The organism is Streptomyces sp. NPDC058198, assembly GCF_042882605.1.
Taxonomy (GTDB): Bacteria; Actinomycetota; Actinomycetes; order Streptomycetales; family Streptomycetaceae; genus Streptomyces.
In genome coordinates this window covers 1-57,671 of record NZ_JBHVVP010000012.1, presented here as the reverse complement: position 1 = coordinate 57,671, position 57,671 = coordinate 1, and the positions used below count along the sequence as shown (strand labels likewise).

Here is a 57,671-nt window from a genome sequence, read left to right as displayed (position 1 = left end):
GGGAGATCGACGAAGTCGAGCACGACCATGCCGCCGGAGAGACCGAGGGCGGTCTCGACCGAGTCGGTCAGCCGGCGCTTGGCGCTGTCCTTCACCGTGAGGCGGTCGATGACCACCTCGATGGTGTGCTTCTCCTGCTTCTTGAGCGTCGGCGGCTCGGTGAGCTGGACGGTCTGCCCGTCGACCCTGGCCCTGCTGTAGCCCTTGGTCTGCAGATCGGAGAAGAGATCGACGAACTCGCCCTTGCGCTCGCGGACGAGCGGCGAGAGGACCTGGAAGCGGCTGCCCTCGGGAAGCTCGAGCACCCGGTCCACGATGGCCTGCGGCGACTGGCGCGAGATCGGCCGGCCGCACTCGGGGCAGTGCGGCTTGCCGATCCGGGCGAAGAGCAGCCGGAGGTAGTCGTAGACCTCGGTGATCGTGCCGACCGTCGAGCGCGGGTTGCGCGAGGTCGACTTCTGGTCAATGGAGACCGCCGGGGAGAGACCTTCGATGAAGTCGACGTCCGGCTTGTCCATCTGACCGAGGAACTGCCGGGCGTACGAGGACAGTGACTCCACGTACCGGCGCTGCCCCTCGGCGAAGATCGTGTCGAACGCGAGGGAGGACTTGCCCGACCCGGAAAGCCCGGTGAAGACGATGAGGGAGTCACGGGGGAGGTCGAGCGAGACGTTCTTGAGATTGTGCTCGCGCGCGCCACGGACGATGAGACGGTCGGCCACGCCGGTCCGCACCTTTCTGAGAGAAGCAGGGGCAGAGCCCCCTACGCAGACTAGGGGGGTCGCCAGAGCAATGGATTGCCAAGCGGTGAATCGCCGGGTTCGGGACTGCCCGGCTCAGGGTTGTCTACATGCCAGGATGCCTCTCCTGAGCTTATAGCACGCACATTCGATTTACGGTGGTCCTTCACCGCCTTCACCCGATCGAGTGGCGGGGCTATCGTCGGCGTCATGATGGATCATGTGCGCGACCTGGCATCTGTACGTGAAGCGACCGAGCGGCTCCTCGCCGCGGTCGCCGTACTGGACAACGCGGCGGTCGCCGCGCCGTCACGGCTCCCGGGCTGGAGCCGTGGTCATGTGCTGGCCCATCTCGCCAGGAACGCGGACGCGCTGGTCAATGTCCTCGAAGACCGGCCGATGTACGCGGACGCCGCTACGCGCGACGCAGACATCGAGCGGGACGCTCCGAGGTCTCCCGCCGACCAGCTCGCCGACCTACGTAACACCGCCGACCGCTTCCTGCATTCCGCGGCGGCCGCTCCCGCCGACTGGACCCGCGTGATCACGATGCGCAACGGCGTCACGGACGTGGCCGCCCGCGTTCCGTTCCGCCGCTGGATCGAGATCGAGCTGCACCATGTCGACCTGGGCCTCGACCGTGAGCTGGAAGACCTGTCCGAGGAGTTCACCGGGCGCGAGATCGACTTCCTCGCGGAGCGCTTCGCCGGGAACCCCACCGTCCCGCCGCTGGCCCTGAGCACCCCCGACGGACGCAGCTGGCGCACCGGGCGCACGGACGGCACCCCGCTCCCCGTCACCGGTCCGGCCCCGGACCTGATGGGCTGGCTCGCGGGCCGCCGCGACGGGTCGGCGCTGAAGTCCCCGGACGCCCCCCTGCCCCTCCTGCCTCCGCTATAGGCTGAGCCGTATGACGTACAGCGGAGCGGTGAAGGTCGGCGGACCGGCGGATGTGCATGAGCTGCCCGCCCTGATGATCTCCAAGGTCGCCGTCGGGCCGATGGACAACAACGCCTATCTGCTGCGCTGCCGGGCCACCGGCGAGCAGCTGCTGATCGACGCGGCCAACGACTCCGCGACGCTGCTGACCCTGATCGGCGACGACGGCATCGCGTCCGTCGTCACCACCCATCGCCACGGCGACCACTGGCAGGCTCTCGCCGAGGTCGTGGCGGCCACCGGCGCCCGTACGTACGCGGGCCGGTACGACGCCGAGGGCATCCCCGTCCCGACCGATGTCCTCGTCGAGGACGGGGACACGATCCGGGTCGGGGAGATCGGGCTCACCGCCCTGCATCTGGTGGGCCACACGCCCGGCTCGATCGCCCTGGTGTACGACGACCCGCACGGCCACGCGCATGTGTTCACCGGCGACTGCCTGTTCCCGGGCGGCCCCGGGAACACAGCCGGCCCCGCGGACTTCACGAGCTTGATGGACGGTCTCGAAGCCAAGGTCTTCGACGCCCTGCCGGACGAGGCCTGGATCTACCCCGGCCACGGAAATGACTCCACCCTCGGCGCGGAACGCCCGCACCTCGCGGAGTGGCGGGCCCGCGGCTGGTGACCCGGCGGGCCCCGGCGGCCCGGCCCGGCTCGGCTGCCCGGCTCGGCTCGGCTCGGCTGCCCAGCGATAATCGCTCGATAGCCCTCGGCCCGCTCTTTACGATCGCTCCATGCCGACCCCTGTGTATCCGTCGAAGCCCCGCCCCGGCGACCGGATCGGGGTGGTCTCGCCGTCCTCCGGCCTGCCGGGGCTGCTGCCGCTCCCGTACGAACTGGGCCTCAGCCGGCTGGAGAAGGACTTCGGGCTGATCCCGGTCGAGTATCCGACGACCCGGAAGATGGGCTCGACGCCCCAGGAGCGGGCCGACGACCTGCACGCCGCCTTCGCGGATCCGACCGTGACCGCCCTGATGGCGAGCATCGGCGGGGACGATCAGATCACCGTGCTGCCGCTGCTGGACCGGAAGCTGATCCGCGAGAACCCCAAGCCCTTCTTCGGCTTCAGCGACCACACCAATCTGCTGGCGTATCTGTGGAACACCGGGATCGTCGGCTACCACGGCGGGGGTGTGATGACCGCGCTGGGCCGGCCCGGCGCGATGGATCCGCTCACCGAGGAGTCGCTGCGGGCCGCGCTGTTCGGCTCCGGACCGTACGAACTGCGTCCTGCCCGGCGGTTCGGGGACACGGACCGCGACTGGGCGGATCCGGCGACCTTCATGACGGAGCCGGAGACCCGGCCGGGCGGCGGCTGGAGCTGGCACGGGCCCGAGCGGGTGGTGGAGGGCCGCAGCTGGGGCGGCAATCTGGAGATTCTCTCCTGGCTGCTGATGGCGGACCGGGAGATCCAGGCCGATCTCTCCGCGTACGACGGCTGCGTACTGCTCCTGGAGACCTCGGAGGAACTGCCGGCCGCCGAGGAGGTGTTCCGGATTCTGCGCAATATGGGCGAGCGCGATCTGCTGCGGCGTTTTCCCGCGCTGCTGATGGCACGCCCCAAGACCTGGTCGTTGCAGCGCCCGCACAGCCCGGAGGAGGCGGGCCGCTACGCGCGGGAGCAGCGGGCGGCGGTGCTGCGCGCGCTGGCCGCGTACGCCCCCGGCACCATGGCCGTCTTCGATGTGGACTTCGGCCACACCGACCCGCAGCTGGTCATCCCGTACGGCGGTCCTGTGCGGGTGGACGGGACCGCGCGGCGGATCACCGTGACCTACTGAACCGTCGCCACCGCTGAACCGCCGCCGCCTACTGAACGAGCCGTCGCCGCCGCGAAACGCGTCCGGGGCGGGTGGCAGCCTCGCCACTCGCCCCGGACCCCTGCCGTGCGGATCAGGCTTCGATGCTGTCCTTGCTGTCCGTCTCGGTCTTGGCGGCCGCGTCGCGCTCCGCCTGCTTCTTGGAGGCGATCAGGCTGGTGATCGTGGTGATGACCAGGACACCGCAGATGACCGCCAGCGAGACCGGGATGGAGATCTCGGGGACGTGCACACCCGTCTCGTGCAGCGCGTGCAGCACCAGCTTCACTCCGATGAAGCCCAGGATGACCGACAGGCCGTAGCTGAGGTGGACCAGCTTCCTGAGGAGTCCGCCGATGAGGAAGTACAGCTGCCGCAGTCCCATCAGGGCGAAGGCGTTGGCGGTGAAGACGATGTACGGATCCTGGGTCAGACCGAAGATCGCGGGGATGGAGTCCAGCGCGAACAGCACATCGGTGGTGCCGATGGCCAGCATGACCACCATCAGCGGGGTCAGGATCCGCTTGCCATTGCTCCGGATGAAGAGCTTGGTGCCGTGGTACTTGTCGGCGACACCGAAACGCTTCTCGATGGACTTGAGGAGGCGGTTCTCCTCGAACTCCTCGTCCTCGTCGTCGGAGCGCGCCTCCTGGATGAGCTTCCAGGCGGTGTAGATCAGGAACGCGCCGAAGATGAAGAAGACCCACGAGAAGCTGGCGATGATGGCGGCGCCGGCGGCGATGAAGATCGCGCGCAGGACCAGGGCTATCAGCACACCGATGAGCAGCACCCGCTGCTGCAGATGTGAGGGCACCGAGAACTTCGCCATGATCAGGACGAAGACGAAGAGATTGTCGACACTGAGCGACTTCTCGGTGATGAAGCCCGCGAAGAACTCCCCGGACGCCTGGCCCGTACCGAAGACCATCAGGCCGAGGCCGAACAGCGCGGCGAGGGCGATCCAGACGACCGTCCAGATACCGGCTTCCTTCATCGACACGTCATGGGGCTTGCGCCCGATGAAGAAGTCGACCGCGATCAGGGCGGACAGACCAAGAATGGTCAGCACCCACAAGTTCAATGAAACGTCCACTGCGCCTCCGGCGTCGTACGGCTACTGATCAGCGTCGTCGCTGCCGGAGGTCTCTTCCACCCGGGCGGTCTTACCGCCGGCCGGGCCGACGCCCCGGGACCGATTGCGGTCCGTATTGACGGGTACGTCGCGATGTGGGAGTACTCCCCTCCGCTGCAAAGAAGAGTACAGGAAAGACCAAGGAAAGGTAAAGAAAAAGGTAAAGGGGAGCCAAGTGTGCAGGTCAGCGACGCCAGGAGCGTCGAGTGAGCGCCACCTGCTCCAGCACCTGGAGCAGCACCCGGCTCCCCGGCGGTACCGCCGGCGGCTCGTACGTCCAGGCATGTCCGACCCACGGGTCGGCCAGGTGATCGTCGGGGACCGGGGTGATCCGCAGCAGGGACCGCCAGAGCGGATCCAGCACCGGTCCGTACGCGCTCGCGTCCTCGCGGTCCGCGACCATCAGCAGATGCACGCCGACCGCCGGGCCCTCGTCGGCGAGATAACGCAGCTGCGTCACCGCGCGGTCGTCGAAGCCGTGCGGGAAGTCATTGACGATCAGCAACTGCTCAGCGGTGTCCAGATCCGGCGGGAGCGACTCGGCGGCGCCGCCGCGGACCGCCATCTGCACCAGATCCACCCGCTGCGTGAGCTTGGCAAGGACGGCCGCCACTCCCCCGGCGCCCGCCGCCGGAGGCTCGGCGAGCACGCCGGAGGCCGTCAGCGGGGCCAGTGACCGGGCCGCCGAACCGGCCGGGTCGATCACATGGACGGTGAACTCGCCGGGCGGATAGACGGCGAGGAGCCGGGCCGCGAGGGCGACCGCGGTGTCCATGGCCAGCCCGCGCAGCTGGGCCTCGTCCATCATCAGGGCGGCCTCGGAGCCCGACCGGCCGCTGTCGACCCACAGCCCGCGCTCCAGCGGCAGCCGTACCAGCATCGGGATCCGCAGCTCCGGGCGCTCGGGCAGATGGACATCGCCGAGGCGCAGCGCCATCGGGATCTCCATCGGGACGCGGTACGCGTGCCAGACGGGGCTGTCCCAGCGGGCGTAGGCGGCCGGCAGCGCGGGCTCCACGACCTCGGACTCGGCAACGAGCTGGGCGAGATCGCGCTCCAGGACGTCGCGGGCCTGGCCGGCGAGCTGGTCGTGCTTGGCGCGGGCCGCCTCACGGGCGGCGTCGCCCGCCCCGCCGATGCGGTTACGGGGATCGGAGAGGACGCGGTCCAGCTCCTGGTCGAGCCGGGACTCGGCGAAGTCCATCGCGCTGCGGTACGCCGCGATGGTGCGGGCCAGGTCCTCGAACATGCCCCAGACCTGGTTGTAGAGGCGCTCTTCCATCGACCAGCCCGTGGCGTCGCCCGCGACGGGCCGGGCAGGCTGCCCCGGCGGTCCCGGCGGCGCGGCCGGGGGCGGCGTCGGGGGCGCGGAGGTCTGACGGCCCGGGTGCGTGTAGTTGACCGCGCCGCCCGCGCCGCCCGCCCCGCCCGCCCCGGCCTGCGCGGCGGCGGCCGCCGGCTGCGGTACGGCGTCGGGCGCGGTCTGCGGCGCGGGGGTCATGGGCTGCGGGGCGGGGGCGCCGCCCGAGGTGGCCGGTCCTGACGCCGCGGACGACGGAAGCCCGTCGGGCCTGACCCGCACGCCGTCCGACGTGCCGGGCAGGGGCGTCTGGACGACGCCGGCCATGTGCCGGGCCACCGCCTGCTGGATGTCCGCGGCGACGGCGCGGGCCTGTGGCAGGCCCTGGTCGCCGAAGAGCTCGGCGAGCCCGCCCGCGTATCCCTGGCCGACGGCCCTGACCTTCCAGGCGCCCTGGCGGCGGTACAGCTCCAGCGCGACGACGGCGGACTCGGCGTCCAGACCGGTGAGGGTGAAGCTGGCGACCTCGGTGCCGTCGGTGGAGGTGACGGCGGCGAAGGGGGCCGCGGTGGTGCCGAAGCGGTCGGGTCCGCCGACGCCTTCGGGGAGGGCGAGCAGCACATGCACCAGATGCGCCTGCTCCGGCACGGCTTCCAGATCGATGTGGAAACGCAGGCCGGCGGCGGCCTGGCGGGACACCTCGATGCCCGGGAGGGTGGGCGAGCCGGGGTGTGCGATCCACTCCGTGCCGCGCACGCTGCCCTGGGCGTCGCCGAGCGTGGCGCAGGCCATGACCGGGGCGCCGGCCGTCACCCGGATCTCCAGTCGGGTGTGGGGCAAGGGGTGGTTCTGCCCCCGGACCAGCTCGGCCGTCATCGCCTCTGTCCCCTCATCGGTCTCGCGTCGGTGTTCAGGTGTCGGTCGAGGTGTTCGGATTCACGTGTCGGTGGAGCCCCCGGAGGCCAGGCCCTGTCGGACAGGACCTGGCCTCCGCGAGCTGTGTGCTCCGCTCCGACGAACCGCGGTGTCTACCGGGTGTCTACAGGTGCGGCAGGATCGACGGCATCAGGTCCTGGAACGTACGGCCGTTGGCCGGGTTTCCGAGGGCCGTCATCTGCCAGCCCGCGCCCGCGCGGTGCACCTTGGCCATGATCTGGGCGGTGTACTGACCGCCGCCGTCGAGCGTGTAGCGCGCCAGCTCCTGGCCGTTGGTCTCGTCGACGATGCGGCAGAAGGCGTTCTGCACCTCCTGGAACGTCTGGCCGGTGAACGAGTTCACCGTGAAGACGATCTGGTCGATATGGACCGGGATGCGCTGCAGGTCGACGAGGATCGCCTCGTCGTCGCCGCCCTGGCCGACGCCGCCGACCAGGTTGTCACCGGTGTGCCGCACCGAGCCGTCGTCGCTGACGAGATGGCGGAAGAAGACCACATCGACCGGCTGCTTGTCGGCGAACAGCACCGCCGAGGCGTCGAGGTCGATCTCGCGGGTCCGGGAGCCGAAGAGGCCCCGGCGCGGCGCGGCCTGCCAGCCGAGCCCCATCCGCACCGCGGTCAGGGTGCCGCCGCCCTTCTTCTCCAGGCTGATGGCCTGACCCTTGGTCAGATTGACCCCAGGGCCCCCGGGCGCACTGCCCTTGGATACGTCCACCACGCGCTGTCCCCTCTCGAATGGTTCCCCCGCAACCGTCCGTGTGCGGTTGCGCAGAACCCTACGCAGTCGTGCGGACGGTGCAGGAGGCTTAAACCGTTTTTGTGTCGGTCTTGCAACACACCGGATGTCCCGGTGCGTCAGGCGAGTCCCGCCTCCCTCATCTGCCGCAATTCCTTCTTCAGTTCGCCCACTTCGTCGCGCAGCCGCGCGGCGACCTCGAACTGCAACTCGGCGGCTGCGGCCCGCATCCGATCGGTCATCTCCTCGATGATTCCGGCGAGTTCGGCGGCGGGGCGGTCGGTGACCACCGCGCCCCGCGCACCGGCCCTGCCGCCCTTCGCGTTCTTCCCGCCGAGCGAGGGCACCGGGGCCTTGCCGGGCTTGCCGTCCTTCGCCTGCCGGTAGCCGGTGCCGAGCAGGGCCTCGGTGTCGACCTCCTCGCGCGCGATGGTCGCGACGATGTCGTTGATCTTCTTGCGGAGCGGCTGTGGATCGATACCGCGCTCGGTGTTGTACGCGGTCTGCTTCTCCCGGCGGCGGTTCGTCTCGTCGATGGCCTTCTCCATCGCCGGGGTGATCTTGTCCGCGTACATATGGACCTGGCCCGACACGTTTCGCGCGGCACGGCCGATGGTCTGGATCAGTGAGGTGCCCGAGCGCAGGAAGCCCTGCTTGTCGGCGTCGAGGATCGCCACCAGTGAGACTTCCGGCAGGTCGAGGCCCTCACGGAGCAGGTTGATACCGACGAGGACGTCGTACTCCCCGGCGCGCAGCTCGCGCAGCAGCTCGACCCGGCGCAGGGTGTCGACGTCGCTGTGCAGATAGCGGACCTGGATGCCCAGTTCGAGGAAGTAGTCGGTGAGGTCCTCGGCCATCTTCTTGGTGAGGGTGGTCACGAGGACGCGCTCGTCCTTGGCGGTGCGCTCGCGGATCTCGTGCACCAGGTCGTCGATCTGGCCCTCCGTGGGCTTGACGACGACCTGCGGGTCGATGAGCCCGGTGGGACGGATGATCTGCTCGACGAAGCCGTCGGAGCGGGAGAGCTCATAGGTGCCGGGCGTGGCGGAGAGATAGACCGTCTGACCGACCCGCTTCTGGAACTCTTCCCACTTCAGCGGGCGGTTGTCGAGCGCGGACGGCAGCCGGAAGCCGTGGTCGACGAGGGTCCGCTTCCGGGACGCGTCGCCCTCGTACATCGCGCCGATCTGGGGCACGGTGACATGCGACTCGTCGATGACCAGCAGGAAGTCCTCGGGGAAGTAGTCGATGAGGGTGTTCGGCGCGGTGCCGGGGGAACGGTCGTCGAAGTGCATCGAGTAGTTCTCGATACCGGAGCAGGAGCCGATCTGGCGCATCATCTCGATGTCGTACGTCGTACGCATGCGCAGCCGCTGGGACTCCAGCAGCTTGCCCTGCTTGTCCAGGTCGGCGAGGCGGGTCTCGAGCTCCTGCTCGATGCCGTTGACCGCCTTCTCCATCCGCTCGGGGCCGGCCACGTAGTGGCTCGCCGGGAAGATGTAGAGCTCGTCGTCGTCGCTGATGACCTCGCCGGTGAGCGGGTGCAGCGTGGACAGCGCCTCGATCTCGTCACCGAACATCTCGATGCGGACGGCCAGCTCCTCGTAGACCGGGAAGATCTCGATGGTGTCGCCCCGGACCCGGAAGGTGCCACGGGCGAACGCCACGTCATTGCGCGTGTACTGGATGTCGACGAAACGGCGCAGCAGCTCGTCCCGGTCCATCTCCGCGCCGACCTTCAGGGGCACCATCCGGTCCACGTACTCCTGGGGGGTACCCAGGCCGTAGATGCAGGAGACCGAGGCGACCACGATCACATCGCGCCGGGTCAGGAGCGAGTTCGTCGCGGAGTGGCGCAGCCGCTCGACCTCCTCGTTGATCGAGGAGTCCTTCTCGATGTACGTATCCGACTGGGGGACGTACGCCTCGGGCTGGTAGTAGTCGTAGTACGAGACGAAGTACTCGACTGCGTTGTTGGGCAGCAGCTCGCGGAACTCGTTCGCCAGCTGGGCTGCGAGCGTCTTGTTCGGCGCCATCACCAGGGTGGGGCGCTGAAGCTTCTCGATCATCCAGGCGGTGGTCGCCGACTTTCCCGTGCCGGTCGCGCCGAGCAGGACGACATCCTGCTCACCTGCGCGGATGCGCCGCTCCAGGTCGGCGATGGCCGTCGGCTGGTCGCCGCTGGGCTGGTAGGAACTGACGACCTCGAAAGGCGCCACCGTACGTTCGATGTGGGAAACGGGCCGCATGGATCCACCGTACGACCCCGCACTGACAGTCGGGCGGTCAGCGGCGAGGGACGGGGGCCGGGCGGCGGCGGATCACCAGTCGTGAAGGTCCGGGGAGCCCTGGCGGCGGGAGGTGGCGGCCGTCCGCTCGGCCGGCTCGCGGCCGGGCGGCTCGTAGGGGGACGGCTCACGGTAGGGCCGGCGCGGCCTGATCCGCTGCGCGGGCACCCCGGCCCGGCGGCACGGCCCGGTCACGGCCTCCACGGGCCGTTCGCGGTCCGGGTCGCCCGTCACCATCAGCGGGTCGAACAGCACCACCACGCCGGCCAGCAGCAGGAAGACCGCCGGGCCGACCAGCATCGGGACGAGCAGCTCGGTCGCCGGGGCGCCGCCAGGAGCGCCGCCGGGGGTGCCTGCGCCGGTGTCCAGATGAATGTGGAGCGCGGCCATCGCGGTGTAGTGCATCCCGGTGGCCGCGACACCCATCACGACGCTGGCGGCCAGGCTCGCCGGAAAACCGCGGTGCGAGACGATCCCCCAGAGCGCCGCGGTCGCCGCGGCGACGGCGATCAGGACGGAGAGCGCGACCGTCACGGTGTCGTACTCGATACGCCCGTGCAGCCGCATACCGGCCATTCCCAGGTAGTGCATGGTGGCGATGCCGAGGCCCGTGATCGTGCCGCCGGTGACCAGCGCCATCGGGGTCGTACCGCGGTAGCCGACGATGAAGATCCCGATGCCGATCATGACGATCGCCACGGCCAGGCTGGCGAACGTCGTCAGCCTGTCGTAGCCGACCGGTACCTCGGTGACGGAGAACCCGAGCATCCCGATGAAGTGCATCGTCCAGACGCCGGAGCCGATCGAGGCCGCGCCGAGCGCGAGGCCGCCCGGCTTCCACGGGTGCCTGGTGCGCAGGAATCTCGCGGTGCAGCGAAGGCCGAGCGCCCCGCCCAGACAGGCCATGAGAAAGGCCGCCACGGGTGTGACGAGGCCGTAGCTGAATCCGTCGATCGTTCCCTGCATACCGATGTGCCCTTCGCCCCTTGTGCTCCGTGTGCGGAAGCGCTGGTTCGGGCGAGAGTAGGACGACCGGCCCGGTAAACAAACAGGTGGCAGGTGATTTGTCGACACGAAAGGGCCGAAACCCTCGGTCCGGGGGCTTTCCCACGCAATCCCTTCACATGGTGGCCAACTTCGCCGGTCCGTTGTCAGTGGTGGATCGTACGGTGGTCCGCATGAACAACTACGGGCAGTCGCCGCTGGAGTGGGCCGTCGTGAGCAGCGACATCGGGCCGCTGCTGCTGGCCGCGACCGGCCAGGGGCTGGTCAGTGTCGCCTTCCACGCGGACGGGCCGGTGCGGGAGAAGACGCTCGGGCAGCTCAGGGACCGCCTCGGCGCCGAGCAGATCGAGTCCGTGTCGGGCCGGCTGGCCGAGCCGATACGCCAGCTGTCGGCGTACTTCGCGGGCGGGCTGCGGGAGTTCGGGCTGCCGCTGGACTGGTCGCTCTCCTCGGGCTTCAACCGGCAGGTGCTGCGCGAGCTGGCGACGGGTGTCCCGTACGGCACGGTGATCGGTTACGGCGATCTGGCAGGCCGGGTGGGGCAGCCGCGGGCGGCCCAGGCGGTCGGCATCGCGATGAGCTCGAACCCGCTTCCGGTGGTGGTGCCGTGCCACCGGGTGGTGGAGAGCGACGGCGGGCTCGGCGGATTCGGCGGCGGGCTGGAGACAAAGCGGCAGTTGCTGGCCCTGGAGGGCGTGCTCCCGGAGCCGCTGTTCTGAGCGCCGCCGCGGACCCCGCGCTCGCCGACGGTGAGCCAACGGTGTACGCGCGGTAATCGCGGCCAGGGGGCAGGACCACACACACTCCACTCGACAAGTTGCACCTTTTTAACGCCACTTGTCCGCTTTGCGTCGCGGGCTTAGGCTGATCAGTGGAGCACCACCGCGCGTACAGCCCGGCGAAGACAGTGCGTGGGTGCGGGAAGTCCGGCACCCACCGACCGGGCCAGTTCCTGCATTCGAACGCGCTCATGGCCGGACCGCCCGAGCGGTAGCGAACTCCAGCACGCACATAGGCCGAGTCATCAGCTGGACGAGTAGACGCGAAGGGACGGCGAGTCAGCCATGAGTGGAGGAAACAAGGGAGTCGCATACATCAAGCCGGGTGAGGTCGAAGTGAGGACCATCGACTACCCGACGTTGGAACTGAAGGACGGCCCGGGAGTGGCCAAGGAGAACATCGGCCGCGTCTGCCGGCACGGGGTCATCCTCAAAATCCTCGCGACCAATATCTGCGGCAGCGACCAGCACATGGTGCGCGGCCGTACTACCGCACCCGAGGGTCTGATCCTTGGACACGAGATCACCGGCGAGGTCGTCGAGCGCGGCCCCGACGTGGAGTTCATCCAGGTCGGAGACATCGTATCGGTACCGTTCAACATCGCCTGCGGCCGCTGCCGCAACTGCAAGGAACAGAAGACCGGCATCTGCCTGAACGTGAATCCGGCTCGTCCCGGCGCGGCATTCGGCTACGTGGACATGGGCGGCTGGGTGGGCGGCCAGGCGGAGTACGTCATGGCGCCGTACGCGGACTTCAATCTCCTCCGCTTCCCCGACCGGGACGCGGCCCGCGAGAAGCTCCTCGACCTGACGATGCTGTCGGACATCTTCCCGACCGGCTTCCACGGCGCGGTGACCGCGGGCACGCGCGTCGGCTCCACGGTGTACATCGCGGGCGCGGGCCCCGTCGGCCTGGCGGCCGCGGCCTCGGCGCAGCTGCTGGGCGCGGCGGTCGTGATCGTCGGCGACCTCAACGGCGAACGGCTCGCCCAGGCCCGCAGCTTCGGCTGCGAGACGGTTGACCTCACGGAGGGCTCGGTCGAGGACCAGGTCTTCGAGATCCTGGGCGAGCCGGAGGTGGACGCGGCAGTAGACGCGGTCGGCTTCGAAGCGCGCGCCCACGGCCATGACACGGAGGAAGCTCCGGCGACCGTCCTCAACTCGCTCATGAGCACGGTCAAGGCGGGCGGCGCGCTCGGTATCCCTGGCCTGTACGTCACGGACGATCCGGGCGGTATCGACCAGGACGCCAAGACCGGGACGCTGAAGGTACGGCTGGGCCTGGGCTGGGCGAAGAGCCACACGTTCAGCACGGGTCAGTGCCCGGTGATGAAGTACCACCGGGGCCTGGCCAACGCGATCATGAACGACCGGGTCCACATCGCCAAGGCGGTCAACGCCACGGTGATCTCCCTGGACGACGCGCCGCGCGGCTACGCGGAGTTCGACCACGGAGCGAGCCGGAAGTACGTGCTCAACCCGAGTGGCGCGCTGGACGGGCTGAAGGCCGCCTGATCCTGAGGGCCGCCTGACCCGCCTCCTTCCTGGGAGGCCTTGCGAAAGGTCTCCCAGGAACACCTCTCAGAAGTTTCGCCGGCCGGCGTCCTCGCTGGTCGGCGATTCCGTCTTTGGTGCGCCCAATGTTGGTCCCCGGTAATACGTTCGAGCCGCTGACAGAGCCTGCGCGGACCCGTCAAACTCACCGCACAACGCTTCACCGAGCTTCCCCCCACCTCGGACAGGAGTGAACAGGACAGATGTCAGCAGCGCGCACAGGGCGTTGGCTCGCCCTCACCGCCGTCGGCGCAGTGCTCGTGGCCCTGTCGGCCACGGGCCCCGCGAACGCGAAGGCCGCTCCCCCCACCCCCGACGCCTCCTACAAGGCGGCCCACGACACGCTCGGCCCGCAGCGGCTCACTCAGGATCAGCGAGAACTCGCCTCCGCCAAGCGGGCCCGCGCGGCGAGATCGTACGAGGACCTCACCACCCGAAGAGCGTCCGCCCCGGGGTCGTCCTCCTCCCAGGCCGGTTATGTACTCTCCGGCGGTATCCACCAGTCGCAGCAGACCTCCTACTGGTGCGGCCCCGCCGCGTTCGTGATCACCCAGTCCGCCCACGACGAGGTCGGCGGCCGTTCGCAGCAGGAGGCGGCGACGCTGCTCAAGACCGACAGCGGCGGCACGGCCTGGTACGGCATCAATATCAATGTGCCCGATCCGACCGGCTATCCGATGGCGGACGCGCTCAACCAGCGGCTCCCCGGGGCCGGTTACGCGCCCCAGGCACTGCCCTACGAGCCCACCGCGAGCGACAAGACCGCCTTCAAGCAGAGCATCGTTCACAACACGGACAACGACTGGGCCATCGCGGGCAACGCCTGGGAGGTCCCCGGCGGACCACATCTGGCGGGGCATCCGAACATCGAGATCTTCCACTGGGTGTCGATCGACGGCTACAACAGCGACACGGCGGCGGAGCAGGTGAACTATCTCGATCCGGTGGGCGGGGTCAGCACCAGCGTCATCCCCTGGGCGGCGGGGGTGCCCAAATCCGCCCGGATCTCGGCCGACACCCTGACCACGATCATGGGTGGCCGTGGGTACGTCTGGTAGCAGAGGCGTTCGCGTCCTGGGCGTAGCACTGCTGCTGGCGGGCCTCGCGGGATGCTCGTCGGCAGCGTCAGGACCGGCGCACGGACGGGCGTCCCGGGCGGGGTCAGGACCGGCGTCAGGACCGGCGTCCGGGGCGGCGGCGCCGTCCGCCGCGGCCTGTGAGGTCCCCCTCCCGGCGAGCTGGCGCTCCGCCCTGGCCGCGGGCGAGCTGAGCGCACCGGCCGGGCAGCGGGCCGTACTGACGGAAGTGGGGCCCGCGGCCGCCTGGACCGCCGTACAGCTGTCGGACGAACGGCGGCGCAGAGCGGCCCTCGTCCGCGGCGACGACCCGCCCCGCACCCTGCTGACCTTGGCCGACCCCGTCGAACACCAGCTGCTGAGCGCCGACTTCGACGGGCGGCGATGGGCGGCGTTCGCGGTGCTCGAAGGCCGTACGCTCGACAGCCCCTGGTCCCTGTACGTGTGGGACGCCGCCACGGGCACCAGCCGGCGGCTGGCCCGGTCCACCCTGCCGGGGCCGCTGCCGCAGCCCGTCGTGCGTGGCGGCTGGGTCTACTGGGCACAGGGAGCGGGCGGCGGCAGGGCCACGGTCCACGCGATACGTGCTGCCGCCGGCGGGACGCCTCTCTCCCTGCACAGCGGAGTCCTCGATACGCCGTTCGCCGCCGGTGATCTGCTGGTCTGGCGGGAGGCCGACACGACCGGGCGGGCCACCCGGCTCGCCGCGGTCTCGCTCGTCACCCGGCGGCCGGCCGAGCTCCCGTCGCAGATCGCGGCGGTGCGCGACATCCGCTCGGTGGTCTCCGACGGCTCGGCATGGGCGTGGATCGCCGGCGAGGAGCGGCAACGGCTGATGGTGTGGCGCACGGGGCAGCCGCGGCCCACGGAGCCGCTGGCGGCAGCTCGCTCCGGACCGGTGTCCGGGACCGCGAGCGCGTCCGAGACCGCGAGCGCGTCCGAGACCGCGAGCGCGACCGAGGGCATCGACCAGCCGCGGATCAGTGGTGCGCTGATCACCTGGCGTACCCCGGAGGCCGCCTACGCGCTCGACCTCCGGTCGTCCTCGTACACCCGGATCACCCCGCGCTACGGCTATGCGCAGGCGCGCGACGGAGCTCTGGCCGTCGCCTTCAGCGAGGGGGACGCGAAGGCGGCCGGCTCGCGCTCCGTGATCCAAGTGGTGCGCACGGACCGGCTGCCCGGGCTGCCGGCCTGCGGCTGACGTTTGCGCGGGCCTCGGATGTGTCATGGATGGGGACATGTCAGACACCACATCGCAGCTGTCCCCGGAGGTACGGGAGGCGCTCGCCGCGCGCCGTCCCGTGGTCGCCCTGGAGTCGACGATCATCGCGCACGGTCTGCCGCGCCCGCGCAATCTGGCGGTCGCGGAGGAGCTGGAGGCGCTCGTACGGTCCGGCGGGGCCGTCCCCGCCACCGTCGCCGTGCTGGACGGCCGGCCCCACGTGGGCCTGTCCAAGGACCAGTTGGAGCGGGTCGCCGAGGACGACTCCGTACGGAAGCTCGGTCATCGTGATCTGGCGCCCGCGCTCGCGGCCGGGGCGAGCGGGGCGACGACCGTGTCCGCCACGGCGTTCCTGGCGGCGCGGGCCGGCATCCGGGTCTTCGCGACGGGCGGCCTGGGCGGGGTCCATCGCGGCTGGACCGAGACGCAGGACGAGTCGGCCGATCTGCGGCTGCTGGCCAGGACCCGGATCACGGTCGTCTGCGCGGGAGTCAAGTCGATCCTGGACGTTCCGGCGACGCTGCAGCGGCTGGAGACACTGGGCGTCGGCATCCTCGGCTACGGGACGGACCGGTTCCCCGGCTTCTACCTGGCCTCCTCCGGCGAGCCGGTCGACTGGACCGTCCGTACGCCCGAGGAGGTGGCGGCGGTGATGGCCGCGCAGGACACGCTCGGCGGCCCGGAGGCGGCGCTCCTCGTCGCCCATCCGGTACCGGAGGCGGAACAGCTGGATCCGGCGCTGCACGACCGGGTGCTCGCGGAGGCGCTCGCCGAATGCCAGGAGCGGGGCATCGTCGGGCAGGCCGTGACTCCGTTCCTCCTGGACCAGCTGATGCGGCGGACGGGGGGCGCCTCGCTGGAGGCCAACCTCGCCGCGGTACGCGGCAATGTGCGGCTCGCCGCGCGGATCGCGGCGGCGCGGATCGCGGCAGCGTCGTGAGCAACGGGCCGGTGAGCGACGGGCCGGGCGGCGGCTCCGCGGCCGGCGGCTCCGCGAACCGCGGCGGCGCGCTGCTGGTGATCGGGGACGTGGTCACCGATGTGGTGGCGCGGTATCGCACCCCCCTCGCGCACGGTACGGACACGGCCGCCGAGATCCGTACGCTGCCGGGCGGCGCCGGGGCCAACGCCGCCTGCTGGGCGGCCCGCACCGGATGCGCGGATGTGCGGCTGCTGGCCCGGGTGGGGACGGATGCCCACGGCTGGCATGAGGAACGGTTGCGACAGGCCGGCGTACGCGCCCATCTCGTCGTCGACGACCGGGCGCCGACCGCCACGGTGATCTGCCTGGTCGACGCGTCCGCCGAGCGCACTCTCCTCACCGACAGCGGCGCGTCCCTGTGCCTGTCACCCGCCGACTGGTCGCCGTCGCTGCTGGACGGCGTCGCCCGGCTGCATCTCTCCGGCTATCTCTTCTTCTCCGACGCGAGCCGAAGGCTCGCCGTCACCGCGCTGCGGTCGGCGCGGGAGCGCGGTGTTCCGGTGAGCGTGGACCCCGCCTCGGCGGGATTCCTCAAGGAACTGGGAACGGACCGTTTCCTCGCAGCGGTCCAGGGGGTGGAAACGCTGCTGCCCAACGCCGACGAAGCCGGGCTCCTGACCGGGCTGACGGACACGGCGGACGCCGCGGCCGAGCTGAGCCGACGGGTGCCGGTGGCGGTGGTGACCCTCGGGGCGCGGGGCGCTCTGGTGGCGGAGGCGGGCGCCGTCAGGGCGCGCGTCCCGCCGGTCCCGGCGCGGGCCGTGGACTCGACGGGGGCGGGCGACGCCTTCACCGGCGCGTTCCTCGCGGCCCGGCTCGCCGGGGCGGATGCCGTGGCGGCCGCGGTGGAGGGCTGCCGGGCGGGGGCGCGGGCGGTGACGGTGACCGGCGGCCGCCCGGACGTGACGTAGCGCCTCGGCCCGGACCTTCCCGCCCGGCCCGGACCTTCCCGCTCAGCCGCGCCGGGCTCCGAGGCCGCCCCACGCGGGATGGCGCGGATCGTCGGCCCGTACGACCACATCGGCGGCCCCGGCCGGGTCCACCTCTGCCTCGTACCGCTCGAAGGCGGGGAGCGTCCAGCGTTCGTTCTCGTCGGTACGGCGCAGAAGCGCGCCCGGCGACAGCCGCAGATGCACCGTGAGGTCGAACGGGAACCAGTGCCCCAGCAACAGCGGCCCGTGCAGCACCAGCACACCGCCGGGCGGGAGTTCGCTGCGCGGGCTGCGGGTCGCCCGGTCGGTGGCCGGATCCCAGAGGTCGGGCAGGATCCGGCCGGAGCCGCCGGGCTCCAGCGGTCCGAACACCTCCCGCCACAGCGCACCGGTGTCGAACCAGCCGCCGTAGTAGGTCTCGGGGTCCTCGCGCCCGTACTCGTACCGCAGCGAGGCGGGCCGCAGAAAACCGCCGGTCCCGACGACGGCCACCGACCGGCCGCGTACCCGCAACGCCTCGGCGAGCGCGGCGGCCGGCTCCCCCGGCCGGGCGGCCGGCGCGCCGTCGACGGCGACCCGCAGCCAGGGGCTCCCGTCCGCCGCCCCTGTCTCCAGAACCCGTTCGGCCAGGGCCTCGGTCAGCCGCTCCCAGGTGATCGCTTCGAGTCGCACCCGTCCATCATCGTCCAGCGGACCGGAGCCCGCGGCGGCGCGGCCACCGGACGCCGCCGCTGATGCCGGTCCCCGGGGATCCCCCGGGACCGTCCCTTCACTCCCCGCGCAGCACCTTGGCGAGCGTCCCCTCGCCCGACACCTCGATACGTCCGTCCCGCACCGCGTCCCCGACCGTCAGCGCGCCCCCGGTCAGCGCGCGGCAGGTGTCGGCGTCGAGGACGAGGCGGGCGTCGGGGTGGTCGGCCGGCCCGTCGCCGTAGGCGGGCTCGCCGTCACCGAGCCGTATATGGAACGCGCCCTCGTCCAGCCGGACTTCCACCACGCCCACACCCACACCCGGACCGCCCGGAGTGGAGCCACCGTCAGATCCGCCGGAGCCGCCGGAGCCGTCCGGGCCGGACAGCCCCTCCAGCACCGGCAGCAGGGGTACGGCGAACCAGTGCGCCCGTACGGCATCGGTGGGCCGGCGCTCGTCGAGCGCCGGGGCGCCCCACTCCGCCAGCGCCGTCAGGACCGGCAGCAACCCCCGCCCCCGCTCGGTCAGTTCGTACACATACGCGGCGGCCGGCGGGGGCAGCCTGCGCCGCGTGGCCAGTTCGTCGCGCTCCATGTCCTTGAGCCGGGACGCGAGCACATCCGTGCTGACGCCGGGCAGATCGGCGTGCAGATCGGTGTAGCGGCGCGGACCCGCCAGCAGTTCCCGGACGATCAGCAGGGTCCAGCGGTCGCCCACGGCATCGAGGGCACGGGCGGCGGCGCAGTACTGGTCGTAGCTTCGGCGGCGTGGCATGTGACGCATCCTAGACATGTTGTTGGACTTTCCAAGCTCACACTTGGTAAAACCAAGTATCGCAACAAGGTCTGGGAGGCCACCGCATGGAATTCCGGCAGTCGAGCAAGCTCAGCGAGGTCTGCTACGAGATCCGCGGCCCGGTGATCGAGCAGGCCGACGCCCTGGAGGAGGCGGGCCACAGCGTCCTGCGCCTCAACACCGGCAACCCCGCGCTCTTCGGGTTCGAGGCGCCGGAGGAGATCCTCCAGGACATGATCCGGATGCTGCCGCAGGCGCACGGCTACACGGACTCGCGCGGCATCCTGTCCGCGCGCCGCGCCGTCGCCCAGCGCTACCAGACCCTGGGTCTGGCCGATGTCACCGTCGATGACGTCTTCCTCGGCAACGGCGTCTCCGAGCTGGTCTCGATGGCCGTACAGGCGCTGTTGGAGAACGGCGACGAAGTTTTGATCCCGGCCCCCGACTTCCCGCTCTGGACCGCCGTCACCACCCTGGCCGGCGGCCGCCCCGTGCACTATCTCTGCGACGAGTCCGCGGACTGGTACCCGGACCTGGACGACATGGCGTCGAAGATCACCGAGCGGACGAAGGCCGTCGTGATCATCAATCCCAACAACCCCACCGGCGCGGTCTATCCACGCGAGATCGTCGAAGGCATCCTCGATCTCGCCCGCCGCCATCAGCTGATGGTGTTCGCCGACGAGATCTACGATCAGATCGTGTACGACGACGCGGTCCACCACACCGCCGCGGCCCTCGCCCCCGACCTGGTCGTCCTGACCTTCAGCGGGCTCTCGAAGACGTACCGCGTCGCCGGTTTCCGCTCCGGCTGGCTCGTCGTCACCGGCCCCAAGCAGCATGCGCGCAGCTATCTCGAAGGCCTGACGATGCTCGCCTCGATGCGGCTCTGCCCCAACGCGCCCGCGCAGTACGCCATCCAGGCCGCGCTCGGCGGCCGGCAGACCATCCGGGAGCTCACCGCACCCGGGGGCAGGCTGTACGAGCAGCGCGACCGCGCCTGGGAGAAGCTCAACGAAATCCCGGGGGTGTCGTGCGTGAAGCCGAAGGGCGCGCTGTACGCCTTCCCCCGGCTCGACCCCAAGGTGCACAAGATCCATGACGACGAGCGGTTCGTGCTGGACCTGCTGCTGCGCGAGAAGATCCAGGTCGTCCAGGGGACGGGCTTCAACTGGCCGCGGCCGGACCACTTCCGCATCCTGACCCTCCCGTACGCCGACGATCTCGACGCGGCCATCAGCCGCATCGGCCGCTTCCTGAGCGGCTACCGCCAGTGACACCGGCGGCGTCCGTCCCGCCGGCCGCCTCAGCCGGACCAACCACATCAGCCGCCTCGGCCGGATCAGCCACATCAGGGAGTACGGTGACCTGCCCGACCTGCCATGTCCCCGTCCACACCCAGTTCGCCTCCCCCGATCTGATCGAGCAGATCGTGTACGGCGGCCTGGACCCGGCCACCGACCCGGCCTGGGCGACCTCGGGCGCGGCCACCTTGGCGGACTACGGCCGCTGGTGCGGCCAGCTGTGCGGTATGACCTGTCTGCGCATGGCCCTGGGCGCCGCCGGTGGCACGGCCCCCGGCGAGACGGTCCCCACCTTGTTCGCGCTGCGGGACGGGGCGCTGAAGTACGGCGCGTACACCGAGGACCCGGAGGACGGCACCATCCGCGGCCTGATCTACGCCCCGTTCGCGGAGTACGTACGCGCGACACACGGCCTGGACGCGACGGTCCACCGGCTGCTGACCCCCGATGAGCTGGTGGACCTCCTCGACCAGGGCCGCTCGGTCATGGCCTCGGTCCACTACGAGATCCGCAACCCGCGGCGTCCGGCCCCGGGCCGGGGCGGCCACTTGGTCCTTGCCACGGGCCGTACGGAGGACCGCGTCCACTTCCACAATCCGTCGGGGACGACGGAGGAGAGCCGCGCCGCCGATCTGCCCCTGGACGACTTCACCCGCTTCTTCGCGGGCCGCGGTGTCTCTTTCGCACCACGAACGCGACAGACGCCCTAACGACCTGGTGCACGATAGCCAGCGGGCTCCCGACGCCCTGCGACTCCGCCTCCGGCGTTGTCGTCAGTCGACGACGCTCCGCGTCGCCTCCCTCCTCCGCCTTGGATTCGAAGCCGCATGACGCCGCTCGCTGTGCCCCGGGAGCGCAGTGAGCACCGTGAACGCCGTGAACGCCGTGAACGCCGCAAAAAGGAGCGGACCCGGGGGCGTAGCCGGCCCCCGGGCCCTGTGATGCCACCCATCTCGCACGCCGGCACACTTGAGGACTCAGGTCAGTGTGAAGTCGCCGCGTCCTGCCTTTGGACCACCGCGCATCGAGCTGCGCAGGCCGGACTTGAACCGGCATTTCGACGTCCGGGGCCTGAGCCCGTTCGATCCGGCGATCGGTGGCGAATGCTGAGTCTGGAGCAATAGTCTGAGATTGATCGCGGTCTGCCTCTGCCCGTTGGGCTACCGCGGCCCGTCCACCCTTCCGGATGTGCCGCGGGGAGGACTCGAACCTCCACTGGAACCGCGCCGTCACGACAAGCTTCAGTTTCAGCTTGCGCTCCTCGCGCACCCCGGCCGACCAACAGGCGGCCGGGGAATCATTGAGGCTACCCGAACAGGTAGCCGAACACGGCGTCACCCACCCGCTGGTCGGTGACCTCGGCGCCGTTGGCCTCCTCGCGGGCGAACTTCACGGCCTGCTGAAGCTTCTCGACCCGGTCCAGCAGCTCGTTCACCCGCCGGGCCGGCAGCGCGCCGGAGAACTTCACCGTCGTCCAGTACCCGACGGGTATGTCCTCGTAGTACACCTCGACCTGCGCCGGATGCTTCTCCGTCGCCTCGGCCTTCACATGGTTGCGGGGGACCTTCTTCGTACGGAGCGTCCGTACCGCCTCGGTCTTCCACGCGTCCGTCGACGGGTCCTGGCTCCAGGACTCCGACGCGTCCAGCACCGGCAGTTTGCGCACGAAGGTGTTGATGTCCGTCAGCTGCTTCTCCAGGAAGAGCAGATACGCCACCGGTACGTCGCTCACCAGCACCCGCCCGTCGACCGTGACATCGGCGCGCGCCGCACAGTTCGCCCAGTCCTTGGTGGCGGTCACATCGAACAGCCTGGTCAGGGTCTTCGCGGTCTCGCGCAGTACGTCCTCGGCCTTGACCTGCACCCGGGTCGACTCGGGCGGCAGCTGCTCGCCCTCCTCGTCCTTCGTCTGGTACGTACGGGAGATACCGGCCAGCAACGCCGGCTTCTGGAGACCGTGATGAGCTGCCGTCAGGTCCTGGTGCGCCTTGGACTTGACGCCCTTCTCGACTGCGATGATCTGATTGAGTTTCGCCACGTCATGGACGTTAGCAAGATCGGACACCGGCGATCGAATGATTAACCGATAGCGGCGCACGAAAGTCGTAATCCGCCTCCGCGAGGGGCAGTTCTCTTCCATGACGGACCGACCACTGCTCCTCCTCGACGTTGACGGCCCCCTCAATCCCTACGGCGCCCGCCTGCACCGCCCGCGCGGCTACACGAGCACCTATCTGCACCCCTCGATCTGGCTCTCCCGGCAGTCCCCGGGCTCGCGCAGCCACCGCCGCGGTCTGCGTGTCCGGCTCAACCCCGGCCATGGCCCCAGGCTGCTGGCCCTGCCGTTCGAACTCGCCTGGGCCACCACCTGGATGCACGAGGCCAACGCCATGATCGCCCCGGTGGTCGGCCTCCCCACGGACCTCCCGGTGATCGAATGGCCGGAGCTCTTCGCGAAGGACCCCGACGGCCTCTACTGGAAGACCCGCCCCCTGCTGGAGTGGGCGGCGGGCCGCCCGTTCGCCTGGGTCGACGACATGATCACCGACCGGGACACGGCCCATGTGGCGGCGCACCACGACGCTCCGGCGCTGCTGCTGCGGATCCATCCGCGCCGGGGACTGCGGGAGGCGGACTTCGCCGCGTTGGTGCGCTGGGCGGACGGAATCGGGCCGCGCGCCTCCTGAATCCGGGCACGCGGCACCGGCGTCCACGGCCCGTTCGGTCGTCCCTCTTGATTGGCATGGACCTGTCCTTAATCCTCGGCTACGCTCCGCCCAGGCATCGCCTGAGAGCGCTCTCAGGCGCCTGCTGTTCCATCCCCACGATGCTGGAACAACAGAAGGGCCACTCCCTTGAGACGCACGACAGTGATCCGTACCGGTCTGTCCGCACTCCTCCTCCTCGGAACCTGGGCAACCGCCGGTATGGTCCCGGCGGCCGCGGCTTCCCCCTCCCCCGCCCCCGCACCGCAGGCCTCCAGCGGTCTGCTCTCCGCGATGCAGAAGGACCTGGGCCTGACGAAGAGCCAGGCCCAGGCGCGACTGACCGCGGAGAAGACAGCCACGGCTGTCGAAGGAAAGGCACAGCGCGCGGCGGGATCGTCGTACGGCGGCTCCTGGTTCGAGGCGGCCAGCGGCAAGCTGACGGTCGCGGTCACCAGCGACCGGAAGGCCGACGCCGTACGGGCGACGGGCGCGACCGTACGGCTCGTGAAGCACAGCGCGCGGCAGCTCGACGCGGCCAAGGCGCAGATCGACGCGCTCTCCGCACCGGCCGGCGTCAGCAGCTGGCACGTCGACCCCCGGGCCAACCAGGTCGTGGTGAACGTCGTCGCCGCGCAGAAGAACGACAACGATGTCCGCGGCTTCCTCACCCGCGCGCGGCAGGCCGGTCCCGTCACCGTCAAGACGACCGCCGCCGCACCCCAGACCTTCTCCGCCGGCACCGTCGGCGGTGACCCGTACTACACGGGCAACGTGCGCTGTTCCATCGGCTTCTCCGTGTACGGCGGCTTCGTCACGGCCGGCCACTGCGGCCAGGCGGGCGCCTCGGTCAGCGGCTGGGACGGCTCGTACATCGGCAACTTCCAGGGATCGTCCTTCCCGGGTGACGACTACGCGTGGGTGAACGTCGGCAGCGGCTGGTGGACCGTCCCGGTGGTCATCGGCTGGGGCGCCGTCCCCGACCAGCTGGTCCGCGGCTCGGCGGAGGCCCCCATAGGCGCCTCGATCTGCCGCTCCGGCTCCACGTCACACTGGCACTGCGGCAACGTGCTGGCGAAGAACGAGACCGTCAACTACAGCCAGGGCGCGGTCTACCAGATGACGAAGACCAGCGTCTGCGCCGAGCCGGGCGACTCGGGCGGCTCCTTCCTCAGCGGCGACCAGGCCCAGGGCGTCACCTCGGGCGGCTGGGGCAACTGCAGCAGCGGCGGCGAGACCTGGTACCAGCCGATCAACGAGATCCTGGGCCGCTACGGCCTGACCCTCCACACCGCCTGACCTCCCGCACCGCCTGACTTTCCCCGGCCCGGCCCGAAGCACCTGACGGAGCGTGGGCCACGGGCTTGAGCCCGCCGCGACAGGACATGGGGTCCGATACCCCGCTGCCCTGCCGCCGGCGGGCTTTCCCGTGGTGGAACGGGCCCGCCGTCCCGGAGCCGGCGCTCCCACGGGCCACCGGGATACCTCTCATCTGCCGAGGAGGGCGGTGAGGGCGCCGACCGGGTCGGTGTCGGGGGTGCCTCGGGGCCACCAGTCTTCTCGGTCGCGGTCCGATTCGTAGCCGTACCAGATGCCGTCGCGGCCGAAGCGGAGCTGGAGGGAGGGGGTGGAGAGGCGGTTGCGCCAGGGGCGGAAGTGACCGAAGTCGGCGGCGGCCAGGGCGGGGCGGGCGCGGTCGAAGGGGCCGGCGGGGGGATCCCAGGGGTCTTCCAGTACGGCGAGTCCGGCCAGGCCGCCCTGGCGCCAGGCGGCGACGGCGCGGGCCAGGTCGGTGGGGGTTCGGTCGAGGGCGGCGGCGAGGTCGCGGTAGAGGGCGCGGGTCGAGGCGGTCAGTCCGGAACCGGGGTGGGCGGCGGCCAGGCGGACCGCGTCCTGCCAGGGGGTGAGGGCGGCGACGGGGTCGAGGCCGGTGGTGAGGAACGTATGCGCGCGGGACGCCGCTTCGGTGGCGAGGAGGTCGAGCGCCAGCGGGTCGGGGGCGCCGGGTGTCTGCGGATAGACGGGCGGGCGGCCGGGCTGCGCGGGCGCGGGGAACGGGGGCGGAAGCGCCGGGAGCGTGCGCGGGGTGAGGGCGGCGCGGGCCGCGACCGTGGGCATGGGCGGTGCGGCCGTGGTCCGTTCGGCCGCCGAGCGGGTGGCGTTGCGCCGGGTCAGATCGGCCAGGACCTCGTGTTCGCCGCGGCCGCGCATCAGGAACAGGACGAAGGGGTCCTCGTCGAGCAGCCGGGCCGTCTGGTAGCAGAGGGCGGCGGCGTGCTTGCAGGGGTAACCGTCGTCCGGGCAGGAGCAGTCGGGGGTGAGGTCGCCCACGGTGGGGAGAAGATCGGCCGACGCCGCGAGGGTGTGCGGCATGTCCTTGTCGAGGAGGGCCGCGATGTGGTCGGGGCGGGCCGCCGCGGCGTCGAGGAGGTCCTCCCAGGAGGTGTCGCCGAGGGTGCGCAGGCGGATTTCCGTACGGTACGGGCGAGGTCTTGAGCCATGGACGTAGGCCATGACCCGGCCGGGAGTGACCGTGATCGCGTCGACATGGCCGCCGCCCGCGTAGGCCCGGCCGCGCTGGAGGCGGGCCGGGTCGAGGGCGGCGTCCTCCATGGATTCCACCCAGGCGTTGCCCCACCAGGTGGCGGCGAAATCTCCTTCGGTGCCCGGCCGGCGCGGCAGGGCGGGGAAGGTGCGGCGGCGGTCGTCGTGGCGCGGGGTGCGCGGGGCGGTCATGACAGCCTCCGCAGGGAGACCAGATCGGCCAGCTCCCGGTCGGTCAGCTCCGTCAGGGCCGCCTCTCCCGAGCCGAGGACCGCGTCGGCCAGCGCCCGCTTGGAGGCGAGCATCTCGGCGATCCGGTCCTCGACCGTGCCTTCCGCGATCAGGCGGTGGACCTGCACGGGCTGCGTCTGCCCGATGCGGTACGCGCGGTCCGTCGCCTGCTCCTCCACGGCCGGGTTCCACCAGCGGTCGAAGTGGACGACATGGCCGGCCCGGGTGAGGTTGAGGCCGGTGCCCGCGGCCTTGAGGGAGAGGATGAAGACCGGCGTCTCGCCGGACTGGAACCGGTCCACCATGCGCTCGCGCTCCAGGACGGGTGTGCCGCCGTGCAGGAGCTGGGACGGGATCGCGCGCGCCCTGAGGTGGGCGGCGAGCAGCCGGGCCATCGATACGTACTGGGTGAAGATCAGGACCGAGCCGTCCTCCGTGAGGATCGTGTCGAGCAGTTCGTCGAGGAGGGCGAGCTTGCCGGAGCGGCCGGTCAGCCGGGCCGGGTCCTCCTTCAGATACTGCGCGGGGTGGTTGCAGATCTGTTTGAGGGAGGTGAGCAGCTTCATGACCAGGCCGCGGCGCGCGATGCCCTCCGCACTCTCGATGGCCGCCATCGTCTCGCGGACGACCGCCTCGTAGAGGGAGGCCTGTTCCCGGGTGAGGGCGACGGGGTGGTCGCTCTCGGTCTTGGGCGGCAGTTCGGGCACGATGCCCGGGTCGGACTTCTTCCTGCGCAGCAGGAACGGCCGGACCAGCCGGGACAGCCGCTCCACCGCCTGCGCGTTGTCGGCGTCCTTGATGTCGGCGCTCTTCGCGTTCTCGACGTTCTCGACGATGCGGGCGTGGCGGGCCCGGAAGGCCTTGAGCGGGCCGAGCAGTCCGGGGGTGGTCCAGTCGAGCAGCGCCCACAGCTCGGAGAGGTTGTTCTCGACGGGGGTGCCGGTCAGCGCGACCCTGGCGGGCGCCGGAATCGTGCGGAGCGCTTTGGCGGTCGACGAGAAGGGGTTCTTGACGTGCTGGGCCTCGTCGGCGACGACCATCCCCCAGGGGTGCGCGGCCAGTATGTCGGCGCTGCCGCGCATCGTGCCGTACGTGGTGAGGACGAAGCCGTCCGCCACCTCGTCCAGCGTGCGCCCCGCGCCGTGGAAGCGGTGCACGGGCACGCCGGGGGCGAAACGGGTGATCTCGCGCTGCCAGTTGCCGAGGAGGGAGGCGGGGCAGACGACAAGGGTCGGGGCCGTACGGGCCCGGTGCAGATGGAGGGCGATGACCGTGATCGTCTTGCCGAGGCCCATGTCGTCCGCGAGGCAGCCGCCGAGACCGAGCGAGGTCATCAGGTCCAGCCAGGCGAGGCCCCGCAGCTGGTAGTCGCGCAGCGTGGCGGCCAGGGCGGCCGGCTGAGGCACCGCGGCGGGGCCGGCGATGAGACGGTCGCGCAGGATCGCGAGCGCGCCCGTCGGGACCGCCTCCACCGTCTCGCCGTCCACCTCGGCGGTGCCGGTGAGGGCGACGGCCAGGGCGTCGACGGGCTCCAGCAGGCCCAGCTCCCGTTTGCGCGCCTTGCGGACGAGCGCGGGGTCGACGACCACCCACTGGTCGCGCAGCCGGACGATCGGGCGGTGGGACTCGGCGAGCGCGTCCATCTCCTTCTCGCTGAGAGGATCACCGTCGAGCGCCAACTGCCAGTTGAACTTGAGCAGTTCCTCGGAGTCGAAGAAGGGCGTGCCGTCCGTGGCCGAGCCGGGCGCGGGGCGGACGACCGCGGCGGCGGACAGCGTACGGGCCAGCTCCCGGGGCCAGTGGACGGCGACGCCCGCCGCGGCGAGGCGGGCCGCCCCCGGGCCGAGCAGTTCGTACAGCTCGTCCTCGGAAAGCGGCAGCGCGTCGGGGACGTCGCGCTCCAGCAGTCTCGCGAGCGGGGTCCAGACGCGGGCCGCGCGGCGCAGGGCGAGCATCGCGTCGATACGGGCGCGCGGACCGAAGCTCTCGTCCCCGTCGCCCGCCCAGAGCCGGGCCGCGTCGATCACCAGGGTCGGGTCGGCCAGGCTGTGGATCTGGACGAGCGCGGCCCCGGCTCGCCGTACGACGTCGGCGTCATCGCCACGGGAGCCGAAGCCGAAGTCGGACTCGGACTCGGAGCGGGGGGCAGGGCGGGGGGCGGTACGGGTGGGGGTGCCGGCGCCGGCGTCCGTGCCGGTCGGCGCCTGGTCGAAGAGCTCGTACGCCGACAGGTCGAGGCGCAGCGAGACCCGCACCCCGGCGTCCATTCCGGCCGCCGCCTCCGCCGCCCAGGTGCGGGCGCCCGGCAGGTACTGCGCCGCTCGGGCGGCGAACGGGGCCCCCGCCGCGAACGCCGCGGCGGGGGTACGCGGCAGGGAGTCCGCCACGGCGTCGAGGAACGCCCGCACCAGGGCTTCGGGGTCGGGCAGTTGGAGCGGGCGCAGATCCGGGAGCGGCACGGCGTGGGCCTCGGGAGGCATGGCCGCCGCGATGGCTCTCAACTGCGCGATGTCGTCGGCGTCGAGCGGCCCCGCCCGCCACGCGTCGTGGTCGGACGCGGTGAGTCCGGGGAGCAGTCGGCCGCGCGCGGCCAGCTGGAGGGCGTGCAGCGCGGCGGCGCCCCAGCAGGCGGCGGCGGGATGCGCCGCCTTGTCGCGCCGGGCGCGGACCAGCAGCGGCACGGCCTCGGCGACGGGCAGCAGCACGGCGGGGACGGTGTGCGCACGGACGCCGGTGCCATGGCGGCGTACAACCGTCAGCTCCCCGCGGCCGAGCCCGCCCACACCCAGCCCGGCCGCATCCGGCCCGGCCACGCCCGGTTCCTCCGCGTGACCGGCGGGGTCGGTCTCCCCCCGCTCACCCGCCGTGGACTCCCCCGCCGCCCCGGCGAACAGCTCACCCTCCGGATCCCAGAAAGCGACCCGCCCCTCGCGAGGCAGCCCGGCGGGCAGGAAGACCGCTGCGCAGCGCGCGAGGCCGGCAGTCGCCGGAGCGGGGGCGAGCCGGCCGGTGGCGGCTCGCGCAGGCAGCTGTGCGGGGGTATGCGCGAATTGCGCCATGCTCGCCGACTCCCTCCCACCGCAAGATCCGATTACCTCTGCGAGTCTAGGCGGGGGGTGTGACAGTCGATCCCGGAGCGAAGTTTCCGCAGGTCAGCGCAGTCCTTCCCAGAGCTCGCGCTCCTGCGCCCCGAGGTCTTGAACAGCTGCGGAAGCCGCTCCGCCGCCGCCGAACACCATCGCCGTCCGCGTGTCCCGGTCGTAAGGCTCCCAGCCCGGATCCCCCGTCGAGGCGAACGCCACCCAGGCGCGGTGCATCGCGTCCGCGACGTCCTGCGGCGGGTGCTCGCCGAGCATCGGGGTGTACGACGGGTCATGCAGGCGGTCGAAAACGAAGCCCAGTTCTATGGCATGACAGGCGCCCAGCCGGCCGTCGAAGCGTGGCGAGCGCCAAGCGAACTCGTACAGATACGAGCCCGGGACGGACTCCGCGAGACGGATCGCCGGAATCCGGTAGAACCAGTCCGTCGCCATGGCGTCGAACAGCTCACCGGCCGTCGCTCCGGGCCTGGCCTCGCCGTAGACGGAGAGTGCCTTGTCGGGATCGAGGCCGTACGCCGAGGCGGTCGCGCGCAGCTTGGCCTCCGACAGCGCGTCCAGCCTCTCGGTGGGCACCAGAAAGAGGCGGTACTCCTCGCGGTTGCTGCCGACGAGCAGTTCGACGCCGCAGTCGGGTGCGGGCAGGGTCCGCTCGGTGAGCACCGGCTCGAACGGCATCATGTTGAGGGCCGCCTCACCCCACAGCGTGGGGTCCGGGCGGGCTCCGACCTCCGCCCGCAGCTCCGTCTGCGCGGGAAGGAGCCTGGAGTCGGGGACGGCGGCGAAAGCCTCGGCCGTGGGGGCGATCGACAGCTTCTCCGCCAGCCTGGCCGTGATCAGACGCGCGGAGTCCGGACGCAGGAAATGATGGGCTGCGCCGCTCTGCAGGATCGCCCGCCGGAACAGACCGCGTGACCGTTCCATTCCCAGCAGGACGCCGATGCTCATCGCACCGGCCGACTCGCCGAAGACGGTGACCTGTTCCGGGTCGCCTCCAAAGGAGGCGATGTTGTCCCGCACCCACTCCAGTGCCGCGATCTGGTCGAGCAGGCCCCGGTTGTCCGGTACGCCGTCCAGGTGGAGGAAACCGTCCACTCCGAGCCGGTAGTTGAGCGTCACGCACACCACGCCGTCCCGCGCGAACGTACTGCCGTCGTACCCGGAGGCCGAACCCGAGCCGTTCGTGAACGCCCCTCCGTGCACCCACACCATCACCGGAAGACGGGCCTCCGGGCCGGGCGAGGGGGTCCAGACGTTCAGATTGAGGCAGCTCTCCCCCGCCCGCGCGGGGATGGAGTCCTCCCGGATGAGCGCGTCCAGGGGCGGCGCGTAGGGGGCCTTGGGCGCCGTGGGGCCGTACGCGACCGCCGGCCGTACGCCCTCCCACGGCTCGGGCGAGACCGGCAGGCCGAAGCGTGGCGCGGTCGCGTACGGGATGCCCAGGAACGACGCCACCACGGGCGCCGCCTCGGACGGTGTACCGGACAGGGCCGGGGAAAGACGTCCTCCGACCCGGCCCTGCCGGGTCGTGCACACCGGTTCCATACGCGTCATGCTCCTTCGGCCAGCGTCTCCAGCAGCGCCGCGGCGAACTCCTCCCGCCGCTCGATGTGCACCGCGTGCCCGGCGTCGGGCACCGACACCTCTCGTACCCTGCCGCCGGCCTTCGCGTACAGATCCAGGACATGGCGGGTCTGGGCGATCATCGGCTGGGCCGGTGTGCCGTCCCACCCCGGTACGGCACCGATCGCGCCGAGGTGCGCCAGGTCGAACAGAGACGTGTCCGAGACAATCACATCGTCCTCGCCGCGTACCCAGAGAACCGGCGGCCTGGGCGTGACGGTGTGCAGGTCGTCGATACGGAAGTGAGTCGGGGCCAGGCAGTTGAGCACGCCGCGCGTGCCGGGCGCGATACCGGGCCAGGCCTCGGACGGGGTGCTGTCGCCGGGGTAGTGATCGTCGCCGGTACGGGTGGTGAGCATCGACTCGACGTACTCGTCCTCCCGGTCCGGGCGCAGCGGCGGCTTCACGTAGCAGGTGGCCAGCACCTGGCGGGGCGAGAGCGGGGACTCCTCGCTCCGGTCGCCCCGCGCCAGCCGCTGTACGAAGTCCGGGTTGGCGGCGCCACCGCCCGAGCCCGCGCCGTCGGGCGAGACCAGCGTGCCGTCGTGGTCGCGGGTGCCGCCGAAGCCGTACGGGGAGACCGGGTTGACCAGGGTGAGCGAGCAGACGGCGGACGGGCGGTCACGGAGGAACTGCAGGGCGATGCCGCCACCCAGGGACCAGCCCACCAGATGTGGGCGCTCCACACCCAGGGCGTCGAACAGCGCCGCCAGATCGTCGGAGTAGTCGCGCACGCCCCGGGTCGCGTCGACGGGCAGCGGGTCGGTGGAGCCGAAGCCGCGCAGATCGGGGGCGATGGGGCGGTACCGCTCCGGCAGATCGCGCATGGTGTCGTGCCAGAACACCGACGAGGACACATTGCCGTGGATGAGAACGACAGGCTCGGCGTGTTCACGGTCCACGCACTCGGCGACCTGGACGGTCAGCCGCTGGGTGGGGATACGCCGTGTGGTCAGCGAGGGGGTCGAGAGGGACATGGCTCACGGTAGACAGCACATCCCCCGGCCGCTTATATGTGCGCGCCATATAGGTAAGACCGGGGGTGTGGTTCGTCAGGAATGAGTGTCGGCGGCTTCGATGGGTTCAGGCATGGGGCTGGGTCGGCACCGGCGTCTGGGGCGACACGGCCTGCGGTGGGGCGGGATCGGGCGCGGCACGATCAGGTGCGGCGGGATCCGTCGGCAACCGGTCGGTCCGCGCCGCGGCCGCCGGGGCCGCTGCCGCCGGTGACACCGGCTCCCGTTCACGAGCGGCCTGACCGTCCGGTGCCGTGGGCACGGTCGGCGCTGCCTCCACGGCTCCGGACACGGCCTGCACGGCCTGGACCGCTTCGGCCGGGGTGGCGCGCTCCAGGAAGCGGAGGAGCTCGACCGGGAACGGCAGGACCAGGGTGGAGTTCTTCTCCGCCGCCACGGCCACGACGGTCTGCAGCAGCCGCAGCTGGAGCGCGGCCGGCTGCCCGGACATCTGCTTGGCCGCTTCCGAGAGCTTCTTCGATGCCTGGAGCTCCGCGTCCGCGTTGATGACCCGCGCGCGCCGCTCCCTGTCCGCTTCCGCCTGCCGTGCCATCGACCGCTTCATCGTCTCCGGCAGCGACACGTCCTTGATCTCCACCCGGTCGATCTGCACTCCCCAGCCGATCGCCGGACTGTCGATCATCAGCTCCAGGCCCTGATTCAGCTTCTCCCGGTTCGACAGCAGATCATCCAGGTCGCTCTTGCCGATGATCGACCGCAGCGATGTCTGCGCCATCTGCGCCACCGCGAACCGGTAGTCCTCGACCCGCACCAGCGCGTCGGCCGGATCGACGACCTTGAAGTAGATCACCGCGTCCACCCGCACGGTGACGTTGTCCCGCGTAATGCCGTCCTGTGCGGGCACCGGCATCGTCACGATCTGCATATTGACCTTACGCAGATGATCGACAAACGGGACGATCACCGTGAAACCGGGCCCTCGAATACCTTCGCGCAGTCGGCCGAGGCGGAACACCACGCCTCGCTCGTACTGCTTCACGACCCTCGCAGCCGACATCGCGTAGAGCGCACAGGCGCATACCGCCGCTATGACCGCTACGACCAGTCCTTCAACCATGATGGCCCTCTTCCGCCGGACCTGTGTGTTAATACCACGGTATGCCTTATATGACCTGTCGGTCGAGGCACTGAAGCAGGAAATTACCGGCGCGTAGCCCGGCCGGCCGCACCTGTGGTGCCGCCTCCTCGGGGATCCGGCAGTGTGACCAGCACCAGGCTTCCCGGAACCCGCACAGACCAGGAATCCCCGCAGACCCGGAACCCGCAGAGACGAGGACCGCGCATGACCGTGACCGATCACCGGCGCCTCTCCATCGCCGCCGGGGCAGCGCTCCTGACCTTCGCCGTCGCGGGCTGCTCCGGCCTCGGCCGGACCGCGGTGGGCACCGTCGTCTACGAGACCGAGCAGAAGCGCAGCGTCCAGGTGACCAACCCCCTGGTCACGGGCTGCCATCGGCTTGCTCCCCCCGGGGCCGTCGAGCTCACGAACCGCACCTTGGTCGACTTCGTGATGTACGCGACGCCCGACTGCACCGGCGACGAGAGCGGGTATATCGCCACCACACTGTCCGATGGGATCAGCCCTGGCATGGGGCCGTGGCACAGCTACGCGATCGTGCACTGACCGATAGGGGGGCGCGGAAGCTACACCCGCCCGCGGACGAGGGCGACCAGCTCCGCGGTGTGATTCCGCCGGACCCAGGCGATGGCGGCCAGCGGCACGATCAGCACCACGGGCGTCAGCGCGTTCTGCCCGTCGAAGGCGGTCAGCTGGGTGACGAACGCGCCGATCATCAGGCCGATCAGTGCCAGCGCGGACAGCCCGGACAGGACGGGAATCAGCAACGCGATGGCACCGGCCAGCTCCAGCGCCCCGACGGCGTACATGAACCAGTGGCCGAAACCGATCGTGTCGAAGGACTCCGTGGCGGACGAGTGGGCGACGAGCTTCGGCGCGGCACTCGCGACCCCGAAGAACAGCGCCAGCACGATCTGGAGCACGCGGACCGTGAGGTGCGCCCGGCGCGAGGGGGTGTACGGCACGAGGGCTGTAGCGGTGGCGGAGGTCGATGCGTCGGACATGGCGGGGTCTCCTCGGTTGAGCGTTCGATGGCGCTTTCACCGAGATAGACGGGACACCCGCCCGGAACTCATCGCCGGCCGGCCCGCGATTTCGATACGGCGAGCGATGAGTTCCGGGTGGCTCGATCCCCGCTACCCAATCCGGATCAAAGGGGACACCTATGGGTAGAAAGCCGATGGGAGGTATGTGAATCATGCGCACCGGAAGCGAGCCTGTTACCGCGCGGAGTCCGCTGCGCATGCGGTTGTGGCTGAGCGTGTGGGGCCTGATCTGGACCGCCGCCGGCACGACAGCGTTCGCGATCAACGGGCGGATGGGGTGGGCGCTCGCCTGTGGGGTGCTCCTGCTGATCGTCATGACAGATCTGGTCATGATCCTGCGCCATATCCATCAGGGACCGCACTACCAGCCGGGCCGGGACGTCCCGCCGTACGAGCCGGACCACGGTGCGGATCAGAGCTTCGACCGGCACCGGACACCGAACCGGGGCCAGGGCCCGGATCGCGGCTCGCACGGCCGATGACGAGTCCGGCCGACCCGGCGGCGTCGGCCGCACCGGGCCCGTAGGCACGCCGCCAGTCGCCGTCAGTAGCCGTCAGTCGTCCTCGGCTCGCGTGTCGGACTCGAACCGCGCGGCCTTCAGATACTCCGGCTTGGGGTCCAGGGCCGCCGCCAGACGGAAATGCCGCTTCGCCTGCTCGGGCCGGCCGGATCGCTCGAAGGTACGCGCCAGGGCGAAATGCGCGAAGGCGTTGTCCGGCTCACGCTCCAGGACCAGTTCGAATTCCAGCTCGGCGGGGCGCAGTTGGGCCGCCGCGAAGAACGCGCGGGCGCGCAGCAGCCGGGCCGCGGTGTTCTCCGGGTGGGACGCAATCACCGAGTCGAGGAGCTTCACGGCTCCGCGCGGATCCCGCGCGGCCAGCAACTGCTCCGCCGCGCGATAGTCGATGACGTGGGTCTCCGGGCTCTCGGGCACGCTCGCATCCTTCCCTGACTGCGCGTTTTCAACGCCGCGCGCGGCGATGCTATTCCGCGTGGCCTCCGCCCACGAGCGGAAGGCAAGCGGAAGGCAAGCGGAAGAGGGTCAGAACGCGGTGAACGCGAAGGCCGCCCCGGCGAGGATCACTGCCAGCCCCAGCAGCACGAAGCCCAGATCGACACGGGTGCGCGGATAGCCGGGGAGCACCACCTCCCGCGGATCTTCGGGGTCGTACGAGAGCAGCACGGAAGTGCCCGCTTCGAGCAGGACCGGTGAGATGACCTCAAGGACATGGCCGTCGGCCGTCTCGTACTGGAGCGACTGGCGTTCGGAGCCGGGCGGTCCGCGCTTCACGAGCGCCATGGCGGACTCTCCGGCCGAGAGGATACGGCGGGTCCTGCGGATACCCACGGCACCCGCGAGGAGCGCGATCAGCCCTCCGAGTGCTGCGAAGGCCGCGAAAACAATCATTTTCCCGAGCGTAGCCCGAGAGCGGTGCGCGGAGACCGACCCGGCCCACGGATTGACGCAGCTCTGACGCGGACCTGACGACGACCTGCCGCAGCGCTGACGCGGACCTGCCGACGACCTGCCGCGGGCCCCTGCCGCGGGCCCCTCGGCGGCCCCGGAGGTCAGCGCCCGGCCGCCGCGCGCTCGCTCAGCTCCTGCCAGACCGCGCGCACCTGCGGTTCGAGCCGCTCCAGCGGTCCGTCGTTGTCGATGACCACATCGGCGGCGGCGCGACGCTCCTCCCTAGTGGCCTGCGCGGCCATCCGCTCGCGCGCCTCCGGCTCCGCCATCCCCCGCTGTCGCACGAGCCGGTCCACCTGGGTCTCGGGCGAGGCGTCCACGACGACCACCAGGTCGTACAGGTCGGTCATGCCGTTCTCGACGAGCAGGGGCACATCGTGCACCACGATCGAGTCGGGTCCTGCCGCCGCTTCCAACTCGGCCGAGCGGGCGCGCACCAGCGGATGCACGATCGCGTTCAGAGCCCGCAGCCGCTCCCCGTCACCGAAGACGATGCCGCCGAGCTTCGGGCGGTCCAGCGCGCCGTCCGAGGTCAGCACCTCCGCACCGAACTCGGCGACCACGGCCGCCAGTCCCGGCGTGTCCGGCTCGACCACCTCGCGTGCGATCCGGTCGGAGTCGATCAGTACCGCGCCGTACGTGGTCAGCAGACGGGAGACCTCGCTCTTCCCCGCGCCGATTCCGCCCGTAAGTCCCAACCTCAGCATGCGCTCAGCCTAAGGGCTGTCCGCTCCACACAAAGAGCCGCACGGTTCCGGTCGGATACCGTGCGGCCCGGAGGAGGACAGCCGGAGGAACGCGCCGACGGCTTACGCGCCCCCGTCGCCCTCCCGTTCCGCGAGGAACTTCTCGAACTCACGGCCGATCTCGTCGGCCGAGGGCAGCTCCGTCGGTTCGGCGACCAGATTGCCGCGGGTCTCGGCGCCCGCGACGGCGTCGTACTGATGCTCAAGCCCCTGCACCATCGTGACGAGTTCCTCGTCGCCCTCGCCCAACTGCCGCTCGATCTCGGTCTGGGTGCGCTGGGCCTCCGTACGCAGGGAGTGCGCGACGCTCGGCAGGACCAGGCCGGTCGCGGCCGTGATCGCCTCCAGCGCGGTCAGCGCCGCGTCCGGGTACGAGGACCGGGCGACATAGTGCGGGACGTGCGCGGCCACACCGAGGACGTCATGGTCCGATTCCATCAGCCGGTACTCGACGAGTGACTCGGCGCTGCCGGGGACCTGCGCCTCGTCGAACGGGCTGCGATGGCCCGGCATGAGGTCCGTGCGGTTGCCGTGCGGGGTGATGCCGACAGGGCGGGTGTGCGGAACGCCCATCGGGATTCCGTGGAAGTTGACCGAAAGACGCACACCGAGCCGGTCCACGATCTGGCGTACGGCCGCCGCGAAGCGCTCCCACTCGACATCCGGCTCGGGTCCTGACAGGAGCAGGAACGGCGCACCCGTGGCGTCCTGCACCAGGCGTACGTCGAGGGTCGGCGTCTCGTAATCCGTCCAGCGGTCGCGCCGGAAGGTCAGCAGCGGGCGCCGTGCGCGGTAGTCGACCAGCCTGTCGTGGTCGAAACGGGCCACTACCTGGTGGGGCAGCGACTCCAGCAGGTTCTCGACGATCTGGTCGCCGGTCTCACCCGCGTCGATATAGCCGTCGAAGTGGTAGAGCATGACCAGGCCCGCCGACTCCTGTGCCAGTGCCATGTCGACGACGGCGAGGCCCTTGGGCTCCCATGCGTACAAACCCTGCGGATCAAGCACGATTACCGCTCCTCCTCGTGTTCCTAGGAAAGAACGCCTCACGAGGCGAGTGCATTCCCCACGCCCCCCGTACGAAACCCGGGCCCCCGCTCGGCGTTGGTCCAGACCTTGACATGCCCAGAGCACATCTCTACCGTCACGGGGCAGTACCGGCGTTCAGAAACACGGTCATCGTTCATATATAAGAACGATGATCAGAACACGAGATCGACTCGGCACGACTCGACTCCGACGGGAAGGCACCCCCCATGCGCACCCGAACACTGCTTCCTGCCCTGCTGGCCCCGCTCCTCGCCACCGGTGGCCTGTCCCTGCTCGCCCCCTCGGCCGGCGCCGCCCCCGCGGGCGCCGCCGCGGTCATCCAGGTGACGACCGCCGCCCAGCTCAAGACGGCCCTCACCGACGCACGCCCCGGCGATACGATCCGGCTCGCCGACGGCACGTACAAGGGGAACTTCAAGGCGACCACCCCCGGCACCGCCGGCTCCCGTATCACTCTGACCGGCTCGTCCGCCGCGATCCTGACCACCGGCGGCGGGGGCTACGGCCTCCATCTCAACGGGGCCGCCTACTGGACCGTCCAGGGCGTCACCGTCACCGACGCCCAGAAGGGCATCGTGACGGACGCCGCCAACGGTGTCGTCATCGACTCCGTGACCGTGCACAACCTGGACATGGAGGGCGTGCACTTCCGCGCGTCGAGCAGCGACGGGATCCTCAGGAACTCGCGGATCTACGACACCGGCAACGACGGCCGGGGCATGGGTGAGGGCGTGTACGTCGGCAGCGCCAACACCCTCTCCGACCGCAGCGACAACGCGCAGATCCTCAACAACACGATCGGCCCGGACGTCGGCGGCGAGAACATCGACATCAAGGAAGGCACCACCGGCGCGCGGATCATCGGCAACACCTTCGACGGCAACGGTCTGACCGGTGCCAACTATGACGACTCCTGGGTCGACGTGAAGGGCAACAACGTGCTCGTCGAGGGCAACACCGGCCGGAACACCACGAACAACGGCTACGAGACCCACACCCAGCAGAGCGGCTGGGGCTGCGGCACGGTCTTCCGCTCCAACAAGTCGGACCTGAAGGGTTCGACGGGCGCCAACCAGCTCGCCATCAATGTCACCAACAACAGCACGAGCTGCCGCACGACGGTCTACAGCAGCAACACCGTGACCGGCGGCAAGGGCCTGACGAACATCCCCGTCACCTCCTGAGCCACCGTCACCTCCTGAGTCACCGTCACCTCCTGCGGCGCGCCGTCACCCCCTGAGACACCGCGCGGCACGGGGACAGCCGGCAGCATGCGTAAGGCCCGCTCCCCCTGAGGGGAACGGGCCTTACGTTCAGCTGTACTACCAGCTACCTACGAGGTCGGAGCGTCAGCTCTGACCACCGGCCAGCTTCTCGCGAAGGGCGGCCAGGGCCTCGTCCGACGCCAGGGCGCCGGAGTTGTCCGCGGACTCCGAGGAGTACGAGCCACCGGAGGCGGCCGGTGCACTGCCACCACCGGCGGGCGCGGCAGCACCCTCGGCGGCAGCGGCCTCGTCGGCCTCGCGGGACTTGATGACCTGGGCCTGGTGCTGCTCGAAGCGCGTCTGCGCCTCGGCGTACTGGCCCTCCCACGCCTCGCGCTGGGTCTCGAAGCCCTCGAGCCAGTCGTTGGTCTCGGGGTCGAAGCCCTCGGGGTAGATGTAGTTGCCCTGGTCGTCGTAGGACGCGGCCATGCCGTAGAGCGTCGGGTCGAACTCGACCGAGGCCGGGTCGCTGCCGAAGGACTCGTTGGCCTGCTTCAGCGAGAGGCTGATGCGGCGGCGCTCCAGGTCGATGTCGATGACCTTGACGAAGATCTCGTCGTTGACCTGGACGACCTGCTCCGGGATCTCCACGTGGCGCTCGGCCAGCTCGGAGATGTGGACCAGACCCTCGATGCCCTCGTCGACGCGGACGAACGCACCGAACGGAACGAGCTTGGTGACCTTACCCGGGACGACCTGACCGATCTGGTGCGTACGGGCGAACTGCTGCCACGGGTCTTCCTGCGTCGCCTTGAGCGACAGGGAGACGCGCTCGCGGTCCATGTCCACGTCGAGAACCTCGACGGTGACTTCCTGACCGACCTCGACAACCTCGGAGGGGTGGTCGATGTGCTTCCAGGACAGCTCGGACACGTGCACGAGACCGTCGACGCCGCCGAGGTCCACGAACGCACCGAAGTTGACGATCGAGGAAACGACGCCGGAGCGGACCTGGCCCTTCTGCAGGGTCGTGAGGAAGGTCTGACGAACCTCGCTCTGAGTCTGCTCCAGCCAGGCACGGCGGGACAGGACCACGTTGTTGCGGTTCTTGTCCAGCTCGATGATCTTGGCCTCGAGCTCCTTGCCCACGTAGGGCTGGAGGTCGCGGACGCGGCGCATCTCGACGAGGGAAGCCGGCAGGAAGCCACGGAGGCCGATGTCGAGGATGAGACCACCCTTGACCACCTCGATGACGGTGCCGGTGACGATGCCGTCCTCTTCCTTGATCTTCTCGATCGTGCCCCAGGCGCGCTCGTACTGAGCACGCTTCTTGGACAGGATGAGACGACCTTCCTTGTCCTCCTTCTGGAGAACCAGGGCCTCGATCTCGTCGCCGACCTTGACGACCTCATTGGGGTCGACGTCGTGCTTGATCGAAAGCTCGCGGGAAGGGATGACGCCTTCGGTCTTGTAACCGATGTCGAGCAGGACCTCGTCCCGGTCGACCTTCACGATGACGCCGTCGACGATGTCGCCGTCGTTGAAGTACTTGATCGTCTCGTCGATCGCGGCGAGGAAGGCTTCCTCGTTACCGATGTCGTTGACCGCAACCTGCGGGGTGGTGGCGGTGGTCTCGGTGCTGCTCGTCATGTGGGAAAGGGCTCCGGTGCGGACAGTGAGTCGTAGGTACTGCTACGCCGGGAGCCCGTATCGCCATCTGTCGGAGGCCGGACAGCCAAGGAAGCGCCGCCCCCGTACAACAGGGAAAGCGCCTCGACAACCGAGGGACTACAACAGATGCGAGCGCGGCTGCTACGTCTGAGGCGCGCAAGCCCGCAGCGCAACCTTTAGCATACGGGGGCAGCCGGGCACGGTCAATGCGCGAAGGCGCACACCCGGGGCGGAACGTCTCAAACCCGGCACATTCAGCGTTTGATGAGGCCACCCGGCCCCGCTTCCACTCCTCCGCACACTACGACGACGGACACGATGATCCAAGAGCCTGAGACCGAAGCCGTCCACGACCCCGAAGCCACCCGCCGCGACAGCGGTGACACGGAGAGCAGCCGGGCCAACCGCGGCTGGTGGGACCGGAACGCGGACGAGTACCAGATCGAACACGGCACCTTCCTCGGCGACGACCGTTTCGTCTGGAGCCCGGAGGGGCTCGACGAGGTGGAGGCCGGCCTGCTGGGACCGCCGGAGTCACTGCGCGGTCTCGACGTCCTGGAGATCGGGGCGGGCGCCGCGCAGTGTTCGCGCTGGCTGGCGGCGCAGGGCGCGCGCCCGGTGGCGCTGGATCTCTCGCACCGCCAGCTCCAGCACGCCCTGCGGATCGGCGAGGGCCGCTCCCTGGCCTTCCCGCTGGTGGAGGCGGACGCGGGCGCGCTGCCGTTCCGGGACGGCTCTTTCGACCTGGCGTGTTCCGCCTACGGCGCGATCCCCTTCGTCGCCGACCCGGTGAAGGTGTTCCGGGAGATACGCCGGGTGCTGCGGCCCGGCGGGCGCTGGGTCTTCTCCGTCACGCATCCGGTCCGCTGGGCGTTCCCCGACGAGCCGGGGCCCGAGGGCCTGTCGGTCGCGTCCTCCTACTTCGACCGCACTCCCTATGTGGAGCAGGACGAACAGGGGCGCGCCGTCTATGTGGAGCACCACAGGACGGTCGGCGACCGGGTGCGGGACGTGGTGGCCGGCGGATTCCGGCTGGTCGACCTGGTCGAACCGGAGTGGCCGGCCTGGAACACACAGGAGTGGGGCGGCTGGTCCCCGCTGCGCGGCGGTCTGATCCCGGGGACGGCGATCTTCGTCTGCGTACGAGACTGAGCGGGTGATCCGCGACGACATCCTCGGCAGCCTCCCCGTACACACCGCCCTCCCCGCGCTGGAACGGGCCCTCGACGGGCACGGCTGCGCGGTGCTGTGCGCACCACCGGGGACGGGCAAGACGACGCTCGTGCCGCTGGTGCTGGCCGGTCTGCTCGGCGACGGTCCGGTGCGGCGGGTGGTGGTCGCCGAGCCGCGACGGATCGCGGCGCGTGCGGCGGCCCGCCGAATGGCCTGGCTGCTCGGTGAGCGCGTAGGGGAGCGTGTCGGCTTCACCGTGCGCGGGGAGCGCGTGGTGGGGCGCGGCACGGTGGTGGAGGTGGTGACCACCGGCGTGCTGCTGCAGCGGCTCCAGCGCGACCAGGAGCTGGCCGGTGTCGATGTGGTGATCCTCGACGAGTGCCATGAACGGCATCTGGACGCGGACACGGTGGCGGCGTTCCTGCTGGACGTACGGGCCGCGCTGCGGCCGGAGCTGCGGCTGGTGGCGGCGTCGGCGACGACGGACGCGGCCGGCTGGGCACGGCTGCTGGGGGACGCTCCGGTGGTGGAGGCGCGGGGCGTCTCGTATCCGGTGGAGACCATCTGGGCGCCGCCCGTGAAGCCGGTACGGCCGCCCCATGGCATGCGGGTCGATCCGGCGCTGCTGACGCATGTGGCGTCGGTGGTGCGGCGGGCGCTGGCCGAGCGGGACGGCGACGTCCTCTGTTTCCTGCCGGGAGTGGGGGAAATCGGCAGGGTGGCGGGGCAGTTGGCGGAGGCCGGCGCCGAGGTGCTTCAGGTGCACGGGCGGGCGCCGGCCGCCGTGCAGGACGCGGTGCTGGCCGGCTCCTCGGGCCGCCGCAGGGTCGTACTGGCCACGGCGGTCGCCGAGTCGAGCCTGACGGTGCCCGGCGTGCGGATCGTCGTGGACGCGGGGCTCGCGCGCGAGCCCCGCACCGACCACGCGCGGGGGCTGAGCGCGCTCACGACCGTACGGGTGTCGCAGGCGGGCGCCCGGCAGCGGGCCGGGCGGGCCGGGCGCGAGGCCCCCGGCGCCGTCTACCGCTGCTGGGCGGAGGCCGAGGACAGCCGGCTGGCCCGCTTCCCCTCCCCCGAGATCAAGATCGCGGATCTGGCGGCCTTCGCGCTCCAGGCGGCGTGCTGGGGCGATCCGGACGCGAGCGGTCTCGCGCTGCTGGACCCGCCGCCGGCCGGGGCGATGGCGGCCGCGCGCACCGTACTGACCGCGATCGGCGCGGTGGAGGCGGCGGCGGACGGCGCGGCTGGTCCCGACGGTCCGGGGCGGGTGACCGACCGGGGCGTACGGATGGCCCGGCTCGGCCTGCACCCCCGGCTGGCGCGGGCGCTCCTCGACGGCGCCGGGCAGGTCGGGACGCGGCGCGCGGCGGAGGTGGTGGCACTGCTGAGCGAGGAACCGCCGAGGTCGTACGGGGACGATCTGGCGGCGGCCTGGCGTACGGCCCGCCAGGGCGGCGACGCCTATGCCGCCCGCTGGCGCCAGGAGGCGCGGCGGCTGGCCTCGGCGGCGGGCAAGGACACGGCGGGCCGTGAGCCGGGTGCCACAGATGACGCGGTCGCCGGGCTGGTCGCGGCGCTCGCCTTTCCGGAGCGCGTGGCGCGGGCGCGGGGCGAGGGGACGTATCTCATGGTGTCGGGCACCGGGGGTGAGCTGGGCGACGGGTCGCGGCTGCGCGGCTCGCCCTGGCTGGCGGTGGCGGTCGCGGACCGGCCGGCCACGGCGGCGGCCGCGCGGATCCGGCTCGCCGCGGTCATCGACGAGGACACGGCACGGACCGCCGCCGGACAGCTGCGGACGGCGGGCGAGGAGGTGCGCTGGGAGGACGGCGATGTCGTCGCCCGGACGGCGGAACGGCTGGGCGCGGTCGAGCTGTCCGTGCGCGCACTGAAGTCGCCGGCCCCGGGATTGGTGCGCACGGCGCTGCTGGACGGCCTGCGGCGCGAGGGGCTCGGGCTGCTGCGCTGGAACCGGGACACGCAGGGGCTGCGCGAGCGGCTCGCCTTTCTGCACCGGGAGGTGGGCGGCGGCTGGCCGGACGTCTCGGACGCCGCGCTGCTGGAGCGCGCGGACGAATGGCTGGAGCCGGAACTGTCCAAGGCCCGGCGCCGGTCGGACCTCAGGCGGCTCGACGCGGGCCAGGCGCTGCGGCGGCTGCTGCCCTGGGCGACGGGCGAGGCGGCGCGGCTGGACGAGCTGGCGCCGGAGCGTATCGAGGTGCCGAGCGGGTCACGGGTACGAGTGGAGTACGGCGGCGCGCAGCCCGTACTGGCGGTGAAGCTCCAGGAGTTGTTCGGGCTGCGGGAGACGCCGAGGGTCGCGGGGGTGCCGGTGCTGGTGCATCTGCTCTCCCCGGCCGGACGGCCCGCGGCGGTGACGGCGGACCTGGCGTCCTTCTGGCGGGACGGATACCGCGCCGTACGGGCGGAGCTGCGCGGCCGCTACCCCCGCCACCCCTGGCCCGAGGACCCGTCGACGGCGGCGGCCACGCGGCGCACGAACACCCGGCGGTGAGCACGGACGCGCCGAGCCGCGCCGGGCACGAGGCCGCGATGGCACGAGCCGCTCCGCGTGCGCACATGCCACCGCCCCTCCGTCCGGCCGGACGGAGGGGCGGTGGCGTGATGCGTGGCGCTCGGGTCAGGCGACCTTCAGTTCGATGGTCAGCGTCGCGCCGCCCTCGGTTTCGAGGCGGAGCAGGAACGTGCCCGTCGTGTCGTCCGCGAAGATCTTCGGCAGCTGGAGGAGGCCGTTGGCGTCCGTCTTCAGATCCTTCAGCTCCCGGAGCGGGGCGCCGTTCGCGTCCTTGAAGTACGGCCCCTTGCCGGGCGCCGTGGCATCGTCCGCAGAGGTGATCATGGCGGCGGTCACCGCCACACCCGACGCGGCGGCGCCCTTGAAGGTCGCCTTGAGCTCGACCGGGGCGGCGAACTCCGCGCCGGGCGCGGCCGTCAGCTCCTGGTCGGTGGTCCTGGCGAGCCCGTCCGCCTGGCGGGCCGTGACGGTCGCGGTGTGGTCGACGCCGGCGACATCCCGGACGGCGACGGTGGCCCGGATCGTGAACTCACCGGTCTGCTCGCCCGCCTGGACGGGCGGGGCGGTCGCCGCGCCGTCCGCGCCGGTGGCGACGGTCACCCTGGTCGCGCCTCCGGCGAACCGGGCGTCCGTCTCGCCGACGATCTCGAACCGCACCGGCTCCTTGGCGACCGGCCTGCCCGCCGCGTCCTCGGCCCGTACCGCGGCGCGCTCGGTGAACAGGCTGCCGGCCACGGCGGTCAGCGTGCCCGTGCCGGTCTTCTCGATCCGCTTGACGATGGGCTTCGGGGCGGGGGTGCCCGGCCCGTCGCTGTCGCCCGGGGCGGGGGTGGTCGGCCCTCCGCCGCCCGGCGTGGACGGGCCCGGGCTGCCGGAGCCGCCGGGCGCGGGGGTCGAGGGACCGGGGCTCGGCGAGCCGCCCGGCTTCGACGGGCTGGGGCTCGGCGACGGCGAGGGGCCCGGGTCGGCGGGGCCGGGGTCGGCCGGCAGCACGCCGGTGCCGTCCGGGACCTCGTGCGTGCCGTTCTTGTAGTACTGGAACCAGGTCAGGACCGTGTTCAGGTACTCCTGCGAGTGGTTGTAGCCCAGGATCGACTTGTGGAGGTCGCTCTCGACCGAGAGGTCGCGGTCCCCGGCGCAGAGATAGCGGCCGGCCGCCAGCGCCGCGTCATAGATGTTGTTGGGGTCCTTGCGTCCGTCGCCGTTGGCGTCCTGGCCCCAGGTGGCCCAGGTGGACGGGATGAACTGCATCGGGCCGACGGCACGGTCGTGTGTCACGTCGCCGTCGTACTCACCGTTGTCGGTGTCGGAGATATTGGCGAAGCCGACGCCGTTGAGGACGGGGCCGAGGATCGGCGCGAGCGTGGTGCCCGCGGCGTCCACCCGGCCGCCGCGCGCCTGACCCGACTCGACCTTGCCGATCGCGGCGAGCAGCTGCCACGGCAGATTGCAGCCGGGCTTGGTCTCCGCGAGGGACTGCTCCGCCTGCTTGTACGCGGCCAGGACGGAGGCGGGTATGCCCGCTTCCGCCGCACCCGCGGCCGGCAGATCGATCGACGCGCCGGGCTTGTCGGGCGTGGTCAGCGGCGGAAGCTCCGTGTAGTACGGGGAGTTGCCGGTGACCGCCGTGTCGCCGGAGGGCGAGGTCGCGTCGGCCGCCCGGGCCGCCCCCGCGTCGGTGGGGATGGCGCCGGGTGCCTGCGAGGCGGAGAGGGCCGCGATGGCGGCGGCGGCCACCGCGGTGGTGGTGGCTCCTCTGCGCAGTCGGCGGCCGAATAGCGCTGCCATACGTCTGGTCCCTCCCCATGGACGGCTGTTCGCGCTCCCGGCGCGAGAACTCAGGCGACCCTACGTCAACTCCTGGCTCCGGCACACCGGTAGGTGACCGGTTTTCACCAGTTCGCCACCTCCAGGTCGCCCGGAGCCCCGAAGTCCCCTCGAACCGCCCGGCGCGGGTCAGTGGGCCGCCGACTCCCAGTCCGTGCCCACGCCCACCGAGACATCCAGCGGCGCGCGCAGTTCGACCGCGGCCGGCATCTCGCGGCGGAGCAGCTCCTCCACCCGCTCGCGCTCGCCCGGGGCGATCTCCAGGACGATTTCGTCATGGACCTGGAGGAGCATCCGGGAGCTCAGACCGGCCTCGGTCATCGCCCGGTCCACCTGGAGCATGGCCACCTTCACGATGTCCGCGGCGGTGCCCTGGATGGGGGCGTTGAGCGCCATCCGCTCGGCCATCTCGCGGCGCTGGCGGTTGTCACTGTTGAGGTCGGGCAGATAGCGGCGGCGGCCGAGCATCGTCTCCGTGTAGCCCGTCGCCCTGGCCTCCACGACCGCTCGCTGCAGATAGTCCCGTACACCGCCGAAGCGCTCGAAGAACGTGTCCATCAGCCCGCGCGCCTCGGCCGCCTCGATGTTCAGCTGCTGGGAGAGGCCGAACGCCGAGAGCCCGTAGGCCAGTCCGTAGGACATCGCCTTGATCTTGCGGCGCATCTCGGGGTCGACCGCGGTCTTGTCCACGCCGAACACCTGGGAGGCGACGGTGGTGTGCAGGTCCTCGCCGGAGGTGAACGCCTCGATCAGGCCCGCGTCCTCGGAGAGATGGGCCATCACCCGCAGCTCGATCTGGCTGTAGTCGGCCGTCATCAGCGACTCGTAGCCCTCGCCGACGACGAAGCCGCGGCGGATCGCCCGGCCCTCGTCGGTGCGGACCGGGATGTTCTGCAGATTGGGGTCGGTGGAGGACAGCCGGCCGGTCGCCGCCACCGTCTGGTTGAAGGTGGTGTGGATCCGGCCGTCCGTCGCGATCGTCTTGATCAGGCCCTCGACCGTGACCCGCAGCTTCGCCTGCTCGCGGTGGCGCAGCATGATGACCGGCAGTTCGTGCTCGGTCTGGGCGGCGAGCCAGGCCAGCGCGTCCGCGTCGGTGGTGTAACCGGTCTTCGTCTTCTTGGTCTTGGGCAGGCCCAGCTCACCGAAGAGGACTTCCTGGAGCTGCTTGGGAGAGCCGAGGTTGAACTCGTGGCCGACCGCGGCGTGCGCCTCCTTCACCGCCTGCTGCACGGCGCCCGCGAACTGCTGCTCCATGGCCTCCAGATGGGCCCGGTCGGCGGCGATGCCGTGCCGCTCCATCCGGGCCAGCAGCGCGGACGTCGGCAGCTCCACATCATGGAGCAGCCCGGTGGCGCCGACCTCTCCCAGCCGCGCGGTGAACGCGTCGCCCAGGTCGAGGACGGCGCGGGCCTGGGTCATCAGCGCCTCGGCCTCGGCCTGCTCGTCCGTACCGAAGGCAAGCTGTCCGTCGGCGGAGGCCGCGGGGGCCAGCTCGCGGCCCAGATATTCGATGGCCAGCGCGTCCAGCGCGAAGGAGCGGCGGCCCGGCTTGACCAGATAGGCGGCCAGGGCGGTGTCCATGGTGACCCCGCCGACCCGCCAGCCGTGCTCGGGGGCGACCCGCATCGCGCCCTTCGCGTTATGCATCACCTTGGGGCGGTCCGCGGCGCCGAGCCAGGCCGCGAAGGCCTGCTCGTCGGCCTCGTCCAGCTGGGTGGAGTCGAACCAGGCCGCGGCGCCGCCGGCCGCGGCGAGCGCGACCTCGCTGACGCTTCCCACGCCCAGCGCCCAGGTGTCGACCGTGGCGACACCGAGCGGCTGCGCGCCGTGCTCCGCCAGCCAGGGCGCGAGCTCGCCGGAGCCCAGCACCGAGCCGTCCAGCTCCACTCCGGCGGCGGGCGCCGGGGCCTCGTCCTCGACCGCGCCGGGGTCCACGGCGAGCAGCCGCTCGCGCAGGCTGGGGTTGCGGATCTCCAGCACGTCGAGCACGCCCTTGACGGCCGCCCGGTCGTACGGGGCGCGCTCAAGGTCCTGCGGGGTCTTGGGCAGCTCGACGTCCCGCACCATTTCCGTGAGCCGGCGGTTGAGCCGCACCGACTCCAGGTGGTCGCGGAAGTTCTGCCCGGCCTTGCCCTTGACCTCGTCGGCGCGCGCGACCAGCTCGTCGAAGGAACCGAACTGGTTGATCCACTTCGCGGCGGTCTTCTCGCCGACGCCCGGGATGCCGGGGAGGTTGTCGGACGGGTCGCCGCGCAGGGCCGCGAAGTCCGGGTACTGCTGGGGCGAGAGTCCGTACTTCTCCTGGACCTTCTCCGGGGTGAAGCGCGTCAGCTCGGAGACGCCCTTGGTGGGGTACAGCACCGTCGTGTGCTCGCTGATGAGCTGGAAGGAGTCCCGGTCACCGGTGACGATCAGCACCTCGAAGCCCGCCGCCTCGGCCTGCGTGGCGAGGGTCGCGATGACGTCGTCCGCCTCGAAGCCGTCGATCGCGAACCGGTCCGCGCGCATGGCGTCCAGCAGCTCGCCGATCAGCTCGACCTGGCCCTTGAACTCGTCGGGCGTCTTCGAGCGGTTCGCCTTGTACTCCGGGAATTCCTCGGAGCGCCACGTCTTGCGGGACACGTCGAAGGCGACGGCGAAATGCGTGGGCGACTCGTCGCGCAGCGTGTTCGCCAGCATCGACGCGAAGCCGTAGATCGCGTTGGTCGGCTGACCGGTCGCGGTGGTGAAATTCTCCGCGGGCAGCGCGAAGAACGCCCTGTACGCCAGGGAGTGCCCGTCCATGAGGAGCAGGCGAGGACGGTTGTCTGCGGTGTTCTTCGATGCTGTCTCAGCCACGGACCCGATCCTGCCACGCCCCACTGACAATCCCGACCGGCCGGACCTCGGCCACCCGCTGTCGGTGGCCCGTGGCAGGATCGGAGAGATACGCGACAGACACAGGTCGTAGCCGGGAAACGCAGGTCCGAGGGAGAGCGCGATGGCCAGCAAGCCGCCCGCAGGTGATCCGGTCCAGGACGCGCCGCAGGTCACCGCGCCCAAGCGGGCGGCCGCGGGGCTCCCCGCCGTCGCGCACACGCTCCGTGTCGCCCAGCAGCAGATGGGCGTGCGGCGCACCGCGCAGACCCTGCTCAAGGTCAACCAGAAGGACGGCTTCGACTGCCCCGGCTGCGCCTGGCCCGAGGGCGATCACCGGCACACGGCGGAGTTCTGTGAGAACGGCGCGAAGGCCGTCGCGGAAGAGGCCACGCTGCGCCGGGTCACCCCCGATTTCTTCGCCGCCCATCCCGTGTCGGATCTCGCCACCCGCAGCGGCTACTGGCTGGGCCAGCAGGGCCGTATCACCCAGCCGATGCTGCTGGAGCGGGGAGCCGCAGCCGGAGGCAGCGACCACTACGAGCCGGTGACCTGGGAGCGGGCCTTCGCGATCATCGCGGAGGAGCTGACCGCGCTCGGCTCCCCCGACGAGGCCCTCTTCTACACCTCGGGCCGTACCAGCAACGAAGCGGCGTTCCTGCTGCAGCTCTTCGCGCGCGAGTTCGGCACGAACAATCTGCCCGACTGCTCCAACATGTGCCACGAGTCGTCGGGCTCCGCACTCATCGAGACCATCGGTATCGGCAAGGGCAGCGTCTCCCTGGAGGACCTGCACCAGGCCGATCTGATCATCGTGGCCGGACAGAATCCGGGCACCAACCATCCCCGGATGCTCTCCGCGCTGGAGAAGGCCAAGACGGCGGGCGCGAAGATCATCTCCGTGAATCCGCTGCCCGAGGCCGGACTCGAGCGGTTCAAGAATCCGCAGACACCGCAGGGCATGATCAAGGGCGCCGCCCTCAACGACCTCTTCCTGCAGATCCGTATCGGCGGCGACCAGGCCCTCTTCCGGCTGCTGAACAAGCTCATCCTGGACACACCGGGCGCCGTCGACGACGCCTTCGTCCGTGAACACACCCATGGCTACGAGGAGTTCACCGCGGCCGCGCGCGCCGCCGACTGGGACGAGACGCTGGCCGCCACCGGCCTGGAGCGCGCGGAGATCGAGCGGGCCCTCTCCCTGATCCTCGCCTCGCGGCGCACCATCGTCTGCTGGGCCATGGGGCTGACCCAGCACAAGCACTCCGTGCCCACCATCCGCGAAGTCGTCAACTTCCTTCTGTTGCGCGGCAACATCGGCCGTCCCGGCGCCGGCGTCTGCCCGGTGCGCGGACACTCCAATGTGCAGGGCGACCGCACGATGGGCATCTTCGAGCGGCCCGCCGCCGCCTTCCTCGACGCCCTGGACCAGGAGTTCGGCATCACCTCGCCGCGCCACCACGGCTATGACGTCGTACGGTCCATCGAGGCGCTGCGTGACGGCAGGGCCAAGGTCTTCTTCGCGATGGGCGGCAACTTCGTCGCCGCGACCCCGGACACGGCGGTCACCGAGGCCGCGATGCGCCGCGCCCGCCTCACCGTGCATGTCTCGACCAAGCTCAACCGCTCGCACGCGGTGACCGGGGCCCGCGCGCTGATCCTGCCCACCCTGGGCCGTACCGACAAGGACGTCCAGGCCGGCGGCCGGCAGATCGTGACCGTCGAGGACTCCATGGGCATGGTGCACGCCTCCCGGGGCAACCTGCCGCCCGCGAGCCCGCATCTGCTCTCCGAGCCCGCCATCGTCGCCCGGATGGCGCGCGCCGTCCTCGGGCCCGGGTCCACCACCCCGTGGGAGGACTTCGAGAAGGACTACGCCACCATCCGCGACCGGATAGCCCGCGTGATCCCCGGCTTCCAGGACTTCAACGCGCGCGTGGCCATTCCGGGCGGCTTCGCTCTCCCGCACGCCCCGCGCGACGAGCGCCGCTTCCCCACGGCCACCGGCAAGGCCAACTTCACCGCGGCGCCGGTGGAATACCCGGCACTGCCCGAGGGCCGGCTGCTGCTGCAGACCCTGCGCTCGCACGACCAGTACAACACCACGATCTACGGCCTCGACGACCGCTACCGCGGCATCAAGGGCGGCCGCCGCGTCGTCCTCGTCAATGCCGAGGACGCGGACGAACTGGGCCTCGCCGACGGCTCGTACACCGATCTGGTCAGCGAGTGGAAGGACGGCGTGGAGCGGCGCGCCCCCGGCTTCCGGGTGGTCCACTACCCCACCGCCCGCGGCTGCGCCGCCGCCTACTACCCGGAAACCAATGTGCTGGTCCCGCTCGGCGCCACGGCCGACATCAGCAACACCCCGGCGAGCAAGTCCGTCGTCGTGCGCTTCGAGCGGACGGACTGAGCGCACGGAGGCCCCCGGTCGCGGAAGGGCCCCCGGCTAAGCGCTCGCTCAGCCGTCTGGTAAGCAATACGGTGCGCACACCGCAGCGCTCACACGATCGGAGCCGGGCCCCATGGGTGAACAGACCGCCACCACGTTCCCGCAGGACATCATCGACGAGTACGCCGCGCTCGGCGTCGACCTGCCCGCGCTCTTCTCCGCGGGACACCTCGGCGCCCGGATGGGGGTGGAGATCCTTGAGGCGTCCGCCGAGCGCGTCGTCGGCACCATGCCCGTCGAGGGCAACACCCAGCCGTACGGGCTGCTGCACGGCGGGGCGTCGGCCGTCCTCGCGGAGACCCTCGGCTCCATCGGCGCGATGATGCACGGCCGCAGCGCGAAGATCGCGGTGGGCGTGGACCTCAACTGCACACACCACCGCGGCGTCCGCAGCGGAGTGGTGACCGGCGTGGCGACCCCCGTCCACCGCGGCCGCACCACCGCGACATACGAGATCGTCATCACCGACGAGCAGGACAAGCGCGTCTGCACCGCCCGGCTGACCTGCCTCCTGCGCGACGCGACCGACAGCGGCGCGGCCAAGTAACGAGGCACCCAACCCGGTGCACGCCGCTTGTGACACGCCGGAACCACCGCCTAGCGTGCGCGCATGGGTCGGATCGGGCTGCGCGGCCTCACCGGGGGCATCGGGTGCGTGCTCGCGCTCTGCGCGGCCGTAACGGGGTGTGGCAGTGGCGGAACATCCGGTCCCGACACCCGCGACACCCCCGCGGCGCACCGCACCACCCCGGCAGAGCTGTGCGCCTCGCTGGTCTCGTACTGGGCGAAGGAAGCCCTCAAGGGCAGCCAGTGGGCCGGCCTCGACTGGGAACAGAAGGGGCTGTCCAACGAGCAGTACGTGATCCATGACGACGTCCTGTCAGCGGCCCGCGCGGAGCGGAGGAAACACGGCACCGCGGCGGCTGAAGCGCTGATCGACCGCGAGACGAAGAAGAGGTGCACCGCCCAGAACGGCGCCACCGGCAGTTCGGAGAACTGGCGCGCGCCGAAGTGAGCTTTCCCGCCCGCCTCTCTTCTCACGCTGTGTAACAACGATGTGAACGGGGATCCTTCCGCTGCCCGCTGTCAGACCCCCGGCTGCCCGCTTCAGGGCTTTCACGTGCCCGATTGGCCGTCAGCACCAAAACGGCCCCACGTCCCTTAGCGGAACTGCGCGTTCTCACTATGCGGTCAATCCCGAAAACGCGGAAAAGCCCGATCCGTCCGGGCTGCGGCCATCAGCCCTTGGCCCTGGCATAACAAGAGAGTCACATCCTGAGCACACCGCTCCATGAGTCGCTCACCTGCGCTTAGAGTCACGGCCAGTCACCGCGCCGCCGGGCGTGCATTCGGCTCGCTCCTGATACCGACCCAGTGCGGCCCGGCGAACGCAACGGCACCTCAGCAGAGGAGGCCGCGCCAGGGAAAGGATTCACCGTGCGACACCGTTCCTTGCTCATCCTCACCACCGTGATCACCACGGGAGCGCTCACTCTCACCGCTTGTGGCTCTCGCGACGAGGGCAAGAGCACTGGCGGAAGCGACAAGATAACGGTCGTTATCGGTGTCGACGCGCCGCTCACCGGATCGCTTTCCGCGCTCGGTCAGGGCATCAAGAACTCGGTCGACCTCGCCGCCAAGACCGCGAACAAGAACAACGAGGTCCCGGGCGTCGAGTTCAAGATCGAAGCCCTCGACGACCAGGCCGTTCCGGCCTCCGGCCAGGCCAACGCCACCAAGCTCGTCGGCAGCAAGGACGTCCTCGGCGTCGTCGGCCCGCTGAACTCCGGCGTCGCCCAGTCGATGCAGGGCGTCTTCAACTCGGCGAAGCTCCTCCAGGTCTCGCCCGCCAACACCAACCCGGCGCTGAGCCAGGGCGACAACTGGGCCACGGGCGACCTCAAGCGGCCGTTCGCGTCGTACTTCCGCACCGCCGCCACGGACGTCGTCCAGGGCAAGTTCGCCGCGCAGTACTACTACAACGACGCGAAGAAGAAGAAGGTCTTCGTCGTCGACGACAAGCAGACCTACGGCGCCGGCCTCGCCGCGATCTTCTCCGACGAGTTCAAGCGCCTCGGCGGCAAGGTCGTCGGCACCGACCACGTCACGGTCAAGGAGACGGACTTCTCCAGCACCGCCGACAAGGTCAAGGCCTCCGGCGCGGACTCCGTCTACTTCGGTGGCCAGTACCCCGAGGGCGGTCTGCTCTCGGACCAGATCAAGAAGACGGGCGCCAAGATCCCCACCATGGGTGGCGACGGCATCTACGACCCGAACTTCATCGCCGCGTCCGGCGAGTCCAACGACGGTGACTTCGCCACCTCCATCGGCTACCCGGTGGAGAAGCTCGACACCGCGAAGAAGTTCATCGCCGACTACGCGGCCGGCGGCTACAAGGACCCGTACGCGGCCTACGGCGGCTACTCCTACGACGCCGCCTGGACCGTCATCCAGGCCGTCAAGGCCGTCGTCGCCGCCAACGACGGCAAGCTGCCCGAGGACGCCCGCGCCAAGGTCGTCGAGGCCGCCGGCGCAGTCGAGTTCGACGGAGTGACCGGCAAGGTCGCCTTCGACGAGTACGGCGACACCACGAACAAGCAGCTCACCGTCTACAAGGTGGAAGGCGGCGTCTGGAAGGACGTCAAGAGCGCCACGTTCGAGGACTGACCGACCCGCACTGCCCCGCAACACGACCGAAGCCGCGCGGGGGCGCACACAGCGCCCCCGCGCGGTGTCATATCCGACACGCTCATCGGAGGCCCTGCGGTGAACGAACTGCCGCAACAGCTGGCCAACGGCCTTGCCCTCGGCGCCCTTTACGGCTTGATCGCCATTGGGTACACGATGGTCTACGGCATCGTCCAGCTCATCAACTTCGCCCATGGCGAGATCTTCATGATCGGGGGCTTCGGCGCTCTCACCACCTATACCTGGCTCCCCAGCGGAACCTCCCTGCTGGTGGCGATCCCGCTCATGATCGTAGGTGGCGCCATAGCCTCGGTGGCCGTGGCCACCGCAGCCGAACGCTTCGCCTACCGCCCCCTGAGAGGGGCCCCCCGACTGGCCCCGCTGATCACCGCGATCGGTCTGTCCATCGCGCTGCAGCAGCTCATCTGGGCGTTCTACCCCGACGCCAAGAAGGCCGTCAGCTTCCCCGAATTCAAGGGCGAGTCCTTCCAGCTCACGGACAACCTCTACGTCCAGCGCGCGGACGCCTTCATCTTCGTCCTCGCGCCGCTCTGCATGATCGCCCTCGGCCTCTTCGTCTCCAAGAGCCGCAGCGGACGCGCCATGCAGGCCACGTCCCAGGACCGGGACACGGCCAAGCTCATGGGGATCAACACCGACCGCATCATCGTGATGGCCTTCGCCATCGGCGCCGCCTTCGCCGCGGTCGCGGCGGTCGCCTACGGACTCGACAAGGGCCAGATCAACTTCGAGATGGGCTTCCTCCTCGGACTCAAGGCGTTCACCGCCGCGGTCCTCGGCGGCATCGGCAACATCTACGGAGCGATGGTCGGCGGAGTCGTACTCGGCCTCGCCGAAGCCATGTCGATCGCCTACATCGAAGAAATCCCCGGCATGCAGCAGCTCGGCGGAGGCGCCTGGGCCAACGTCTGGGCATTCGTACTTCTCATCGTCGTCCTCCTCGTCAGGCCACAAGGTCTGCTCGGTGAGCGCGTCGCGGATCGGGCGTGAGATCGATGACCGACACAGCCTCCTCCCGCACCACCCAGCTGCGCGTCCTCGCCCTCGTCGGCGGCGTCGCCACCGTGGCCAGCACCTTCCTGTCCTGGACCTACACCTCCGAGTTCCCCGGCGACCTCACCGTCTACGGCTACCCGGGCGGCCTCCAGGTCCTCACGCTGGTCGCGGGGCTGCTCACCGCGCTCTTCGCCCTGTCCGCGCTGGACATCAAGGGCCTGCGCTGGCTCACCCCCACCGGCTCCGCCAAAGCACTCCAGATGCTCGCCCTCGGCGGCCTGGCCACCACCTGGTTCACGGTCGTCGCCATCGCCGTCGAACTGGGCGGCGTGGTCAACCTCGAACCCGGCGGTTACGTGGCGGCGGTCGCCTCCGTCATCCCCGTCGTCGCGGCGTTCCTGCTCCCCGACGACACCCGTCAGGCCAAGCGGCCCAAGGAACTGCCCTCCTGGGCGGAGATCCTGATCATCGTCGGCGTGTTCGCCGTCGGCCTGTACGCCTTCACGTACGGCATCGACACCGAGTACGCCGAACTGTTCACCGGCTACCTGCTCACCGTCGGATTCGCCGCCACCGCCCTCTTCAAGGCCGGCCTCATGGCGCGTATCAACGGCCTCACCGCCAAGTACCGCATGATCGCCGTCACCGCCGCGTTCGTTGCCGCGGCCGCGTTCCCCTTCACCCAGAGCACCGACCAGTTCACCCTGATCGCGGTCAACATCCTCATCTTCGCGACCGTCGCCCTCGGACTGAACATCGTTGTCGGCCTCGCCGGCCTGCTCGACCTCGGATACGTCGCGTTCCTCGGCGTCGGTGCCTACACCGCCGCGCTCGTCTCCGGAACCACCGCGTCCGTCTTCGATGTGCACTTCCCGTTCTGGGCTGCCGTCCTCACCGGCGCCGCCGTGTCCCTGATCTTCGGCGTCCTCATCGGCGCACCCACCCTGCGGCTGCGCGGCGACTACCTCGCCATCGTCACCCTCGGCTTCGGAGAGATCTTCCGCATCGCCGTCGGCAACCTCGACGGAGCCTCAGGACCCCGGATCACCAACGGCCCCAACGGTGTCCCGAACATCCCCGACCTCAACTTCTTCGGGTACAACTTCGGCGAAGCGCACACCATCCTCGGCTTCGAACTCGGCTCCTACGCCAACTACTACCTGCTGATGCTGGTCGCCATGATCCTCGTGGTGACCGTCTTCAGCCGGGCCGGCAACTCCCGCATCGGCCGCGCCTGGGTCGCCATCCGCGAGGACGAGACCGCCGCCACCGCCATGGGCATCAACGGCTTCCGCGTCAAGCTCATCGCCTTCGCACTCGGCGCCACCCTGGCCGGCCTCGCCGGCACCGTACAGGCGCACGTCCAGCACACCGTGGTCCCGGAGATGTACGTCTTCGCCGGCCCCGTGCCCCCCAACTCCGCCTTCCTGCTCGCCGCGGTCATCCTCGGCGGCATGGGCACCATCAGCGGACCGCTGATCGGCGCCTCCCTGCTCTACCTGATCCCCGCGAAGCTGCAGTTCCTCCAGGACTACCAGCTCCTCGGCTTCGGAATCGCACTCATCCTGCTGATGCGGTTCCGCCCCGAAGGCCTCATCGCCAACCGGCGCGCACAGCTCGAATACCACGAGACCGGCCAACTCGACGTACCGGACGACAAACCCGGCGCAGGCGTCGGCATCGCCAAGGCGGGGGCGTGAACGACATGACGACCGCGACCACCACCAGCACCGTGCTCGACGCCAGCGGCGTCACCATGCGATTCGGCGGCCTGACCGCCGTACGCTCGGTCGACCTCACCGTCGGCGCGGGCGAGATCGTCGGCCTCATCGGCCCCAACGGCGCCGGCAAGACCACGTTCTTCAACTGCCTCACCGGTCTGTACGTACCGACCGAGGGCAAGGTCACCTACAAGGGCACCGTCCTGCCGCCCAAGCCCCACCTGGTCACCCAGGCAGGCATCGCCCGTACGTTCCAGAACATCAGGCTCTTCGCCAACATGACCGTCCTGGAGAACGTCCTCGTCGGACGCCACACCAGGACCAAGGAAGGCCTCTGGTCCGCGCTCCTGCGCGGCCCCGGCTTCAAGAAGGCCGAGGCCGCCTCCCACGAGCGCGCCATGGAACTCCTGGAGTTCATCGGCCTCCAGCACAAGGCCGACCACCTCGCCCGCAACCTCCCCTACGGCGAGCAGCGCAAGCTCGAAATCGCCCGCGCCCTGGCGAGCGAGCCCGGCCTGCTGCTCCTCGACGAGCCCACCGCCGGAATGAACCCGCAGGAGACCCGGGTCACCAAGGAGCTCGTCTTCGCCATCCGGGACCAGGGCATCGCCGTACTCGTCATCGAGCACGACATGCGGTTCATCTTCAACCTGTGCGACCGGGTCGCCTGTCTCGTCCAGGGCGAGAAGCTCGTCGAAGGCACCTCGGAAGTCGTCCAGGGCGACGAGCGTGTCATCGCCGCCTACCTCGGCACCCCCTTCGAAGGCGCCCCCGGCGCCGAGGAGGTCGCCGCGGTCGAGGCGGCGGAGGCGGGGGCGGCCGACGCACAGGGCGGCACCGGCACCACCAGCACCACCGGTTCGGAAGGGGACGCGAAATGACCGCACTCCTCGAGGTCGAGGACCTCAAGGTCGCCTACGGCAAGATCGAGGCCGTCAAGGGCATCTCCTTCAGCGTCGAAGCCGGCCAGGTCGTCACCCTCATCGGCACCAACGGTGCGGGCAAGACCACCACGCTGCGGACCCTGTCGGGGCTCCTCAAGCCCGCCGCCGGCCGGATCATGTTCGACGGGAAGCCCCTCAGCGGGGTTCCCGCCCACAAGATCGTGGCGCTGGGCCTGGCCCACTCCCCCGAGGGCCGGCACATCTTCCCCCGGCTGACGATCACGGAAAACCTCCAGCTCGGAGCGTTCCTGCGGACGGACAAGGCCGGCATCGAGAAGGACGTCCAGCGCGCCTACGACCTCTTCCCCATCCTGGGCGAACGTCGCAAGCAGGCCGCGGGCACCCTCTCCGGTGGCGAGCAGCAGATGCTGGCCATGGGGCGCGCCCTGATGTCCCAGCCCAAGCTGCTGATGCTGGACGAGCCGTCCATGGGCCTCTCCCCGATCATGATGCAGAAGATCATGGAGACCATCGTCGAGCTCAGGGAGCAGGGCACGACCATCCTGCTCGTGGAGCAGAACGCCCAGGCGGCGCTCTCGCTCGCGGACCAGGGCCACGTCATGGAGATCGGCAAGATCGTCCTGTCGGGCACGGGTGAGTCCCTGCTGCACGACGAGTCGGTACGCAAGGCGTATCTGGGCGAGGACTGAGAGCCTGTCGGGTGACCTTCGATCGGAGAGCGGACGCGGTCTGGTGCGTGCGATTCCAAGGCGCCGGGATGTCCTCGTAGCGGAGCTACTA

Annotated in this window: 48 protein-coding genes (1 of these 48 running past the window's edge); 26 read left to right on the top strand and 22 right to left on the bottom strand. The window is 70.6% G+C overall.

The features are described 5' to 3' along the window. Positions 1–722, bottom strand: the beginning of a protein-coding gene (uvrA, locus tag ACFVWW_RS28715) for an excinuclease ABC subunit UvrA (protein WP_386877781.1). The gene continues 2,278 nt to the left of window position 1, outside the view; 722 of the gene's 3,000 nt are visible here — the first part of the coding sequence; its start codon is at positions 720–722; its stop codon lies beyond the left edge, outside the window. A 228-nt stretch (positions 723–950) separates the two neighbouring features. Here uvrA and ACFVWW_RS28710 point away from each other — a divergent pair, with 228 nt between their 5' ends. From ACFVWW_RS28710 to ACFVWW_RS28700, 3 genes are all read left to right on the top strand, one after another. Beyond that, positions 951–1,640: a maleylpyruvate isomerase family mycothiol-dependent enzyme gene (locus ACFVWW_RS28710; RefSeq protein WP_384183556.1), complete on the top strand. Its 690-nt coding sequence runs from the start codon at positions 951–953 to the stop codon at positions 1,638–1,640. A 10-nt stretch (positions 1,641–1,650) separates the two neighbouring features. After that, a complete protein-coding gene (locus ACFVWW_RS28705; RefSeq protein WP_384183559.1) occupies positions 1,651–2,304 on the top strand; it encodes an MBL fold metallo-hydrolase in 654 nt (217 codons plus the stop codon). Positions 2,305–2,413: 109 nt separating this feature from the next. After that, positions 2,414–3,460 carry a S66 peptidase family protein gene (locus tag ACFVWW_RS28700; RefSeq protein ID WP_384183562.1) on the top strand — a complete coding sequence of 349 codons (1,047 nt, stop codon included), beginning with the start codon at positions 2,414–2,416 and terminating at the stop codon, positions 3,458–3,460. A gap of 112 nt (positions 3,461–3,572) precedes the next feature. Here ACFVWW_RS28700 and ACFVWW_RS28695 read toward each other — a convergent pair whose 3' ends face one another. The 5 genes from ACFVWW_RS28695 to ACFVWW_RS28675 all read right to left on the bottom strand — a co-directional run bounded on the left by ACFVWW_RS28695 (position 3,573) and on the right by ACFVWW_RS28675 (position 10,836). After that, a complete protein-coding gene (locus ACFVWW_RS28695; protein WP_384183565.1) occupies positions 3,573–4,571 on the bottom strand; it encodes a TerC family protein in 999 nt (332 codons plus the stop codon). A 223-nt stretch (positions 4,572–4,794) separates the two neighbouring features. Continuing rightward, positions 4,795–6,786, bottom strand: coding sequence for a TerD family protein (locus tag ACFVWW_RS28690; protein ID WP_384183568.1), 1,992 nt, complete (start codon positions 6,784–6,786; stop codon positions 4,795–4,797). A gap of 163 nt (positions 6,787–6,949) precedes the next feature. Next, entirely contained in the window at positions 6,950–7,516 is a 567-nt protein-coding gene (locus ACFVWW_RS28685; RefSeq protein ID WP_384183674.1) for a TerD family protein, read from the bottom strand. Between the two features lie 185 nt (positions 7,517–7,701). After that, entirely contained in the window at positions 7,702–9,831 is a 2,130-nt protein-coding gene (gene uvrB, locus ACFVWW_RS28680; RefSeq protein WP_384183570.1) for an excinuclease ABC subunit UvrB, read from the bottom strand. 72 nt (positions 9,832–9,903) lie between these two features. Beyond that, positions 9,904–10,836 (bottom strand): MHYT domain-containing protein, encoded by a 933-nt coding sequence (locus ACFVWW_RS28675; protein WP_384183573.1) that lies wholly within the window; start codon positions 10,834–10,836, stop codon positions 9,904–9,906. A 212-nt stretch (positions 10,837–11,048) separates the two neighbouring features. On the opposite strand from ACFVWW_RS28675, the gene ACFVWW_RS28670 reads away from it, so the two are divergent. From ACFVWW_RS28670 to ACFVWW_RS28645, 6 genes are all read left to right on the top strand, one after another. Then, positions 11,049–11,594 carry a methylated-DNA--[protein]-cysteine S-methyltransferase gene (locus ACFVWW_RS28670; protein WP_384183575.1) on the top strand — a complete coding sequence of 182 codons (546 nt, stop codon included), beginning with the start codon at positions 11,049–11,051 and terminating at the stop codon, positions 11,592–11,594. Between the two features lie 345 nt (positions 11,595–11,939). Continuing rightward, positions 11,940–13,169: a formaldehyde dehydrogenase, glutathione-independent gene (fdhA, locus tag ACFVWW_RS28665; RefSeq protein WP_384183578.1), complete on the top strand. Its 1,230-nt coding sequence runs from the start codon at positions 11,940–11,942 to the stop codon at positions 13,167–13,169. Positions 13,170–13,411: 242 nt separating this feature from the next. After that, a complete protein-coding gene (locus tag ACFVWW_RS28660) occupies positions 13,412–14,266 on the top strand; it encodes a hypothetical protein (protein ID WP_386877782.1) in 855 nt (284 codons plus the stop codon). After that, complete coding sequence (locus ACFVWW_RS28655) at positions 14,250–15,488, top strand: hypothetical protein (RefSeq protein WP_386877783.1); 1,239 nt, start codon at positions 14,250–14,252, stop codon at positions 15,486–15,488. Before ACFVWW_RS28660 ends, ACFVWW_RS28655 begins: the two co-directional genes overlap by 17 nt. A 37-nt stretch (positions 15,489–15,525) precedes the next feature. After that, positions 15,526–16,449, top strand: coding sequence for a pseudouridine-5'-phosphate glycosidase (locus tag ACFVWW_RS28650; protein ID WP_384331317.1), 924 nt, complete (start codon positions 15,526–15,528; stop codon positions 16,447–16,449). Between the two features lie 11 nt (positions 16,450–16,460). Next, entirely contained in the window at positions 16,461–17,402 is a 942-nt protein-coding gene (locus ACFVWW_RS28645) for a carbohydrate kinase family protein (protein WP_386877784.1), read from the top strand. Positions 17,403–17,444: 42 nt separating this feature from the next. Here ACFVWW_RS28645 and ACFVWW_RS28640 read toward each other — a convergent pair whose 3' ends face one another. Both ACFVWW_RS28640 and ACFVWW_RS28635 read right to left on the bottom strand, forming a co-directional pair. Continuing rightward, a complete protein-coding gene (locus tag ACFVWW_RS28640) occupies positions 17,445–18,095 on the bottom strand; it encodes a uridine kinase (protein WP_386877785.1) in 651 nt (216 codons plus the stop codon). A gap of 97 nt (positions 18,096–18,192) precedes the next feature. After that, positions 18,193–18,906 carry a winged helix-turn-helix transcriptional regulator gene (locus tag ACFVWW_RS28635; protein WP_386877786.1) on the bottom strand — a complete coding sequence of 238 codons (714 nt, stop codon included), beginning with the start codon at positions 18,904–18,906 and terminating at the stop codon, positions 18,193–18,195. A gap of 68 nt (positions 18,907–18,974) precedes the next feature. Between ACFVWW_RS28635 and ACFVWW_RS28630 the strand changes: the two genes are divergently transcribed. Next, positions 18,975–20,186 (top strand): pyridoxal phosphate-dependent aminotransferase, encoded by a 1,212-nt coding sequence (locus tag ACFVWW_RS28630; protein ID WP_384183596.1) that lies wholly within the window; start codon positions 18,975–18,977, stop codon positions 20,184–20,186. Between the two features lie 86 nt (positions 20,187–20,272). Beyond that, positions 20,273–20,923, top strand: a complete 651-nt coding sequence (locus ACFVWW_RS28625; RefSeq protein ID WP_386877787.1) for a C39 family peptidase — start codon at positions 20,273–20,275, stop codon at positions 20,921–20,923. A gap of 596 nt (positions 20,924–21,519) precedes the next feature. Here the strand turns inward: ACFVWW_RS28625 and ACFVWW_RS28620 are convergent. Then, the gene (locus ACFVWW_RS28620; protein ID WP_384331537.1) at positions 21,520–22,251 is read right to left on the bottom strand and encodes a hypothetical protein; all 732 of its coding nucleotides are present in this window, start codon (positions 22,249–22,251) and stop codon (positions 21,520–21,522) included. 100 nt (positions 22,252–22,351) lie between these two features. Here ACFVWW_RS28620 and ACFVWW_RS28615 point away from each other — a divergent pair, with 100 nt between their 5' ends. Next, entirely contained in the window at positions 22,352–22,900 is a 549-nt protein-coding gene (locus ACFVWW_RS28615) for a hypothetical protein (protein WP_384183603.1), read from the top strand. A gap of 240 nt (positions 22,901–23,140) precedes the next feature. Continuing rightward, positions 23,141–24,217: a S1 family peptidase gene (locus tag ACFVWW_RS28610; protein WP_386877920.1), complete on the top strand. Its 1,077-nt coding sequence runs from the start codon at positions 23,141–23,143 to the stop codon at positions 24,215–24,217. A gap of 189 nt (positions 24,218–24,406) precedes the next feature. Here the strand turns inward: ACFVWW_RS28610 and ACFVWW_RS28605 are convergent, their stop codons facing one another. The 5 genes from ACFVWW_RS28605 to ACFVWW_RS28585 form a co-directional block, all read right to left on the bottom strand. Continuing rightward, positions 24,407–25,654: an SWIM zinc finger family protein gene (locus ACFVWW_RS28605; RefSeq protein WP_386877788.1), complete on the bottom strand. Its 1,248-nt coding sequence runs from the start codon at positions 25,652–25,654 to the stop codon at positions 24,407–24,409. Continuing rightward, a complete protein-coding gene (locus tag ACFVWW_RS28600) occupies positions 25,651–28,752 on the bottom strand; it encodes a DEAD/DEAH box helicase (RefSeq protein ID WP_386877789.1) in 3,102 nt (1,033 codons plus the stop codon). The genes ACFVWW_RS28605 and ACFVWW_RS28600 overlap by 4 nt, the downstream gene beginning before the upstream one ends. Before the next feature lie 93 nt (positions 28,753–28,845). Continuing rightward, positions 28,846–30,345, bottom strand: coding sequence for a carboxylesterase/lipase family protein (locus tag ACFVWW_RS28595; protein ID WP_386877790.1), 1,500 nt, complete (start codon positions 30,343–30,345; stop codon positions 28,846–28,848). Next, positions 30,342–31,391, bottom strand: coding sequence for an alpha/beta fold hydrolase (locus tag ACFVWW_RS28590; RefSeq protein ID WP_386877791.1), 1,050 nt, complete (start codon positions 31,389–31,391; stop codon positions 30,342–30,344). Before ACFVWW_RS28590 ends, ACFVWW_RS28595 begins: the two co-directional genes overlap by 4 nt. Before the next feature lie 106 nt (positions 31,392–31,497). Continuing rightward, positions 31,498–32,508: a slipin family protein gene (locus tag ACFVWW_RS28585; protein WP_386877792.1), complete on the bottom strand. Its 1,011-nt coding sequence runs from the start codon at positions 32,506–32,508 to the stop codon at positions 31,498–31,500. Positions 32,509–32,733: 225 nt separating this feature from the next. On the opposite strand from ACFVWW_RS28585, the gene ACFVWW_RS28580 reads away from it, so the two are divergent. Continuing rightward, a complete protein-coding gene (locus tag ACFVWW_RS28580) occupies positions 32,734–33,075 on the top strand; it encodes a hypothetical protein (protein ID WP_384183619.1) in 342 nt (113 codons plus the stop codon). Between the two features lie 20 nt (positions 33,076–33,095). On the opposite strand, the gene ACFVWW_RS28575 is transcribed toward ACFVWW_RS28580, so the two are convergent. Beyond that, the gene (locus ACFVWW_RS28575; protein WP_386877793.1) at positions 33,096–33,533 is read right to left on the bottom strand and encodes a DoxX family protein; all 438 of its coding nucleotides are present in this window, start codon (positions 33,531–33,533) and stop codon (positions 33,096–33,098) included. Between the two features lie 194 nt (positions 33,534–33,727). Between ACFVWW_RS28575 and ACFVWW_RS28570 the strand changes: the two genes are divergently transcribed. Further along, positions 33,728–34,057: a DUF6343 family protein gene (locus ACFVWW_RS28570; protein ID WP_384183623.1), complete on the top strand. Its 330-nt coding sequence runs from the start codon at positions 33,728–33,730 to the stop codon at positions 34,055–34,057. Positions 34,058–34,129: 72 nt separating this feature from the next. Here the strand turns inward: ACFVWW_RS28570 and ACFVWW_RS28565 are convergent, their stop codons facing one another. The 4 genes from ACFVWW_RS28565 to ACFVWW_RS28550 form a co-directional block, all read right to left on the bottom strand. Further along, positions 34,130–34,510, bottom strand: a complete 381-nt coding sequence (locus ACFVWW_RS28565; protein WP_384183626.1) for a tetratricopeptide repeat protein — start codon at positions 34,508–34,510, stop codon at positions 34,130–34,132. A gap of 108 nt (positions 34,511–34,618) precedes the next feature. After that, positions 34,619–34,984 (bottom strand): hypothetical protein, encoded by a 366-nt coding sequence (locus ACFVWW_RS28560; RefSeq protein ID WP_384331358.1) that lies wholly within the window; start codon positions 34,982–34,984, stop codon positions 34,619–34,621. A 161-nt stretch (positions 34,985–35,145) separates the two neighbouring features. After that, on the bottom strand, positions 35,146–35,751 hold the full coding sequence (gene coaE / locus ACFVWW_RS28555) for a dephospho-CoA kinase (protein WP_384183630.1): 606 nt from the start codon (positions 35,749–35,751) through the stop codon (positions 35,146–35,148). A gap of 102 nt (positions 35,752–35,853) precedes the next feature. Continuing rightward, a complete protein-coding gene (locus ACFVWW_RS28550) occupies positions 35,854–36,798 on the bottom strand; it encodes a PAC2 family protein (RefSeq protein ID WP_384183633.1) in 945 nt (314 codons plus the stop codon). 248 nt (positions 36,799–37,046) lie between these two features. Between ACFVWW_RS28550 and ACFVWW_RS28545 the strand changes: the two genes are divergently transcribed. After that, a complete protein-coding gene (locus ACFVWW_RS28545) occupies positions 37,047–38,024 on the top strand; it encodes a sheath polysaccharide-degrading enzyme (protein ID WP_384183635.1) in 978 nt (325 codons plus the stop codon). Between the two features lie 165 nt (positions 38,025–38,189). On the opposite strand, the gene rpsA is transcribed toward ACFVWW_RS28545, so the two are convergent. Continuing rightward, positions 38,190–39,695, bottom strand: a complete 1,506-nt coding sequence (gene rpsA / locus ACFVWW_RS28540) for a 30S ribosomal protein S1 (RefSeq protein ID WP_384183637.1) — start codon at positions 39,693–39,695, stop codon at positions 38,190–38,192. A gap of 339 nt (positions 39,696–40,034) precedes the next feature. On the opposite strand from rpsA, the gene ACFVWW_RS28535 reads away from it, so the two are divergent. Beyond that, on the top strand, positions 40,035–40,868 hold the full coding sequence (locus ACFVWW_RS28535) for a class I SAM-dependent methyltransferase (RefSeq protein ID WP_384183640.1): 834 nt from the start codon (positions 40,035–40,037) through the stop codon (positions 40,866–40,868). Positions 40,869–40,872: 4 nt separating this feature from the next. Next, positions 40,873–43,401: an ATP-dependent helicase HrpB gene (hrpB, locus tag ACFVWW_RS28530; protein ID WP_386877794.1), complete on the top strand. Its 2,529-nt coding sequence runs from the start codon at positions 40,873–40,875 to the stop codon at positions 43,399–43,401. Between the two features lie 126 nt (positions 43,402–43,527). Here the strand turns inward: hrpB and ACFVWW_RS28525 are convergent, their stop codons facing one another. Both ACFVWW_RS28525 and polA read right to left on the bottom strand, forming a co-directional pair. Next, on the bottom strand, positions 43,528–45,210 hold the full coding sequence (locus ACFVWW_RS28525; RefSeq protein ID WP_386877795.1) for a lytic transglycosylase domain-containing protein: 1,683 nt from the start codon (positions 45,208–45,210) through the stop codon (positions 43,528–43,530). 168 nt (positions 45,211–45,378) lie between these two features. Next, the gene (gene polA, locus ACFVWW_RS28520) at positions 45,379–48,090 is read right to left on the bottom strand and encodes a DNA polymerase I (RefSeq protein WP_384331369.1); all 2,712 of its coding nucleotides are present in this window, start codon (positions 48,088–48,090) and stop codon (positions 45,379–45,381) included. Between the two features lie 142 nt (positions 48,091–48,232). Between polA and ACFVWW_RS28515 the strand changes: the two genes are divergently transcribed. The 8 genes from ACFVWW_RS28515 to ACFVWW_RS28480 all read left to right on the top strand — a co-directional run bounded on the left by ACFVWW_RS28515 (position 48,233) and on the right by ACFVWW_RS28480 (position 57,580). Continuing rightward, the gene (locus ACFVWW_RS28515) at positions 48,233–50,521 is read left to right on the top strand and encodes an FdhF/YdeP family oxidoreductase (protein WP_386877796.1); all 2,289 of its coding nucleotides are present in this window, start codon (positions 48,233–48,235) and stop codon (positions 50,519–50,521) included. A 112-nt stretch (positions 50,522–50,633) separates the two neighbouring features. Continuing rightward, the gene (locus ACFVWW_RS28510; RefSeq protein ID WP_384183654.1) at positions 50,634–51,107 is read left to right on the top strand and encodes a hotdog fold thioesterase; all 474 of its coding nucleotides are present in this window, start codon (positions 50,634–50,636) and stop codon (positions 51,105–51,107) included. Positions 51,108–51,170: 63 nt separating this feature from the next. Continuing rightward, positions 51,171–51,575 (top strand): hypothetical protein, encoded by a 405-nt coding sequence (locus ACFVWW_RS28505; protein WP_384183656.1) that lies wholly within the window; start codon positions 51,171–51,173, stop codon positions 51,573–51,575. A 422-nt stretch (positions 51,576–51,997) separates the two neighbouring features. Then, positions 51,998–53,227 carry a branched-chain amino acid ABC transporter substrate-binding protein gene (locus tag ACFVWW_RS28500; protein ID WP_384183659.1) on the top strand — a complete coding sequence of 410 codons (1,230 nt, stop codon included), beginning with the start codon at positions 51,998–52,000 and terminating at the stop codon, positions 53,225–53,227. Positions 53,228–53,326: 99 nt separating this feature from the next. Next, positions 53,327–54,259, top strand: coding sequence for a branched-chain amino acid ABC transporter permease (locus ACFVWW_RS28495; protein WP_384183662.1), 933 nt, complete (start codon positions 53,327–53,329; stop codon positions 54,257–54,259). Positions 54,260–54,264: 5 nt separating this feature from the next. After that, the gene (locus ACFVWW_RS28490) at positions 54,265–55,965 is read left to right on the top strand and encodes a branched-chain amino acid ABC transporter permease (RefSeq protein WP_386877797.1); all 1,701 of its coding nucleotides are present in this window, start codon (positions 54,265–54,267) and stop codon (positions 55,963–55,965) included. A 5-nt stretch (positions 55,966–55,970) separates the two neighbouring features. After that, positions 55,971–56,867, top strand: a complete 897-nt coding sequence (locus ACFVWW_RS28485; protein ID WP_386877921.1) for an ABC transporter ATP-binding protein — start codon at positions 55,971–55,973, stop codon at positions 56,865–56,867. Further along, positions 56,864–57,580 carry an ABC transporter ATP-binding protein gene (locus tag ACFVWW_RS28480; protein ID WP_384183667.1) on the top strand — a complete coding sequence of 239 codons (717 nt, stop codon included), beginning with the start codon at positions 56,864–56,866 and terminating at the stop codon, positions 57,578–57,580. The genes ACFVWW_RS28485 and ACFVWW_RS28480 overlap by 4 nt, the downstream gene beginning before the upstream one ends. Positions 57,581–57,671 lie beyond the last annotated feature (91 nt).

What these genes read in the sequence shown, in the direction of transcription:
- ACFVWW_RS28515 (WP_386877796.1), top strand. Translation starts at nt 48,233, where the DNA reads ATGGCCAGCAAGCCGCCCGCAGGTGATCCGGTCCAGGACGCGCCGCAG.
- ACFVWW_RS28675 (WP_384183573.1), bottom strand. Translation starts at nt 10,836, where the DNA reads ATGCAGGGAACGATCGACGGATTCAGCTACGGCCTCGTCACACCCGTG.
- ACFVWW_RS28535 (WP_384183640.1), top strand. Translation starts at nt 40,035, where the DNA reads ATGATCCAAGAGCCTGAGACCGAAGCCGTCCACGACCCCGAAGCCACC.
- ACFVWW_RS28560 (WP_384331358.1), bottom strand. Translation starts at nt 34,984, where the DNA reads ATGATTGTTTTCGCGGCCTTCGCAGCACTCGGAGGGCTGATCGCGCTC.
- coaE (WP_384183630.1), bottom strand. Translation starts at nt 35,751, where the DNA reads ATGCTGAGGTTGGGACTTACGGGCGGAATCGGCGCGGGGAAGAGCGAG.
- ACFVWW_RS28590 (WP_386877791.1), bottom strand. Translation starts at nt 31,391, where the DNA reads ATGTCCCTCTCGACCCCCTCGCTGACCACACGGCGTATCCCCACCCAG.
- ACFVWW_RS28605 (WP_386877788.1), bottom strand. Translation starts at nt 25,654, where the DNA reads ATGACCGCCCCGCGCACCCCGCGCCACGACGACCGCCGCCGCACCTTC.
- ACFVWW_RS28630 (WP_384183596.1), top strand. Translation starts at nt 18,975, where the DNA reads ATGGAATTCCGGCAGTCGAGCAAGCTCAGCGAGGTCTGCTACGAGATC.
- ACFVWW_RS28585 (WP_386877792.1), bottom strand. Translation starts at nt 32,508, where the DNA reads ATGGTTGAAGGACTGGTCGTAGCGGTCATAGCGGCGGTATGCGCCTGT.
- ACFVWW_RS28690 (WP_384183568.1), bottom strand. Translation starts at nt 6,786, where the DNA reads ATGACGGCCGAGCTGGTCCGGGGGCAGAACCACCCCTTGCCCCACACC.
- ACFVWW_RS28595 (WP_386877790.1), bottom strand. Translation starts at nt 30,345, where the DNA reads ATGACGCGTATGGAACCGGTGTGCACGACCCGGCAGGGCCGGGTCGGA.
- ACFVWW_RS28510 (WP_384183654.1), top strand. Translation starts at nt 50,634, where the DNA reads ATGGGTGAACAGACCGCCACCACGTTCCCGCAGGACATCATCGACGAG.
- ACFVWW_RS28545 (WP_384183635.1), top strand. Translation starts at nt 37,047, where the DNA reads ATGCGCACCCGAACACTGCTTCCTGCCCTGCTGGCCCCGCTCCTCGCC.
- ACFVWW_RS28650 (WP_384331317.1), top strand. Translation starts at nt 15,526, where the DNA reads ATGTCAGACACCACATCGCAGCTGTCCCCGGAGGTACGGGAGGCGCTC.
- ACFVWW_RS28570 (WP_384183623.1), top strand. Translation starts at nt 33,728, where the DNA reads ATGCGCACCGGAAGCGAGCCTGTTACCGCGCGGAGTCCGCTGCGCATG.
- rpsA (WP_384183637.1), bottom strand. Translation starts at nt 39,695, where the DNA reads ATGACGAGCAGCACCGAGACCACCGCCACCACCCCGCAGGTTGCGGTC.
- ACFVWW_RS28525 (WP_386877795.1), bottom strand. Translation starts at nt 45,210, where the DNA reads ATGGCAGCGCTATTCGGCCGCCGACTGCGCAGAGGAGCCACCACCACC.
- ACFVWW_RS28485 (WP_386877921.1), top strand. Translation starts at nt 55,971, where the DNA reads ATGACGACCGCGACCACCACCAGCACCGTGCTCGACGCCAGCGGCGTC.
- ACFVWW_RS28575 (WP_386877793.1), bottom strand. Translation starts at nt 33,533, where the DNA reads ATGTCCGACGCATCGACCTCCGCCACCGCTACAGCCCTCGTGCCGTAC.
- fdhA (WP_384183578.1), top strand. Translation starts at nt 11,940, where the DNA reads ATGAGTGGAGGAAACAAGGGAGTCGCATACATCAAGCCGGGTGAGGTC.
- ACFVWW_RS28670 (WP_384183575.1), top strand. Translation starts at nt 11,049, where the DNA reads ATGAACAACTACGGGCAGTCGCCGCTGGAGTGGGCCGTCGTGAGCAGC.
- ACFVWW_RS28610 (WP_386877920.1), top strand. Translation starts at nt 23,141, where the DNA reads ATGGTCCCGGCGGCCGCGGCTTCCCCCTCCCCCGCCCCCGCACCGCAG.
- ACFVWW_RS28505 (WP_384183656.1), top strand. Translation starts at nt 51,171, where the DNA reads ATGGGTCGGATCGGGCTGCGCGGCCTCACCGGGGGCATCGGGTGCGTG.
- ACFVWW_RS28580 (WP_384183619.1), top strand. Translation starts at nt 32,734, where the DNA reads ATGACCGTGACCGATCACCGGCGCCTCTCCATCGCCGCCGGGGCAGCG.
- uvrB (WP_384183570.1), bottom strand. Translation starts at nt 9,831, where the DNA reads ATGCGGCCCGTTTCCCACATCGAACGTACGGTGGCGCCTTTCGAGGTC.
- ACFVWW_RS28490 (WP_386877797.1), top strand. Translation starts at nt 54,265, where the DNA reads ATGACCGACACAGCCTCCTCCCGCACCACCCAGCTGCGCGTCCTCGCC.
- ACFVWW_RS28710 (WP_384183556.1), top strand. Translation starts at nt 951, where the DNA reads ATGATGGATCATGTGCGCGACCTGGCATCTGTACGTGAAGCGACCGAG.
- ACFVWW_RS28480 (WP_384183667.1), top strand. Translation starts at nt 56,864, where the DNA reads ATGACCGCACTCCTCGAGGTCGAGGACCTCAAGGTCGCCTACGGCAAG.
- ACFVWW_RS28700 (WP_384183562.1), top strand. Translation starts at nt 2,414, where the DNA reads ATGCCGACCCCTGTGTATCCGTCGAAGCCCCGCCCCGGCGACCGGATC.
- ACFVWW_RS28615 (WP_384183603.1), top strand. Translation starts at nt 22,352, where the DNA reads ATGACGGACCGACCACTGCTCCTCCTCGACGTTGACGGCCCCCTCAAT.
- ACFVWW_RS28635 (WP_386877786.1), bottom strand. Translation starts at nt 18,906, where the DNA reads ATGTCTAGGATGCGTCACATGCCACGCCGCCGAAGCTACGACCAGTAC.
- ACFVWW_RS28705 (WP_384183559.1), top strand. Translation starts at nt 1,651, where the DNA reads ATGACGTACAGCGGAGCGGTGAAGGTCGGCGGACCGGCGGATGTGCAT.
- ACFVWW_RS28600 (WP_386877789.1), bottom strand. Translation starts at nt 28,752, where the DNA reads ATGGCGCAATTCGCGCATACCCCCGCACAGCTGCCTGCGCGAGCCGCC.
- ACFVWW_RS28660 (WP_386877782.1), top strand. Translation starts at nt 13,412, where the DNA reads ATGTCAGCAGCGCGCACAGGGCGTTGGCTCGCCCTCACCGCCGTCGGC.